This is a genomic window from Streptantibioticus parmotrematis (assembly GCF_019890615.1).
Classification (GTDB): domain Bacteria; phylum Actinomycetota; class Actinomycetes; order Streptomycetales; family Streptomycetaceae; genus Streptantibioticus_D; species Streptantibioticus_D parmotrematis.
Genome location: NZ_JAINVZ010000014.1, coordinates 1 through 56,008 on the forward strand (window position 1 = coordinate 1; position 56,008 = coordinate 56,008).

53 protein-coding genes and 3 pseudogenes (1 of these 56 cut by a window edge) are annotated in these 56,008 nt (G+C 71.2%); 27 read left to right on the top strand and 29 right to left on the bottom strand.

Annotated features, from left to right (window positions below; translation table 11 throughout):
- Nucleotides 1-25 precede the first annotated feature (25 nt).
- Nucleotides 26-1,372 (bottom strand): AAA family ATPase, encoded by a 1,347-nt coding sequence (locus K7472_RS19750; protein WP_252395920.1) that lies wholly within the window; start codon nt 1,370-1,372, stop codon nt 26-28.
- A gap of 80 nt (nt 1,373-1,452) precedes the next feature.
- Between K7472_RS19750 and K7472_RS19755 the strand changes: the two genes are divergently transcribed.
- From K7472_RS19755 to K7472_RS19765, 3 genes are all read left to right on the top strand, one after another.
- Complete coding sequence (locus K7472_RS19755; RefSeq protein WP_222979828.1) at nt 1,453-1,992, top strand: DUF1697 domain-containing protein; 540 nt, start codon at nt 1,453-1,455, stop codon at nt 1,990-1,992.
- A gap of 112 nt (nt 1,993-2,104) precedes the next feature.
- A complete protein-coding gene (locus K7472_RS19760; protein ID WP_222979829.1) occupies nt 2,105-2,932 on the top strand; it encodes a glycoside hydrolase family 25 protein in 828 nt (275 codons plus the stop codon).
- A gap of 139 nt (nt 2,933-3,071) precedes the next feature.
- A complete protein-coding gene (locus K7472_RS19765; protein ID WP_222979830.1) occupies nt 3,072-3,791 on the top strand; it encodes a chaplin in 720 nt (239 codons plus the stop codon).
- 257 nt (nt 3,792-4,048) lie between these two features.
- Here K7472_RS19765 and K7472_RS19770 read toward each other — a convergent pair whose 3' ends face one another.
- Entirely contained in the window at nt 4,049-4,987 is a 939-nt protein-coding gene (locus K7472_RS19770) for a hypothetical protein (RefSeq protein ID WP_222979831.1), read from the bottom strand.
- A 562-nt stretch (nt 4,988-5,549) separates the two neighbouring features.
- Here K7472_RS19770 and K7472_RS19775 point away from each other — a divergent pair.
- The 3 genes from K7472_RS19775 (at nt 5,550) to K7472_RS19785 (ending at nt 7,960) form a co-directional block, all read left to right on the top strand.
- Nucleotides 5,550-5,711: a hypothetical protein gene (locus K7472_RS19775; protein WP_222979832.1), complete on the top strand. Its 162-nt coding sequence runs from the start codon at nt 5,550-5,552 to the stop codon at nt 5,709-5,711.
- 67 nt (nt 5,712-5,778) lie between these two features.
- Nucleotides 5,779-6,630 carry an HAD family acid phosphatase gene (locus K7472_RS19780; RefSeq protein ID WP_222979833.1) on the top strand — a complete coding sequence of 284 codons (852 nt, stop codon included), beginning with the start codon at nt 5,779-5,781 and terminating at the stop codon, nt 6,628-6,630.
- A gap of 64 nt (nt 6,631-6,694) precedes the next feature.
- The gene (locus K7472_RS19785) at nt 6,695-7,960 is read left to right on the top strand and encodes a S53 family peptidase (protein WP_222979834.1); all 1,266 of its coding nucleotides are present in this window, start codon (nt 6,695-6,697) and stop codon (nt 7,958-7,960) included.
- A gap of 186 nt (nt 7,961-8,146) precedes the next feature.
- Here K7472_RS19785 and K7472_RS19790 read toward each other — a convergent pair whose 3' ends face one another.
- Complete coding sequence (locus K7472_RS19790; protein WP_222979835.1) at nt 8,147-9,181, bottom strand: PucR family transcriptional regulator; 1,035 nt, start codon at nt 9,179-9,181, stop codon at nt 8,147-8,149.
- 173 nt (nt 9,182-9,354) lie between these two features.
- Here K7472_RS19790 and K7472_RS19795 point away from each other — a divergent pair, with 173 nt between their 5' ends.
- Together K7472_RS19795 and K7472_RS19800 are read left to right on the top strand one after the other, a co-directional pair.
- Nucleotides 9,355-10,251 (top strand): alpha/beta hydrolase, encoded by an 897-nt coding sequence (locus K7472_RS19795; protein WP_222979836.1) that lies wholly within the window; start codon nt 9,355-9,357, stop codon nt 10,249-10,251.
- Nucleotides 10,252-10,359: 108 nt separating this feature from the next.
- Nucleotides 10,360-10,755 (top strand): cupin domain-containing protein, encoded by a 396-nt coding sequence (locus K7472_RS19800; protein WP_222979837.1) that lies wholly within the window; start codon nt 10,360-10,362, stop codon nt 10,753-10,755.
- Between the two features lie 3 nt (nt 10,756-10,758).
- Here K7472_RS19800 and K7472_RS19805 read toward each other — a convergent pair whose 3' ends face one another.
- On the bottom strand, nt 10,759-11,637 hold the full coding sequence (locus K7472_RS19805) for a helix-turn-helix domain-containing protein (protein WP_222979838.1): 879 nt from the start codon (nt 11,635-11,637) through the stop codon (nt 10,759-10,761).
- Nucleotides 11,638-11,786: 149 nt separating this feature from the next.
- Here K7472_RS19805 and K7472_RS19810 point away from each other — a divergent pair, with 149 nt between their 5' ends.
- A complete protein-coding gene (locus K7472_RS19810; protein ID WP_222979839.1) occupies nt 11,787-12,659 on the top strand; it encodes an alpha/beta fold hydrolase in 873 nt (290 codons plus the stop codon).
- Nucleotides 12,660-12,683: 24 nt separating this feature from the next.
- On the opposite strand, the gene K7472_RS19815 is transcribed toward K7472_RS19810, so the two are convergent.
- Complete coding sequence (locus tag K7472_RS19815; protein ID WP_222979840.1) at nt 12,684-13,523, bottom strand: LysR family transcriptional regulator; 840 nt, start codon at nt 13,521-13,523, stop codon at nt 12,684-12,686.
- Between the two features lie 157 nt (nt 13,524-13,680).
- Between K7472_RS19815 and K7472_RS19820 the strand changes: the two genes are divergently transcribed.
- Nucleotides 13,681-14,418: an SDR family oxidoreductase gene (locus tag K7472_RS19820; protein ID WP_222979965.1), complete on the top strand. Its 738-nt coding sequence runs from the start codon at nt 13,681-13,683 to the stop codon at nt 14,416-14,418.
- Between the two features lie 93 nt (nt 14,419-14,511).
- Here K7472_RS19820 and K7472_RS19825 read toward each other — a convergent pair whose 3' ends face one another.
- Nucleotides 14,512-15,234: an SDR family NAD(P)-dependent oxidoreductase gene (locus K7472_RS19825; RefSeq protein ID WP_222979841.1), complete on the bottom strand. Its 723-nt coding sequence runs from the start codon at nt 15,232-15,234 to the stop codon at nt 14,512-14,514.
- A 150-nt stretch (nt 15,235-15,384) separates the two neighbouring features.
- Between K7472_RS19825 and K7472_RS19830 the strand changes: the two genes are divergently transcribed.
- A complete protein-coding gene (locus K7472_RS19830; protein WP_222979842.1) occupies nt 15,385-15,990 on the top strand; it encodes a TetR/AcrR family transcriptional regulator in 606 nt (201 codons plus the stop codon).
- Between the two features lie 47 nt (nt 15,991-16,037).
- On the opposite strand, the gene K7472_RS19835 is transcribed toward K7472_RS19830, so the two are convergent.
- Nucleotides 16,038-16,340: a helix-turn-helix domain-containing protein gene (locus tag K7472_RS19835; RefSeq protein ID WP_222979843.1), complete on the bottom strand. Its 303-nt coding sequence runs from the start codon at nt 16,338-16,340 to the stop codon at nt 16,038-16,040.
- Between the two features lie 75 nt (nt 16,341-16,415).
- On the opposite strand from K7472_RS19835, the gene map reads away from it, so the two are divergent.
- Entirely contained in the window at nt 16,416-17,183 is a 768-nt protein-coding gene (gene map / locus K7472_RS19840; protein WP_222979844.1) for a type I methionyl aminopeptidase, read from the top strand.
- A gap of 36 nt (nt 17,184-17,219) precedes the next feature.
- Here the strand turns inward: map and K7472_RS19845 are convergent, their stop codons facing one another.
- Together K7472_RS19845 and K7472_RS19850 are read right to left on the bottom strand one after the other, a co-directional pair.
- Nucleotides 17,220-18,086: a GNAT family N-acetyltransferase gene (locus K7472_RS19845; protein ID WP_222979845.1), complete on the bottom strand. Its 867-nt coding sequence runs from the start codon at nt 18,084-18,086 to the stop codon at nt 17,220-17,222.
- A 96-nt stretch (nt 18,087-18,182) separates the two neighbouring features.
- Nucleotides 18,183-19,409 carry an alpha/beta hydrolase family protein gene (locus tag K7472_RS19850; RefSeq protein WP_222979846.1) on the bottom strand — a complete coding sequence of 409 codons (1,227 nt, stop codon included), beginning with the start codon at nt 19,407-19,409 and terminating at the stop codon, nt 18,183-18,185.
- Between the two features lie 95 nt (nt 19,410-19,504).
- Between K7472_RS19850 and K7472_RS19855 the strand changes: the two genes are divergently transcribed.
- The 3 genes from K7472_RS19855 (at nt 19,505) to K7472_RS19865 (ending at nt 22,518) form a co-directional block, all read left to right on the top strand.
- A complete protein-coding gene (locus K7472_RS19855) occupies nt 19,505-20,086 on the top strand; it encodes a TetR/AcrR family transcriptional regulator (RefSeq protein WP_222979847.1) in 582 nt (193 codons plus the stop codon).
- Between the two features lie 99 nt (nt 20,087-20,185).
- Nucleotides 20,186-20,974 carry a hypothetical protein gene (locus K7472_RS19860; RefSeq protein ID WP_222979848.1) on the top strand — a complete coding sequence of 263 codons (789 nt, stop codon included), beginning with the start codon at nt 20,186-20,188 and terminating at the stop codon, nt 20,972-20,974.
- A gap of 122 nt (nt 20,975-21,096) precedes the next feature.
- Nucleotides 21,097-22,518 (top strand): DUF2252 domain-containing protein, encoded by a 1,422-nt coding sequence (locus K7472_RS19865; RefSeq protein ID WP_222979849.1) that lies wholly within the window; start codon nt 21,097-21,099, stop codon nt 22,516-22,518.
- A 131-nt stretch (nt 22,519-22,649) separates the two neighbouring features.
- Here the strand turns inward: K7472_RS19865 and K7472_RS19870 are convergent, their stop codons facing one another.
- Nucleotides 22,650-23,831, bottom strand: a complete 1,182-nt coding sequence (locus K7472_RS19870; RefSeq protein WP_252395921.1) for a serine hydrolase domain-containing protein — start codon at nt 23,829-23,831, stop codon at nt 22,650-22,652.
- A 452-nt stretch (nt 23,832-24,283) separates the two neighbouring features.
- On the opposite strand from K7472_RS19870, the gene K7472_RS19875 reads away from it, so the two are divergent.
- A complete protein-coding gene (locus tag K7472_RS19875; protein ID WP_222979850.1) occupies nt 24,284-24,718 on the top strand; it encodes a CBS domain-containing protein in 435 nt (144 codons plus the stop codon).
- A 1,125-nt stretch (nt 24,719-25,843) separates the two neighbouring features.
- On the opposite strand, the gene K7472_RS19880 is transcribed toward K7472_RS19875, so the two are convergent.
- From K7472_RS19880 to K7472_RS19890, 3 genes are read right to left on the bottom strand one after another with little or no spacing between them, the layout of a single operon-like run.
- Nucleotides 25,844-26,041 (bottom strand): DUF397 domain-containing protein, encoded by a 198-nt coding sequence (locus tag K7472_RS19880; RefSeq protein ID WP_222979851.1) that lies wholly within the window; start codon nt 26,039-26,041, stop codon nt 25,844-25,846.
- Nucleotides 26,038-26,247 (bottom strand): DUF397 domain-containing protein, encoded by a 210-nt coding sequence (locus K7472_RS19885; RefSeq protein ID WP_222979852.1) that lies wholly within the window; start codon nt 26,245-26,247, stop codon nt 26,038-26,040. Before K7472_RS19885 ends, K7472_RS19880 begins: the two co-directional genes overlap by 4 nt.
- Complete coding sequence (locus K7472_RS19890; protein WP_222979853.1) at nt 26,229-27,071, bottom strand: helix-turn-helix domain-containing protein; 843 nt, start codon at nt 27,069-27,071, stop codon at nt 26,229-26,231. Before K7472_RS19890 ends, K7472_RS19885 begins: the two co-directional genes overlap by 19 nt.
- 206 nt (nt 27,072-27,277) lie before the next feature.
- Here K7472_RS19890 and K7472_RS19895 point away from each other — a divergent pair, with 206 nt between their 5' ends.
- The 4 genes and pseudogenes from K7472_RS19895 to K7472_RS19905 all read left to right on the top strand — a co-directional run bounded on the left by K7472_RS19895 (nt 27,278) and on the right by K7472_RS19905 (nt 30,916).
- Nucleotides 27,278-27,550, top strand: coding sequence for a hypothetical protein (locus K7472_RS19895; RefSeq protein ID WP_222979854.1), 273 nt, complete (start codon nt 27,278-27,280; stop codon nt 27,548-27,550).
- Nucleotides 27,547-27,744: pseudogene (locus K7472_RS33730) on the top strand (hypothetical protein); the annotation flags it as partial. The gene K7472_RS19895 and the pseudogene K7472_RS33730, both read left to right, overlap by 4 nt.
- Before the next feature lie 242 nt (nt 27,745-27,986).
- Nucleotides 27,987-29,513 carry an arabinofuranosidase catalytic domain-containing protein gene (locus tag K7472_RS19900; RefSeq protein WP_222979855.1) on the top strand — a complete coding sequence of 509 codons (1,527 nt, stop codon included), beginning with the start codon at nt 27,987-27,989 and terminating at the stop codon, nt 29,511-29,513.
- Between the two features lie 509 nt (nt 29,514-30,022).
- On the top strand, nt 30,023-30,916 hold the full coding sequence (locus tag K7472_RS19905; RefSeq protein ID WP_222979856.1) for an isocitrate lyase/PEP mutase family protein: 894 nt from the start codon (nt 30,023-30,025) through the stop codon (nt 30,914-30,916).
- Between the two features lie 4 nt (nt 30,917-30,920).
- Here K7472_RS19905 and K7472_RS19910 read toward each other — a convergent pair whose 3' ends face one another.
- A complete protein-coding gene (locus K7472_RS19910; protein ID WP_308013995.1) occupies nt 30,921-31,964 on the bottom strand; it encodes a helix-turn-helix domain-containing protein in 1,044 nt (347 codons plus the stop codon).
- 198 nt (nt 31,965-32,162) lie between these two features.
- Here K7472_RS19910 and K7472_RS19915 point away from each other — a divergent pair, with 198 nt between their 5' ends.
- On the top strand, nt 32,163-33,404 hold the full coding sequence (locus tag K7472_RS19915) for an MFS transporter (protein WP_222979857.1): 1,242 nt from the start codon (nt 32,163-32,165) through the stop codon (nt 33,402-33,404).
- Nucleotides 33,405-33,496: 92 nt separating this feature from the next.
- On the opposite strand, the gene K7472_RS19920 is transcribed toward K7472_RS19915, so the two are convergent.
- The 3 genes from K7472_RS19920 to K7472_RS19930 form a co-directional block, all read right to left on the bottom strand.
- Nucleotides 33,497-33,919 carry a hypothetical protein gene (locus K7472_RS19920; RefSeq protein ID WP_222979858.1) on the bottom strand — a complete coding sequence of 141 codons (423 nt, stop codon included), beginning with the start codon at nt 33,917-33,919 and terminating at the stop codon, nt 33,497-33,499.
- A 267-nt stretch (nt 33,920-34,186) separates the two neighbouring features.
- Entirely contained in the window at nt 34,187-34,501 is a 315-nt protein-coding gene (locus K7472_RS19925; protein WP_222979859.1) for a hypothetical protein, read from the bottom strand.
- Nucleotides 34,502-34,837: 336 nt separating this feature from the next.
- Nucleotides 34,838-35,005 (bottom strand): hydrophobic protein, encoded by a 168-nt coding sequence (locus tag K7472_RS19930; protein ID WP_222979968.1) that lies wholly within the window; start codon nt 35,003-35,005, stop codon nt 34,838-34,840.
- Between the two features lie 128 nt (nt 35,006-35,133).
- Between K7472_RS19930 and K7472_RS19935 the strand changes: the two genes are divergently transcribed.
- Together K7472_RS19935 and K7472_RS19940 are read left to right on the top strand one after the other, a co-directional pair.
- Nucleotides 35,134-35,307 carry a CsbD family protein gene (locus K7472_RS19935; protein ID WP_222979860.1) on the top strand — a complete coding sequence of 58 codons (174 nt, stop codon included), beginning with the start codon at nt 35,134-35,136 and terminating at the stop codon, nt 35,305-35,307.
- 244 nt (nt 35,308-35,551) lie between these two features.
- Nucleotides 35,552-35,800, top strand: coding sequence for a hypothetical protein (locus K7472_RS19940; RefSeq protein WP_222979861.1), 249 nt, complete (start codon nt 35,552-35,554; stop codon nt 35,798-35,800).
- A gap of 110 nt (nt 35,801-35,910) precedes the next feature.
- Here the strand turns inward: K7472_RS19940 and K7472_RS19945 are convergent, their stop codons facing one another.
- Together K7472_RS19945 and K7472_RS19950 are read right to left on the bottom strand one after the other, a co-directional pair.
- Complete coding sequence (locus tag K7472_RS19945) at nt 35,911-36,891, bottom strand: L,D-transpeptidase (RefSeq protein WP_222979862.1); 981 nt, start codon at nt 36,889-36,891, stop codon at nt 35,911-35,913.
- Between the two features lie 436 nt (nt 36,892-37,327).
- Nucleotides 37,328-38,098 carry a helix-turn-helix transcriptional regulator gene (locus K7472_RS19950; RefSeq protein WP_308013996.1) on the bottom strand — a complete coding sequence of 257 codons (771 nt, stop codon included), beginning with the start codon at nt 38,096-38,098 and terminating at the stop codon, nt 37,328-37,330.
- Nucleotides 38,099-38,177: 79 nt separating this feature from the next.
- On the opposite strand from K7472_RS19950, the gene K7472_RS19955 reads away from it, so the two are divergent.
- A complete protein-coding gene (locus K7472_RS19955) occupies nt 38,178-39,461 on the top strand; it encodes an MFS transporter (protein WP_222979864.1) in 1,284 nt (427 codons plus the stop codon).
- Between the two features lie 432 nt (nt 39,462-39,893).
- A complete protein-coding gene (locus K7472_RS19960) occupies nt 39,894-40,109 on the top strand; it encodes a hypothetical protein (protein ID WP_222979865.1) in 216 nt (71 codons plus the stop codon).
- Nucleotides 40,110-40,319: 210 nt separating this feature from the next.
- Here K7472_RS19960 and K7472_RS19965 read toward each other — a convergent pair.
- From K7472_RS19965 to K7472_RS19980, 5 genes and pseudogenes are all read right to left on the bottom strand, one after another.
- Nucleotides 40,320-40,926: pseudogene (locus K7472_RS19965) on the bottom strand (SCO6745 family protein); the annotation flags it as partial.
- 41 nt (nt 40,927-40,967) lie between these two features.
- A pseudogene (locus K7472_RS33740) lies at nt 40,968-41,246 on the bottom strand (DUF262 domain-containing protein); the annotation flags it as partial.
- Nucleotides 41,247-42,097: 851 nt separating this feature from the next.
- Complete coding sequence (locus K7472_RS19970; protein WP_222979866.1) at nt 42,098-44,893, bottom strand: AAA domain-containing protein; 2,796 nt, start codon at nt 44,891-44,893, stop codon at nt 42,098-42,100.
- 734 nt (nt 44,894-45,627) lie between these two features.
- Nucleotides 45,628-46,926 carry a class I SAM-dependent RNA methyltransferase gene (locus K7472_RS19975; RefSeq protein WP_252395932.1) on the bottom strand — a complete coding sequence of 433 codons (1,299 nt, stop codon included), beginning with the start codon at nt 46,924-46,926 and terminating at the stop codon, nt 45,628-45,630.
- 202 nt (nt 46,927-47,128) lie between these two features.
- Nucleotides 47,129-49,279, bottom strand: a complete 2,151-nt coding sequence (locus K7472_RS19980) for an APC family permease (RefSeq protein WP_222979868.1) — start codon at nt 49,277-49,279, stop codon at nt 47,129-47,131.
- Between the two features lie 145 nt (nt 49,280-49,424).
- On the opposite strand from K7472_RS19980, the gene K7472_RS19985 reads away from it, so the two are divergent.
- Together K7472_RS19985 and K7472_RS19990 are read left to right on the top strand one after the other, a co-directional pair.
- A complete protein-coding gene (locus K7472_RS19985) occupies nt 49,425-50,093 on the top strand; it encodes a potassium channel family protein (RefSeq protein ID WP_109453333.1) in 669 nt (222 codons plus the stop codon).
- Nucleotides 50,090-50,770, top strand: a complete 681-nt coding sequence (locus K7472_RS19990) for a potassium channel family protein (RefSeq protein ID WP_109453331.1) — start codon at nt 50,090-50,092, stop codon at nt 50,768-50,770. The genes K7472_RS19985 and K7472_RS19990 overlap by 4 nt, the downstream gene beginning before the upstream one ends.
- Before the next feature lie 116 nt (nt 50,771-50,886).
- Here K7472_RS19990 and K7472_RS19995 read toward each other — a convergent pair whose 3' ends face one another.
- From K7472_RS19995 to kdpC, 5 genes are all read right to left on the bottom strand, one after another.
- Nucleotides 50,887-51,630 (bottom strand): DUF3159 domain-containing protein, encoded by a 744-nt coding sequence (locus K7472_RS19995; protein WP_372457997.1) that lies wholly within the window; start codon nt 51,628-51,630, stop codon nt 50,887-50,889.
- A 3-nt stretch (nt 51,631-51,633) separates the two neighbouring features.
- Entirely contained in the window at nt 51,634-52,032 is a 399-nt protein-coding gene (locus K7472_RS20000) for an OB-fold nucleic acid binding domain-containing protein (protein ID WP_222979869.1), read from the bottom strand.
- 119 nt (nt 52,033-52,151) lie between these two features.
- Nucleotides 52,152-52,868: a response regulator gene (locus tag K7472_RS20005; RefSeq protein ID WP_222979870.1), complete on the bottom strand. Its 717-nt coding sequence runs from the start codon at nt 52,866-52,868 to the stop codon at nt 52,152-52,154.
- A 35-nt stretch (nt 52,869-52,903) separates the two neighbouring features.
- The gene (locus K7472_RS20010) at nt 52,904-55,453 is read right to left on the bottom strand and encodes a DUF4118 domain-containing protein (RefSeq protein WP_222979871.1); all 2,550 of its coding nucleotides are present in this window, start codon (nt 55,451-55,453) and stop codon (nt 52,904-52,906) included.
- Nucleotides 55,454-55,599: 146 nt separating this feature from the next.
- Nucleotides 55,600-56,008, bottom strand: the 3' portion of a protein-coding gene (gene kdpC / locus K7472_RS20015; protein ID WP_222979872.1) for a potassium-transporting ATPase subunit KdpC. The gene runs 218 nt beyond the window's last position; only the last 409 of its 627 coding nucleotides appear in the window; its start codon lies beyond the right edge, outside the window; the stop codon is at nt 55,600-55,602.

The following is a 56,008-nucleotide window of genomic DNA, read 5'->3' on the forward strand; positions in this document are numbered from 1 at the left end:
CCGCCGACGCCCACCTCGCCCACCCTCAAGAACCACCCCGTTCCCGCCCCAGCCGCAAAACCGTCACCCCCGCCTCCCGCACCCGTTCCCCCGTCCCCCGCACGTCCCGCGGATCGACCTCGTGCGCGGTGCCCAGCAGCCGTACGTGGCCGTGGGCCGCCGCGCGCCGGGCCAACGACAGCAGTTCGCGGGTCTGCGCGCGGTCCAGGCCCGCGTCGAGGCCGTCCGCCACGACCGTCATCGCGCGCAGCGCAGGCAACACCTCCGCCGCCTGGTCCATCTCCAGCACGCCCGGCCCGGTCAGCAGCACCAACGCCAGCGCGAGGAAACGCAGTTCGCTGTCGCCGAGCCGGTCCAGCGGAGTGAGCCCCAGCGCACCGCGGTCGAGCGCCGCCAGAACGCCGTCGCCCCGGGCGCCCGCCGCGTCGCGCACCGCCTGCCGGGTCACCACCAGCCCCTCGACCGGTCCCCCGCACGCGGCCCTGGCCGCCTCGACCAGCATCGCGTGCCGGGTCCTGCACTCGCCCTTGGTGCGGTCCAGGACCGCCGAGAGGTTCTCGCAGCATCCGCGCAGCAACGTGTCGCCGACCCGCGCGGCCTCGCGCATCCGCCACGGCCGCGGTTCCACCGGGAAGACCGCCCGCAGCGCGATCAGCACCTGTTCGGCCGCCGACAGCACCATCCGCTGGCCGTCCGTGGTCCCCGCCACCCGCAGCGGCAGCAACGCGGTCGCCAGCCGGTCGTCGGGCAGCGGCGCGCGCGTCACCGGGACGTGCCCCGCGGTGTGCCAGGCGGCCTGCACCGTGCGCCGGGCCGGGTCGCGCAACGCGGTCGTGAGCAGCACCTTGCCGGAGGCCGTCAACCGCTCGCCCACCACGCGCAGTTCGGGTTCCGTCTGAACGGCCAGATCCAGCCGCACCGGCCCCGCGGGGCCGTCCACCACGCACCCCACGCGGAAGCCGCGCCGCCCCTGCGCGTCCGGCGGGCTCCCGGAGGGGACGCAGGCCGCGGCGCCTCCGCGTACGGTACGGGCGACCGCCGCCGGCAGTTCCTCCCCGCAGGCCAGCGCGGCCAGGACGGCCAGCGCCTCCAGCACGCTCGACTTGCCGCTGCCCGCGCCTCCGGTCACGAGGGTGACGGGCCCGAGCGGGAAGACCGCTCCGCGGTGCGACTTGAACGCGGACAGGCGCAGTTCCACGACCGCGGGCCGCGCCTCCGCCCCCGCCCCCGCCCCGTCAGGCCGCACGCCCCCCGCGAGAACCTCCTCCGCGACCGCCCCCTCAGGCAGTCCGCCCTCCGCAAAAGCGCCCTCCGCAGCAGCCCCCTCAGGCAATCCGACCTGGGTGAGAACCTCGGTAAGAACCTCGTCCATGACCGCGAACGTAGCCAGCCGCGTGGACGCCGAACCGTTCCGTCCCCGGTGTCGTCCTTCGAAAGGGCTACCGTGGCCGGATGACGACCTACGTGGCCCTCCTGCGCGGGATCAACCTCGGCGCCAACAACCGCCTGCCGATGGCGCGGCTGCGCGAGATGCTCACCGCGATGGACGCCTCCGACGTGCGGACGTTGCTCCAGAGCGGCAACGCCGTGTTCGAGCACGTCGGCACCGATCCGGACGGGCTGGCCGCGGCGTTGACGTCACGGCTCGCCGACGAGGCCGGGCTCACCGTTCCCTGCGTCGTGCGCGAACTGGCCGATCTGCGCCGGGTGGTGCTGGGCAACCCGTTCGCCGGCACCGATTTCGACCCGGCGCAGCTGGTCGTCGTCTTCCTCTCCGCCCTGCCCGACACGAAGCGTTTGAACGAAATCGACCGGGACCGTTTCGCTCCTGATGAATTCAGCGTCGGAGAACGAGAGATCTACGTGCACTGCCCGACCGGACTCGCCCGTTCCAAACTGCCGATCGCCTTGTCGGACAAGCGACTCGGGGTCGTCGCGACCGCCCGCAACTGGAACACCGTCACCAAACTTGCCCTAATGGCGGACAATTAGCCCTCCGGCGACGGACAATCGAAGCGGAGCGACGGTCTTTCCGGCGGTGTTCCCCGTCACCGCCGCCGTTCGCGAGCGCCGAGAGCGTCATGAGCGCCAAGGAGGTCCCCCCTTGCTGCAGGGCATCGACATCAGTTCCTATCAGTCGAGCGGCTATCCCACCTCTGGTCTGTCCTTCGTCTTCATCAAGGTCACCGAGGGTCTGTCATACGTCAATCCGAAATGGAAAGCGCAGCGCACGACCGCCCGTGACGCGCATCTCGTGACCGGCTTCTACCACTACCCGCACATCGTCAACTCGCCCACCGCGGAGGCGGACCACTTCCTCGCGCAGCTCGACCTCGCGGCGGGTGACGTCGTCTGCCTCGACTGGGAGTGGTACGGGCAGAAGGTGAGCGACGCCAAGGCGCGCTACTACAAAGACGCATGGATCGCGCACGTGCGGTCTAAGGCCCCGGGCCACCGGGTGGTCCTCTACTGCGACCGTTCCAACTGGGTGACCGTGGACACCGATGCGAACTGCGGCGACGGCCTGTGGATCGCCGATTACACGACGCCGGGCAAGCCGCGTATCAAGCACCACTGGACGTTCCACCAGTACGCGGACTCGCCAGAGGACGAGAACGTGGCGAACTTCGCTTCCGTCGACGCGCTGCGCGCCTGGGCGCACGCCCCGCACGCCCCACACGCGGCGAGTGCGCCGGGCGCCCCCTCCGGCGGGGTCAACACGGCTCCGCCAAGCGGACCACCCGCACCCGCGTCCGGCAGCGCGCCACAGACGTCCTCCGGGGCGGTTCCTGGGCAGCAGTCCGCGGGCGGCCACGACATCGCGTCCGGGGCGGCCTCCGGGAGCCCGTCCCAGGCCACGGGCGGTGCCGGGGACGAGCGCCCGCCGGGGTCCGGCACGGATGCCGGCGGCTATCCGAATCCCGGTTCGTAAAGCCGGAGTTCGACAGGCTACCGACTCGATTGAGTGAAATCCGTATGAGCCACGAATGACCCATAACTTCCGTGGCGCCGAGGCGTTTTCCCCGGTGCGGGCATGTGTCCCGCAAGCATTTCCGGAAGGCAGGAAACCCATGAAACAGGTCGCCAGAAAGGGTCTGGTCACCGCGTTGGCCGCGGGTGGCGTGCTGGCCGCCGCCGGAGGCTACGCATACGCGGACTCGGGAGCGGCCGGCGTCGCCGCCGGATCCCCCGGGGTGCTGTCCGGCAACCTGGTGCAGCTCCCGGTGGACGTGCCCGTCAACGTGTGCGGCAACACCGTCAACGTGGTGGGACTGCTCAACCCGACCACGGGCAACGCGTGCGCCAACACCTCCCACGGCGGCGGCCACGCGCACCCGCTGCACTCGGGCGGTTCGGCCACGCAGCACGCGGGCGGGACCCACGGCGGCGCGGTCAACGGCGGTGGCGCCGGGGCCGAGGGCGCGGCCGAGGGCTCGCCGGGCGTCCTGTCCGGCAACGGGATCCAGCTGCCGATCGACCTGCCCGTCAACGTCAGCGGCAACTCGGTGAACGTCGTCGGCGTCGGCAACCCGGCCTTCGGCAACACCTCCGTCAACCACGAGGGCCACCCGCCCACGACCCACCCGTGCCCGCCGGCTCCCCACAAGCCGGCCGCGCCCAAGCCGGCCGCCCCGGTCCACCACTCCACCCCGCGGGCCGAAACCCCGGTCAGCGAGGCCATGCTGGCGCACACCGGCGCACAGGGCGTGAGCGTCCTCGTCCCGGCCAGCGCGACCGCGCTGGTGGGCGGCTTCCTGCTGTACCGCAGGTTCCGCCCGGGCAGGGCCTGACACCACGTCGGTCCGGTCCGCGTTCGACGTACTACCGGACCGGCTCACGGGTGCCCCGCCCCGGACCGAACCCCGCGTCCGGCAGCGGCAGCACGCCCACCCACTGCGCCCCCGCCCATCCTCCTGGCGGGGGCGCAGTCCGTTCGCGGCCCGTGCCGCCCCTCCGGCCCCGGTCCACCACACCCTCGCCACGCCTCCTGTCTCAGACCGTTCAGCCCCCGCCACGCCCCCGGCCTCGACCCGTGCCGCCGCCCCCCTCAGTCCCACTCCCACCGGATCCCGTACATCCCCGCGTCCAGGTCGGACAGCGCGAGGTGGGCGCTGTTGCTGTTGCCGATCCACAGCGGGCCCAGGCTCTGCTCGGGTGTCCCGCGGCGCGGTGAGTAGAAGCCCGCGCACCGCGCGGGTATCGCCTTCGCGTCGAATTCGACCTCCAGCACCAGCACGGCGGCCGGCCGGTAGAGCGAGTGGCGGGTGTAGTTCTGCGGGGGCCCTTGCGGGGTCGCGGTGTACGAGACGTATTCCACCGTCGCGGTGTCGCCGGTGTTGAGCATGCGGTCGAGGATGAACTCGGCGACGGAGTACCCGGTGCCCGGATCGGTGCGGACCCGGCCGAGGCGGGCCGCGTGCACCGCCTCGAAGCGCGTCGGGGAGCCGTCCGTGTGCGTGACCGCGATGATGCGGTCGACCCCGTCGGTCTCGGCCCGTACGACCTTGCGTATCCGGGTCTCGCCCAGCGTGCGGTCCGTGGCGACGCGTTCCCGCAAGTGCGTGTAGACCGTGGAGACCGCCCAGAGCGAACGCGGTGCGTCCTTCTCCAGGCCGCTCAACGTGCGGTCGAGATCACTGGAGTCGGTCCACAGGGCGCCGGTCGGCAGCGGGGTGGACGGCGCCGACCAGCGGCCCCGGGAGCGACGCGGGCCGAGCAGGGTCATGAGGGTGTTGGGCGCGAGGTCGAGGATCTCCTCCAGTAAGCCGACCGCCCGGAGCGAGTCGGCGCGCTCCGGGCGGTTGCTGCCGCGTTGCCAGTAGCTCAGGGCGGCGGCGCTGACGCGTACACCTCGTTCGTCCAGTTTGCTGCTGATGCGGTTGAGGCTGAGTCCGCTGCGGTCGATGGCGGTGCGCAGCGCTTCGCTGAACGGGCCGGTGTGCAGGGCGCGTTCGATCTCGGACGGAGGTCGATGTCTCTCAGGCATGGGGGGGCGCGCTTCCTGATGCTCGTTCGGTCATGTGACGTGGCGATATGGGGAGGGTTGTCGCGGGATCCGGAACACGGGAGTGGGGGCGCGATCCGTATACAGGGGAAGGGCTGGACCGGAAAGACGGTCGGCGAAGTGGGGCTAGATGGTGGTGCCGTCGCCATATAGCTGTCAAGTCTCACAACTGAACGGAAAGTCAGTGGGGTTTGCGGAACCCGGCTGCCCCGGTGAACCGACGTTCCCTTCAAGGGAGTCGAATGCCCTGGTGAGAGGCCTTGACCGGGTTCTCAGGGACGAGGCTACATTCTCTCGCAGCCGACCGGGACGACATCGGGAGCAGGGGTTCCGGGGACTCGGGTACGTCCCGGTCGGCCTCCCCTTCAACGCTCTGTCGAATGTCAACGCCCTGTCGAATGTCAACGGTTTGTCGAATTCGGAGGAACGGGGTCGGCGGTCCGGAATGCGCTGACGGTCTTCCGACGGCGTTCGCAACGATTTCCCGTCCGACGCCCGCGCGCAGCACTCACGACCGCCTCCCCCTTCACGAAGGGATTCCCCCATGCACACAACCGTTGTCGCCCTCAGCGGCACGGCTGCCCTCGGGCTGATGTCGGCCGTCGGCGTGGAGGTCGCACTCGACAGCAGGGGCGACGGCACCACCAAGTCGTACGCGGAGATCGCCCCGCAGCGCTCGTGGATCAAGAAGACGGCAGGCGTCTGACCGCCTCCGCCCATTCCGCGTACACCGCCCGGGCGTTCTCCGTCCACCCTCCATCGAAGGAGCATCGTTGAGAACACGGCTGATATCGGCCACGTCCACCACCGCCAGGATGGCCCTCGCCGCGGCGCTGAGCGCGGTACTGGCCGGCGCGGGAGTCGCCGCCGCGGCCACCGGCGGCACGCAGAACGGCCCCACGGCCACCACTGCCGCGGTCGCACCCGCCCCCACCCCGCCGCCCGACTACAAGCGCGTCGGCTCGGAGCCGCGCAACCTCGACCAGCTCAAGGCGCAGATCAACGCCTACTACAACGGCTACACCGACGCCTCCGGCCACCACCACATCGGCCCGCACAGCCAGTGGGCGGCCGACGTCGCCACCCAGATCGGCAAGGCCAAGGCGTACCTCGAAGAACGCCTCGCCCATCACGCCCCGCGCGTCCCGGCGATCATGCTGGACATCGACGACACGTCCATCTCCACCTACCCCGTCAACGCCGACTACGACTTCGGCGGCGGCGCGGACGCGAGCGCGGCGGACGCGCAGGCCGACGCGGACAACACCTACCCGGTCGTCCAGCCCACGTTGGACCTCGCCACGTGGGCGCACGCGCACGGCGTGAAGGTCGTCTTCATCACCGGCAGGCACGACAACCTCACCACGGTCACCCGCAACCAGCTCACCGGCCTGGGCTTCCCCATCGACGGCCTCTACCTGCGCCCGAAGAGCGACCCGCCGCCCTACCTGCCGTGCGGCACCTCTTGCACCGCGGAGCCGTTCAAGTCCAACACCCGCAAGTACCTGGAGCAGAGCCAGGGTTACGACTTCATCGAGGCGATCGGCGACCAGGTGAGCGACTACGCGGGCGGCTACGACGACCGCGGCTTCAAGCTCCCGAACCCCATGTACAACATCCCCTGACGCCCCGTCAGTCGGTCCGGCACGGGCCCCCTCCCCCTCACCACCCTCACTCCAAGGAATTCGCATGCCCAAGCACACCCTCAAGCGCCACAGAACCCTCATAGCCGCCGTGAGTTCCGGCGCCCTCGCCGTCACCGCGCTCGCGGTGGCCGGAACAGCCGGCGCCGCACCGGCCACCGCCACCGCGCACACCGCCACCACCTCCCACCCCGCCTGGCGTCAGCTCTGCGGAGCGCCCAGCACGACCGTCGCCTCCTGCGACGTCCTCCAGGTGACGAACCCCGTCGAGCACGTCTCGGCGTTCGGCGTGAGTCCCCATGCCACGCCTTCCGGTTACGGGTCGGGTGATCTCCAGAGCGCTTACGGGCTGCCCGCGAACGGCGGTTCCGGCCAGACGATCGCCGTGATCGACGCCTACGACGACCCGGACGCCGCGAGCAACCTGGCCACGTACCGCAAGCAGTACGGCCTGCCCGCCTGCACCGCGTCCAACGGCTGCTTCAAGGAGGTCAACTCCTCCGGCAAGTCCAGCCCGTTGCCCTCGAAGGCGAGCGCGAACCAGGGCGCGGAGGACTCCCTCGACCTGGACCTGGTCTCCGCCGTCGCTCCGGACGCGAAGATCCTGTTCGTCGAGGCGAGCAAGGGCGGGGTGTCCGACATGGGCGCGGCCGTGAACGAGGCCGTCGAGCTGGGCGCCAAGTTCGTGTCCAACAGCTACATATGGAAGGAGAGTTCGTCCGATCCCACCTATGACAAGGACTACTACGACCACCCCGGGGTCGCGGTGGTCGCGGGCAGCGGCGACTGGGACTACTCGTGGGGTGTCGGCTACCCCTCCTCCTCCCCGTACGTGGTCTCGGTGGGCGGCACCTCGCTGGTCAAGTCGTCGAACACCCGGGGCTGGAACGAGACGGTGTGGAACACCAAGTCCGGTGAGGGCACCGGCTCGGGCTGCTCGGCGTACGAGCCGAAGCCGTCGTGGCAGAAGGACACCGGCTGCTCGAAGCGCATGACCGCGGACGTCGCGGCGGTGGCCGACCCCGGGCACGGTGTCGCGGTCTACGACAGCTACCAGGAGAAGGGCTGGGGCGTGTACGGCGGCACCAGCGCGGCCACTCCGGTCATCGCCGGCGTCTACGCCGACGCGGGCACCCCGGCGTCCGGCTCGAACCCGGCGTCCTTCCCGTACGCGGACCCGGGCGCGCTCAACGACGTGACCAGCGGTGACAACGGCAGTTGCTCGCCCGCGTACTTCTGCACGGCGGAGAAGGGCTACGACGGCCCGACCGGCCTCGGCACCCCGAACGGCACGGCCGCCTTCCACGACTGAGCCAAACACCGCCGGTAGTAGAAGAGTTGGGGCACACAGCCCTCCGAAGTCAGCCGTGCCCCGCGCCCCGTTCCCTCACCGGCGCCGGGGCACGGCTCTCCGCCGTAACCGGTCGCGCCGATCGCGGGTCGGCGGGACACTGCCACCAAGCGGCTTACGTGTAGGGCCACTTGAGAGAATCCCGACTCACGGCTCCATCAAACGCCAGACGGTCAGCGCGAGGCGGGCCCTCATCAATCCGTCCGGCGCGGTGAGTTCGACGCCCAGCGCCCTGCCGATCTGGTCGAGGCGCCGGGCGACGCTGCTGTGGTGGAGGTGGAGCAGATCCGCCGCTCGGCGCTGGGAGCCGGTGGCGCAGTAGGCGTCCAGGGTCTCCAGGTCGTCCGGGTCACCGGCCACCCGCGCCATCGCGGCCACGTCGGCGTTGTCCCGTACGGCGTCGGCCGGGAGTTGGGCGAGCAGTGCCACCGCGCCCAGATCCGTGTGATGGACGACCCGGTCACGCGGGGTCGTGAAGCGCAGGGCGATGCGAGCCTGTCGCCACGACCGGTCGGGGCTGTCCGCGACGCCGATGCCCGCCCGCACGTCCGCCAGGACGCCGGCCGGGTCGAGTCCGGCGGCCAGGACGACGCCCACGTCGGCGAGGGGTGCCGCCTTCATCGGCCGGGTGGGGCGAAGGGCGTTCGCGACCCGGTCCAGCGGGCGGTCGGAGCGCACGGCGGCGACCCACACGGGCGCTCCGGCGGCGAAGCCCAGCAGTCGCAACGCCCGGGACCGAGCCGCCTCGTCGGTGTCGGGACTGATCGCCAGCTCCACCAGGGCGGGGTCGGCCATGGTGGTACGGGCCGGACCGTACCGTTCGACAACCGATGCGGCGGCGATGGCGAGCCGGTCCAGCAGGAGTTCGTCGAGCGGACCGGGCGCGGAGGCGCGTTCCAGCCACACCGAGCCGATCTCCTCCTCGTCAAGAGTGACCGGCCTGCTGGTGGACGCGGGCCGCGCCGGGGCGGGCGCCGAACCGCCGTCGGGAGCCATGCGGATCGCCGGGCCGGCGCCGTGCAGGCGGATGCCGACCACGCATTCGGCGAGAGCCGCCGACGCGCGGGCGAGCGCCGGGAGGTCGACACGGCGGCTGATCAGCGTGTCGTAGAACATGACGACACGCAGGGCGCCCTCCGCCCGCGCGTCCAGTCGTGACAGGCGCTCGACCAGTGCCTCCATGGCATGAGGATACGCGCGCCGGACCCCGGAGCCTCGCGCCGGACCGCCGGAGCCTGCGCCGGAGCGGCGAGCGGCGAGCGGCGGAGCGGATGCGCCGACCGGTGCGCGCGGTGGCCGGAAGGCGCGCCGGATGGCGGCTGATCTCGGGGGCGGCCGCGGTGAGGATGGTGGTCATGGACCCGGAACTCGAAGCATTCATCCCCCTCTTCCCGCCCGCCGACCTGTCCGATCCGGTCACCGCGCGCGGCCGCCTCGCCGAGCTGGCCGCGTCCGCGCCCGTGCCGGACACCGGTGCGATGACGATCGAGGACCACACGCTCCCCGGCGATCCGCCCGTACCGGTGCGGGTCTACCGGCCGCACCATCCTCGGGGGGCCGTCGTGTGGCTGCACGGCGGCGGATTCGTCATGGGCGACCTGGACACCGAACAGCCGTGGGCGACGAGAATCGCCGACGGCGCGGGGGTGGTGGCGATCTCGGTCGGCTACCGGCTCGCTCCCGAGCACCGTTTCCCGGCAGCCCTGGACGACGCCTACGCCGCGCTGACCTGGGCCGCCGCCCACGCCGTCGAGCTGGGGGCCGACCCGGAGCGGATCGCGGTGGGCGGGCACAGCGCGGGCGCCGGCCTCGCGGCGGCGGTGGCGTTGCGGTCGCGTGACGAGAACGGTCCCCGCATCCGCTTCCAGCTGCTCAACCAGCCGGAACTGGACGACCGCCAGGAGACGTGGTCGGCGCGGCGGTTCACCGACACCCCGTGGATGACGCGGGACAAGCTGGCCGCGACCTGGCGTCACTACCTCGGGGGCGACCCCGGTACGCCGTACGCGGCTCCCGCGCGGGCCGCGGATTTGTCCGGGCTTCCGCCCGCGTACGTCGCCACCGCGGAGTTCGACCCGCTACGCGACGAGGGCATCGGGTACGCGTTGCGGTTGCTCCAGGCGGGCGTCTCCGTCGAACTGCACCAGTGGCCGGGCACGTTCCACGGCTCCCAGGCGATCGTGTCGGCGGAGGTGTCGCAGCGTCAGATCGCCGAACTGGCAGCCGCGTTGCGCCGCGCGATGACCGACTGAAGCCGCGGCGGCCGTCGCGACCTCCCTGAAGCGCGTTCCCCTCTCTCCACGCCCGATGTCACCTCCCGCCACATCCGGTCTCACCACATCCGAGGAAGGACCTCAGTCATGACGAGCATCTCCCCCGTCGACCTCTTCGCCTCTTTCGTGCGTCTGGACGGCGACGGACGGGCCCACGCCGAACCTCGGGAGTTCGATCCCTCTCGCGACGGCTGGCAGTTGATGACCTTCCACGCGGAGACCGACGCCGACGTGCACGCCGACCGCTGGGAAGCACACGCCGACGCCGACGAGGTGGTGTCCTGCCTGACCGGCGGCATCCGGCTGCACGTCCGCCCGGCATCGGAGGCGGAGTCCCAGCACGAGGAAGTGAGAGTTCCCGCCGGCAGCGCGGTCATCGTGCCGCGTGGACGTTGGCACCGCATCGAACTGGACGCCCCCAGCGACATCATGTCCCTCGTCGTCGCCCACGGCACCCGAGTGGAGCGGCTGCCAGGCGTCTGACGGTCATCCGCCCCCCGTCGTCCGCCAGGCGCTCGGGGTCGTGCCGGTCCGGCGGCGGAAGAACGTGGTGAAGTTCGCGGCGTCACGGAAGCCGAGGCGCCGCGCGCACCCGGCGACCGGCAGATCCGTGTGGCCGAGCAGGCGCTTGGCCTCCAACAGGACGCGCTGGTCGAGGAGTTCCTTCGCGCCCAGGCCGGTGGCGGCACGTGTGGCGCGGGTCAGGGTGCGCCGGTCGTAGCCGAGGGCCGCGGCGTATCCCGCCACGTCGTGCCGTTCGGCGAACCCCTCCTCGACGGCCGCACGATATCGGAGGAACACCTGCCGGTCCCCCTCGGCGCCGTTCACGGAAGCGCTCGCGGAGCCGGGCGACACCCGCAGGACCAGCGCGGCCAGCAGATGTGCGAGCAGCGGTGGCGAGGCCGTGCCGGGCGACGCCACCGCCGCCGCGTGTTCACCGCGCAGGTGGTCCGCCGCGACGAGCGCCAACGGCCATACGTCAGCGGACAGTTGCCAGCAGGCGGGACCGAAGACGTCCGCCGCCGACCGCGCCGCGGAACCCTCGGGAGGCAGGAAGTCGTGGCGGAAGAGGATCAGGGGGCCGTCGACGCGTTCGACGTCGCTCCAGCGGTGCACCACGCCCGGCCGGATCCACGCCACGCTTCCCACCCGCAGCGGATACCGCACGAAGTCCGCCACGTGTCCGCCCGTCCCGGACGCGACCAGGCCGAGGACGTGGAAGTCCGGGCGCTGCGATTCCGTGCGGCGGCCCGCGCCGTCCATCCTCCGCAGCCGCTCGAAGCTCAGGACCTCGACGCCGAAGGGCGCCCCGAGGGCGGGGACGTACCGCACCTGCCGCACGTCCGCGGTGTGACCGTTTTCCACAAGGACGCCGCCTCTTTCGACCAGAGCTCACCAACGGCACGAAGGTAGCGTCGAAGGCGTGCTCGCAGGTAAAGCAGCACGTCATCCAGCTGATACGCGACGGACACCCGGCAGCCAGAGGCCACCCGCCGCCGACTCCCGGAGGAACGATGTCAACGGAAACCACAAGGACGGTCCCGGTGCGGGGCGGCTTCCTCGACGTACGGACGAGGGGCGGACTCGGTGGCACGGGACCGGGCGGACCCGGTCCGGCGGCACCGGCGGACACCGGCGCGCCCACCCTCGTCTTCCTCCACTACTGGGGCGGCTCGGCGGCCACGTGGGACGCCGTGGTGGAACGACTGCCCGCCACCCGCCGCACGGTCCGTTACGACCAGCGCGGTTGGGGCGCCGCCCGCGAACTGCCCGGCCCGCACGACCTCGACGCGCTCGCCGACGACCTCGCCGCCGTCGTCACGGCCCTGGGGACGCGGCGGTACGTGCTCGTCGGGCACTCCATGGGCGGGAAGGTCGCCCAACTCCTCGCAGCGCGGCGCCCGTCGGGCCTCGCGGGCCTGGTGCTGGTGGCCCCGGCGCCGCCCGAACCGCCCGCGCACGTGACCGAGGAGTACCGGCAGGCGCTCGCGCACGCCTACGACTCCGCGCAGGACGTCGGCACCCCCCTGGACCACGTCCTCACCGCCGCCCCGCTGCCCGAGCCCGTCCGGGCCGGCGTCGTACGCGACAGCCTGGCCGCCGGCACGCAGGCACGACGGGAGTGGCCCCTGCGGGGCATCGCGCGGAACGTCACGGACGCGGCGCGGCGGATCGACGTACCGGTGACGGTGCTGGCGGGCGAGCGCGACCAGGTCGAGCCGCCGCACGTACTGCGCGATCACCTGCTGCCGTACATCCCGCACGCGCGCCTCGACGTCGTGCCCGGCGCGGGCCACCTGCTGCCGCTGGAGGCCCCCGACGCGGTGGCCGCGTCGCTGCGGGTCCTCACCGGCGAACGGGCCGAGGTCGGCGAGGTCGGCGCCTGAGCATGCGCGTGCACCGGGCGGACCTCACAGCCGCGTCGCGACCCGGACCAGATCGGCGACCGCGCGCAGGCGGCTGCCCGCGGGCCAGGCGATCACCGTGGTCACCGGCGGTGCGTCGGGGACCGGGACGGCGGTGAGGTCGCGGCGCAGGTCGGTGGCCGCGGACTCGGGCATGACCACGGTGGTGCGGCCGAGCGCGATCAACTGGAAGAGCTGCGTCATGTTCCGCACCTCGGCGCCCGGCCCCTCCGGGTACGCGCCGTCCGGACCGGGGAAGCGCGCCAGGGGGAGGTCCGGCAGCGCGGTGACCTCGGCCATCCGCAGCCGGGGGCGGGCGGCGAGCGCGTGCGAGGCGGGCAGGATCGCGACCTGCCCCTCGGTGCGCAGGATCTCGGTGTCGAGTCCGGCCGCCGAGTCGAACGGCAGGTGCAGCAGGGCCACGTCGGCCTGCCCGCTCTCCAGCAACGGCCGCTGCTGGAGCGCCTCGCAGAGCAGCAGGTCGACGGTGACCGCGCCCGGTTCCGTTCCGTAGGCGTCGAGGAGTTTGGCCAGTAGCTCGCCACCGGTGCCGCTCTTGACCGCGAGGACCAGGCGGGGGTGCTTGCGCGCGGCCTGCTGGGTGCGGCGTTCGGCGGCGGTCACCGCGCCGAGGATCGCGCGTGCCTCGGACAGCAGCACGGCACCGGCGTCGGTGAGCGTGACCTTGCGGCTGGTGCGTTCCAGCAACGTGACACCGAGCTGCCGTTCGAGGCGCGCGACGGCACGGGACAGCGGCGGCTGGGCGATCTCCAGTCGCTGCGCGGCCCTGCCGAAGTGCAGTTCCTCCGCGACGGCGACGAAGTACCGCAGCTCGCGTATCTCCATGCGTTCACGGTAATCCCGGCGTGCGAAGCGTTCACGGTCGTGGCCGCGGCGCACGACCGGCCCCCGCGCACGCCCCGCGTCCTTGCGCGTCCGATCCATGTCGCGCGGGCATCGCCGCGTTACCGAGATGGTGTTGGTGCCCGGCCCGGCCGCGGCCATGCTCGGTGTCATGAGCGAGAAGACGACCGCGCTGGTCACCGGCGCGAACAAGGGCATCGGGTACGAGATCGCGGCGGCGCTGGGCACGTTGGGCTGGAGCGTCGGCGTCGGCGCCCGGGACGAGCGACGCGGTGCGGACGCCGTCGCGAAGCTGCGCGCGGCGGGCGCCGACGCGTTCGTCGTGCCGTTGGACGTCACGGACGACGGGAGCGTCGCCGACGCCGCGCGGCTGGTCGAGGAGCGAGCCGGACGGCTCGACGTCCTCGTCAACAACGCGGGCACGGCGGCCGGTTGGCCCGACGCGCCCACGAGCATGGACCTGGACACCGTGCGCCGGGTGGTGGAGACCAACGTCTTCGGCGCCATCCGCGTCACCAACGCGATGCTGCCGCTGCTGCGCCGCTCGGCGCACCCCCGCGTCGTCAACCAGTCCAGCCACGTCGGCTCCCTGACCCTCCAGACCGCGCCCGGCGCCGACTTCGGAGGGATCAGCGGGGGTTACGCGCCGACGAAGACATACCTCAACGCCGTCACCGTGCAGTACGCCAAGGAGCTGGCCGGCACCGGCATCCTGGTGAACAACGCCTGCCCGGGCTACGTGGCCACCGACCTGAACGGCTTCAGCGGTACGAGCACGCCCGCGCAGGGAGCGGCGATCGCCGTCCGGCTGGCGACGCTGCCGGACGACGGGCCCACGGGCGGCCTGTTCGACGACGAGGGGGTCGTGCCGTGGTGACCGCGACGCGGAACCACATCGTGCCGTGGTGACCGCGGCAGCGGAATCGCACCGTTCCGTGGTGACCCCGCCGCAGCCGTCCGTCGTCGCGTCCTACCACGGGACCGTCTCGCCGTTGCGGTCCAGGAAGCGCAGTCCTGGGATGCCCGCCTGGGCTTCGAGGACGTCGACCACGGCCGGCATGCTGTCCTCCGGGGCGAGGGGCGCGTCGGGTCCGCCCAGCGCGGTGCGGTTGTGGCCGGGGTCGATGAGCAGCTTGGTGCGGCCGTCGTCGGCGCGGCGGGTGGCGTAGCTGCGCATCAGCTGGTTGAGGGCGGCCTTGCTGGCCTTGTAGAGCTCGTAGCCGTCCTCGGTGTTGCGCGTGATGCTGCCCTGCTCCGACGACATGACCGCGACGGTGCCACCGGGTGCGACGAGTCCGTCCAGCGTCTCGACGGCGCGCAGCGGGCTCAGCGCGTTGGTGACCATGACCTCGGTGAACATCTCGGTCGGCACCTCGCCGATGGGCAGGTCGCCGCGGTCTATCGCGGCGTTGACGAAGAGCAGGTCGAGCCGGTGGCCCTCCAGGCGGTCGCGCAGGGCGGCCAGTTGCGCGGGGCTCGTCATCTCCAGGGACTCGACGGTCAGCCGCCCGTCCAAGGCGTCGGCGAACGCCTCCAGCTCGCTGCCCTCGCGGCGTGTCGTGGCGATGACGCGGTGGCCGCGGCGGAGGAGTTCGAGGACGAGCACGAGGCCGAGTCCTCTGGAGGCCCCGATGACGAGCGCGAGGCGGTCGGAGGCGGCGGGTGTGCCGGAGGCGGCGGAAGCGGTGCTCACGGGTTTCTCCTTCACGGTGCGAGGTCCCGGGTCACCGTCCACGCGGTGCGGGTTCCTCGTTTGTCAGGACGCTGTGCCTGGACGGTGTGTCTAGACGGTGCGTCTCGACAAGGTTAGATCACGGCACGCCCTCCCGGTATCGTGTTTCGCATGTCTGCCGCCGCCACCACTTCCCAGCCCCGCAGGCCGCGCTCCGGCAACCGGCGCGACGAGGCCGCGCGTCTGGCCGTGCTGCACGCCGCGGACGACCTGCTGGTCGAGCACGGTTTCGGCGCGCTGACCGTCGAGGCGATCGCGCGCCGCGCGGGCGTCGCGAAGCAGACGATCTACCGCTGGTGGCCGTCGAAGGTCGAGATCCTGCTCGACACGCTCATCGAGGACAGCGCCAAGCGGATCCCCGTTCCGGCGGACGAGCCCACGGCGGAGAGCGTGCGCGGTTACCTGCGCGGATTCGCCCGGTTCCTCACCCGCGACCCGGCGGGCAAGGTCCTGCTCGCGCTGCTCGCCGAGGCGCAGCACGACCCCGACACGGCCAGGAGTCTCCACGAGCGCTGTCTCGCGCCGCGCCGCGCGCGGGAACGCGCGATGCTCACCGGCGCGACCGACGCGGGCGAGATCGCGCCGACGCTCGGCCCCGACGCCACGATGGACGCCCTGCTCGGCCCGATCGTCTACCGCGCGCTGACCGGCGCAAGCATCCCGCGCGGCCTGGTGGACACCCTCGTGGACGCGCTGCTCAGGCCACGAGCGAACTGACGCGTCCGGACCGCCGATCCGCCCGCGTCAGGCGTTCCGGGTGGCGCTCACGCCGTCATGGCCCGCTCGCCGCCCTCCTCCGCGCCCGTCCCCTCGCCACCGTCGGCGTCCTGCGCGCAAGCCGTCGCGAGGGCGTCCAGGGAGACGTTCAGCGCGTGGGCCAGGGCCGCCACGGTGAAGAAGGCCGGGGTCGGGGCCCGGCCCGTTTCGATCTTGCGGAGGGTCTCCGCGGACACCCCGGCCGCCGCCGCCACGTCGACCATGCTGCGGTCGCCCCGGGCCTGGCGGATCAGGGCGCCGAAGCGCTCTCCGCGTCGCCGCTCCTGCGGGCTCAAAGGAACTCTCACCATGACCGTGATACTAATACCGGTATAAGTATTGGCGACAGCGGCCCGCACGGCCGCGCGCGGCGAGGAGTCACGCCCATGGTGGAGATCAAGACCGACACGGCACTGGAGGCGATGCGCGAAGCCGGGCGGGTCGTGGCCCACGCGCTCGCGGCGGCCCGCGCGGCGGCGGCCGTGGGGGTCCGTCTGCGTGAGCTCGACGCGGCCGCCCGGGCCGTCCTGGACGAGGCCGGCGCACGCTCGCCGTTCCTGGGCTACCGGCCCTCCTTCGCGCCGACCCCCTTCCCGGGCGTGGTCTGCGTCTCGGTCAACGACGCCGTCGCGCACGGCATCCCGGACGACTACCGCCTGCGCGACGGCGACCTCGTCAGCGTCGACTGCGGGGCCGAACTCGACGGCTGGACCGGCGACGCCGCGATCAGCTTCGTCGTGGGCACCCCGCGCCCCGCCGACCTCGAACTCATCACCGCCACCCAGCAGGCCCTCGACGCGGGCATCGCCGCCGCCACCGTCGGCCACCGCGTCGGCGACATCTCCCACGCCATCGACACCGTCGCCCGCGAGGCGGCCTGCGGCATGCCGTCCGACTTCGGCGGCCACGGCATCGGCCGCCGGATGCACGAGGACCCCCACGTCCCCAACCGCGGCCGCCCCGGCCGTGGCTTCCCCCTGCGCCACGGCCTCGCCCTCGCCATCGAGCCGATGCTCATGGCCGGAGGACGCGACAAGTACCGTACGGACGGCGACGGTTGGACCCTGCGCACGATCGACGGCAGCCGGGCCGCCCACATCGAGCACACCATCGCCGTCACCGCCGACGGCCCCCGCGTCCTCACGCTGCCCTGATCCGCGACAGCACGCCGACCGCCTCGCACCGACCGCCTACGCGTCCCGGCGCCGGTCCCGCACCTCCGGCCCGGGCCGCATACCGGCCGAGGTGTACGTGGCGACCGCGCCGACGTTCGCGCTCCGGGTGCACACGATCACGCTGGAGGACCCCATCTCCCGCAGCGCGGCCGCCCCCGCGACCGTGATCGCCACGCCGAAGCCCAGACCGCGGTGGTCCCGGTGCACCCCCATCGGCTCGATCAGCCCGGGCCTGCCCGGACCGGCCGACCACACCGTCACCGCCGCCACCGCGTCACCCCGGTCGTCGTACGCGAGCAGGCACCGGGCGTCGGCGTACGACGACCCGGCCGCCATCGCCCGCCACCGCTCAGGCGTGAACGTCGACCGGTCGAACGCCGCACGCTGCACGGCGGCCCGCGCCTCGGCCCGCTCCGGTCCGACGACCTCGATCCGCACGCCCGGGTCCCCGACCGGTTCCCTCAGGTCACGGCGCAACGGTGTCCACGGTTCGTCGGGCCGCCAGCCCGCCTCCGTCAGCAGGTCCTGCACCAGGGAGCCGGTCGGCGCCTCGACGTACACCTGGCCCTCGCCCAGCACACCGCGCCCGGGGTCGGCGACGTCCTCGGCCATCCGCCGGGCCAGTTCCTCGTCGCGCCGGACGTCCGGTGCGACCGTCACCCGCAACAGCGCGGCCCCGTCCAGCAGTCCCACGGCGACGATCCGCCCGTCCCGGCTCCAGGTCCGCACGGCGGTGCCCGTCGCCTCGGCGCCGAACCGCAGGAACCAGCCCAGGTCCCCGGGATGCAGCTGCATCGGCGCCCCGTCGTCCTGCCACTCACGCAGCGCGCCCACGGCCGCGTCCAACCCGCCGACTCCCGGTGTGCCCAGCACGATCGCCATGCCCCGATCGCACACCATCCCGCGGACCCGGCGCATCCGGTTTTCGGCGGCCGGGCCCCGCCGTGGGCACGCGGCCCTCGGGCGAGCGGTGGTGGTTCAGGCGGCTGGGCGCAGCGTCTCGTCGAGCCAGTCGGCGATGCGGGCGATGGCCAGCCGCTGGGCGCCCACGTGGCAGTGGGCGTCCGCGCCGAGTTCGTCGCCGAAGGCGAGCAGGGTGCTGCCGGGAGTGTGGTCGTGGAGTGTCCCGGGCTGGCCGGTGAAGAACAGGTCGCCCTGCGCCTCGCAGACCAGCGTGGGCGCCTTGATCCGCTCGGCGATGCCGTCGCCGAGGTGGTAGTCGAGCATCGCGGCCAGCACCTGGCGCGGGGTGTCGACACCGAAGACCCAGGCACCGTGGGACAGCGCCCAGCGCATCACCGGGGAGTCGGCGGCGGCTCGCTCCAGCTGGACGTCCACCTCGGGGGCGTTCTCGGTCCGCAGCAGGGCGGCCTTGTCCTCGCGGGTGGCGCCGGGGATGTCGGCGATGAAGTTCTCGGCGATGTCGTAGACGCCGTCGACGGACACGACGGCGCTGAGGCGGTGCTCGAACGCCGCCGCGCGCGGGGCGAGTTGGCCGCCCATGCTCAGCCCGATCAGGGCGAGCCCCTCGGGATCGACGTCGTCACGGGTGAGGACGAAGTCGATGGCGGCGCCGACGACGGTCTCCCAGTCGGGGCGGAAGACCAGGTTCTCCCGGTGCATGGGTCCCGGCTGGCCGGGGCCGTCGAAGGCGAGCACGTGGTAGCCGCGTTCGACGAGCCCGGGGACGCCGAAGAAGTGGCACTCCTCGGCCGTGCCGTCGAAGCCGTTGTGGATGAGCACCACCGGGTGGGGGCGGCCCCGGCCGTCGTCGGCGGCTTCGTACCAGTAGCCGGGCAGGGTGGTGTTCTCGAACGGGATCTCCACCGGCGTCACCGGGCGCTCGGACAGCGCGACCGCGGACCTGAAGGCCGCCACGCTCGCCTCGTAGACGTGGTCGATCCGCGGGTCGGCGGGGTTCCCGTGCAGGAAGAACTCCGCGGAGCGGTAGTAGTTCGAGGCGCGCAGCCAGGCGTCGCGGGCGGAGACGGGGTGCCTCCCCCGCTCGGCCTCGCGGGCCACGTCGGCGACGCGGTCGGCGGTGAGCAGCCACTCGTCGTACCAGCTGTCGAAGTCACCCTCGCGGATGCGCTGCGCGGTGGTGAGCACCTCGCCGAAGTCGGCGCCGCCGTAGGCGATGTGACCGAAGGACCTGAGGGTCTCGTACCAGAACGACGGGTTGTTGCCGAAGAGCACAGGGCGCATGACCGGCCTCCTAAGGCGAAAGTTTTCGTATTAAGCGAGCCCAACGTACATCACCTCCGAGCTAAAGGTGAACCCTTTCGCGTTAAGATGGCCGCATGACCGACCAGCCGACTCCCCGCCGCCCGGGCGGACGGACCGCACGGGTGCGTACGGACGTGCACCGGGCCGTCGAGGAACTCGCCCGCGCACACCCCCTGTCGGAGCTGACCCTCGCGCAGGTGGCCGACCGCTCCGGGGTGCACCTGGGCACCCTCTACCGCCGCTGGAAGACGCTGGACGGCCTGCTCCTCGACGTCGTCAACGAGCGGCTGAGCGCGCCGATGCCCGACACCGGATCCCTGCGGGAGGACCTGGAGCGTTACGCGCGCCGGGCCGCCGACGATCTCGCCGGCCCCGTCGGCACGATGCTGGTGCAGACCCTCGTCGCCATCCGGCGGGAGGACGACGGGGGCGGACTGGACAAGCTGCCGCCTGCTCTGGCCCGGCGATTCGACGACCTGGAGGCGGTACTCGACCGTGCGGCCGCCCGGGGGGAGGACGTTCCCAGCGTGCAGGAGGTCTTCGAGGTCGTCCTCGCCCCGCTGTACGCCGCCGTGCTGTTCGGCATCGGTCCCAGTGGCCCGGCCGCCGCGGGACCCCTCGTCGAGCGCCTCACGCGGCTCGTCGGCACCGCCTGAACGGGTCGCGCGGTGGCGGGGCTTGGCACGCGTACGGCGCGGCACGCACACTTGCCCCATCACACAGGCTTCGGGTGATTCGCCGAACAGGGGGAAACTGTGAGCAGATCCCACGCGGTGCCGACGGCACGGGTGCTGCGGCTCGCCGAGGACCGCGGATTCGGGCAGCCCGTCACCACCGTGGCCGTCCAGCCCTTCAAGGTCCCTGAGGTCGTGGGCGGTTGCCTCACCCTCCTACTGGTCGTTCCCGGCCTGGTGCTGAGCCTGCCGTTACCCTGGCCCGCGACCGCACACCTGGTGGGTTACGGTCTGCTCGCGGCCGTCCCGTTGGTCGTGCTGGTCACCTGGTGGTGCGGCCGCCGGGCGGAACGGCCGTTCGCGCCCGCACTGCACTGCTTCCACGAGGGGTTGATCCTCGACACCCAGGACGACGTCGAGGTGTTCGCCTGGCACGAGGTGCTCGTCTACGACTGGACGACCACCTCCCAGAGCAACCAGCCGTCCAAGACCCGTCATCTGAAGCTGAGGACCCGCGAGGGACGGGAGATCCGCGATCTGACCTACGCACGTCAAGCGGAGGTCATTTCGCAGCTGGCCGACACGGCCGAAGCACCCCGCGCGCGGGAGCAGTTGGAGAACAGCGGTTCGGTCACGTTCGGCGACTACGTTCTCTCCACGGCGGGACTGACGGTCGACGGCACCTTCCACCCGTGGTCACATCTGCGGCGCCCGCACTCCCGCTTCCTTCCCCAGCCCCGCCCGCTGGAGATCCGCACCGGACCCGGCCACTGGAAGCGCCTGTGGATCGACGGCTCCACGACGCCGTACGGAGCCGTTCTGCTGGACCTCGTGGGCCGGTGCGTGGACGATCACAGCGTGATCCAGTAGTGCCGACGCGGCGGCTTCCGCTGACGCGGCGGGCGCCCCGTCCGCCCAGGTAGCAGACCGCTGAGCAGCGAGATACGTTGACAGGAGAGCGGCCACAAGAGATCCGCAGGCGACAGGCAGCCATGAACGACGACCAGCGTCCGTCCGGTGACCGGACCCGCCATCTCACTCCACAGGAGCGGATCGCCCGGGGCAAGGCCGCGCGGTCCGTCGCGCCGCGCTCCGGGCACGCCGAGTTCCGGCCCACTCCGGAGCGCCCAGACCCCCTGGATGTCATCCGCGCCCAGTCGGCGAAGAGGCTGCCGGAGCTGGTGCCGATCCGCTACGGCCGGATGAGCGAGTCGCCGTTCCGCTTCTACCGGGGAGCGGCCGCGATCATGGCGGCCGACCTCGCCGGGACGCCGCGCACCGGCATCACCACGCAGTTGTGCGGCGACGCGCACTGCCTGAACTTCCGGCTGCTGGCCTCGCCGGAACGGCACCTGATGTTCGACATCAACGACTTCGACGAGACGCTGCCCGGGCCGTGGGAATGGGACGTCAAACGCCTGTCGGCGAGCCTGGTCATCGCGGGCCGCGCCAACGGCTTCTCCGCGAAGGACCGGGCCTGCGTGGTCGCCGCCGCCGTACGGGCCTACCGCCAACGCATGCGCGCGCTGGCCGAGTTGGGCGATCTCGACGTCTGGTACACACACCTCGACGCGGACGAGTTGCAGGAGCAGTTCGCCTCCGTGCTCAGCGCCGACGACTCCGACCGGTGGCGGCGCACCCGGGAAGCGGCCCGCGCCCGCGACACCCTTCAGGCCTTCGACAAGCTCACCCGCGTCGTCGACGGACGACGCCAGATCGCCCCCGATCCGCCGCTGCTCACGCGCCTGGCGGACCTGCTCCCCGAGGCCCCGCGCGAGGCGCTGGAGCAGGCCCTCGGCAGCCTGGTCGAACGCTACAGCCACACTCTCCAGTCGGACCGCCGCCACCTCCTGGAGGGCTACCGGTACGCCGACGCGGCCCGCAAGGTCGTCGGCGTGGGCAGTGTGGGAACGCGGTGCTGGATCATCCTGATGCTCGGCAAGGACGCCGAGGACCCGCTGTTCCTCCAGGCCAAGGAGGCGGACGAGTCGGTGCTCGCGCCCTACACCGGTGCCCGGCCCTTCGCCACGCAGGGCGAACGGGTGGTGGCGGGCCAGCGGCTCATGCAGGCCACCAGCGACATCTTCCTCGGATGGGAACGCGTCCACGGCATCGACGGGCGCCTGCGGGACTTCTACATACGGCAGTTGCGGGACTGGAAGGGCGTCCTGGCGACCGAGACCATGTCGCCGAGGCGGATGGAACTCTTCGGCCGCGCGTGCGGCGCCACCCTGGCCCGCGCCCACGCCCGGTCCGGCGACCGCGTCGCCATCGCGGCCTACCTGGGCGGCGGCGACGTCTTCGACCGCGCGCTGACGACGTTCGCCGAGCTGTACGCGGACCAGAACGAGAAGGACCACCAGGCACTGCTCGACTCGATCAGGGCCGGACGGGTCCCCGCCGAAGCCGCATGACCGCGGGGCGCCGCACGACCGCCGAACGGGGACGACCACCCGGTCCCGCGGGGTCCCGGCGGCGGCCCTGGCACGGCTCGTTGGGGGGCCGGCTGGCAACCGGCGGTGACGCGCGCAGGACTGCGGCCGCGTCAGTGGCGCGCCGGAGAGGTGTGCTCGCACAGGGCCGTGGTCACGGCGGTCCGAACGTCGGTGTCCTGCGCGGCGGTTCCGCCGGGGTCGAGGTTGACCATCACGGTCGCCTGCCGCCCGTCCGGCGTCACGCCGGTCATCGTCTCGAAGCCCGGGATGCCGCCGTCGTGCCCCCAGAACCGGCCGCCGCACGGCAGCGGGTCGCTCTCCAGGCCCAGCCCGTACGCGCTCCCGGAGGCGTCCCCGGTCGGGACCGTGGTCTCCATCGCCCGTAGCTCGGCGGGCGGCAGCAGCCTTCCCCGCAGGAGCGCGCCGAGGAACCGGTTCATGTCCGCACCGCTGGAGATCATGGCTCCGGAGGCGTAGGCGACCGACGGGTTGAACTCGCTCACGTCGATCCGGTCGGAAGCCGTCGGCTCCGCGTACCCGTGCGGGTGCGGGCCGGGGATGGCGGACGCGTCCACGGGCACGGAGGTGTCGTGCAGACCGAGCGGCTCGATGACGCGCCGGTCGATCTCCTCGCCGTACGGGTGCCCGGTCACGGCCTCGATGAGCAGTCCGGCGAGCACGTAGTCGGTGTTCGAGTAGCTCCACCCGGTCCCGGGCGCGAACACGGGAGGATGCGCCAGCGCGAGTTTCACGAGGTCGAGCGGGCTGTAGTGCGCCAGCGGTTGGGACAGGACCGTCTGAAGGCTGAGGTAGTCCAGGTAGTCGGGCAGGCCACTGGTGTGCTGGAGCAGTTGCCGCACCGTGATGTCGCGCCCGTCGTTCCCGTTGCCCCGCACCACACCGGGCAGGTACCGCTCGATCGGCGCGTCGAGTACGACCGTGTGCTCGGCGACGAGCTGAAGCACCACCGTGGCGACGTACATCTTCGTCATGCTGCCGATCCGGAACCTGCTGCCGTCCGCCATCGGCGCACCGGTGGCGACATCCGCCACGCCACTGGTCAGCACCGTCGTCCCGCCGTGCCCGTCGCTGACCTCGGCCAGCGCTCCCGGCGCCCCGTCAACGGTGGTCAGCCGCCGCAGGATCCCGCTCACGCCGCCGTACGGCACGGTCGCCTTCGCGGTGACGCTCGACGGGCCTCCTCCGGCCGCGAACGCGGCGGGCGCGACGCCACCCGTGCCCACCGCGAGCGCCACCACGGCGGCGCACCCGGCGATCCTGCGTCGACACATGGGAATCTCCCCCTCGGTTCTCCGGATTCCGCACCTCGACCGGGCGCGGGGAACCACAGACGGGCGCGGTGTCGCACGTCGGACGGGCTGTGTGCTTGCTTGCCGCCCCTGGCACCTCACAGTGTTTCCGCACCCTCCGGCCCCGGCCCATGGGGCTCTCCCCCGTATGCACAGGGGGGTTGTCCGGCCTGAACGGGCCGCGGGCCCCCGAAAACGGCCGACCGCCGCACGACCTTCGTGGACACGGCCGTTGGTCCCGTTCACGCGCCGGTGCGGAGCCAACGTCCGCTCGTTGCATACGAAACCACCCCGGCGTCGGCGGCCTCGTCCGGCCCCGGAGGCGAGGCCGCCCTCGTCGTGGTGTCATCGAAGAAGAGCCACCGTGCGAATCATCTGGACATCACGCGGCAGCGCTCCGAAGCCGCGGGCCGCGTATCACGGAAGGAATCATCATGGCCGGCAGTCTGCGAGCCCGGGACATCATGACCGGCGGCGTGCAATGCGTCGGCGCTCACCAGTCGTTGCAGGACGCGGCGCGGATGATGCGTGATCTCAAGGTCGGCGCACTGCCCATCTGCGGCGACGACAACAAGCTGACCGGCATGATCACCGACCGCGACATCGTCATCAGGTGCTGCGCGGAGGGCATCGACCCGGCGGCGGTGCAGGCGGGCTCCTTGCAGGGCGATCTCCAGTGGATCGACGCCGACGCGGACGCGGGCGAGGCCCTCCACACGATGGAGCAGCACCGGATCAAGCGGCTCCCGGTGATCGACGTCAAGGGCGGCCACCAGCTGGTCGGCGTGATCACGGAGGCCAACCTGGCCAAGAACCTCACGGACGCGCAGATCGCGGAATTCGCCAGCCACGTCTACGCCGGAGCGTGAGGTCGGCCCTCTCGGGCCCTTCGGCCGGGTGGGGCGGCGGAGGTCGGCGTGCCCGGCCCTCCCATCAACTTGGTTTCTGGGGGCGGCGGATGAGGGCTGGCTGGTTGGACGGTCGGTCGGTCGGTTGGTTAGTTGGTTGGCTGGCGGGCTGGCGGGCTGGCGGGCTGGATCAGCGGTCGGGATGACGGCGTGGTACGAGGTCGTCGTGGTCGGGCTGGTTGGTTGGGGGTCCCTCGTCGCTGCGTGGGGTGCGGAGTGTTACGTCTGCGCCGCTTCGCGGCTTGAGGGGCAGGAGGGGAGGGGCTCCAGCGCTGCGCGCCCCGCACGACAACCGATCGCTTCGCGCCCGGCCCCGACCTGACCGGGGACAAGTGAGCACCGTGGACGAGACAGGTACGAAGTGTCACGTCTGCGCTGCTTCGCAGCTTGAGGGGCAGGAGGGGAGGGCTCCAGCGCTGCGCGCCCCGCTCGACGGCCGATCGCTTCGCGCCCGGCTCAGCCTGACCGGGGTCCAGGGTTCCTGGTCTGCGGATTGATTGTCACCCCGTTGTCAGCGACAAGGGTTTTTGTCAACCAGGCATGCCGAAAAAGCTTGCCACCGGCAACGGGGTGACAAGCGTTTCCCAGACTGCCCTGCCGGTCGCGCAGCGGACGGCCTTCAGCGCAGCGCGCAGCGCCTAGCCCCCCGCCCTCCTGCCCCTCAAGCCGCGCAGCGGCGCAGACGTAACACTCCGCAACCCCAACCGGCGACCTTGAAGACATACGGGAGTTGACTGCCTCCACAGGACCACGAACGAACGCCACGAAGCGACAGGGGGGACCCTGGGGATCCCTGCTGTGCTCGACGGCCGTTCGCGTCGCGCCCGTCCGGGGTCACAAGGTTCTTGGTCTGCGGATTGATTGTCACCCCGTTGTCAGCGACAAGGGTTTTCGTCAACCAGGCGTGCCAAAAAAGCTTGCCACCGGCAACGGGGTGACAAACGTTTTTCAGGACTACCTGCCGGTCGCGCAGCGGACGGCCCTCAGCGCAGCGCGCAGCGCGTTAGCCCCCCGCCCTTCCGCCCCCTCAAGCCGCGAAGCGGCGCAGACGTGACACTTCGCACCCCGGGCCCACACGGGACAGCCTCAACCGCCGACCCCGGAAGGGAGTTGGCCACTCTTCACCGCGCTCACGAACGAACGCCACGAGGCGGAAGGGAAGAGCAGCGCGGGCCCGTGCGGGTCCTTGCTGTCCCGTACGGGAACGAGATCGGCCAGGTCGTCGCGGACCTCCACGCACTCGCCACCGTCAGAGTTGCTGTAGCTGCTCTTACGCCACGTCATGCGCTGAATTGCCCATCCTTGACGGCCGCGACGAAGGCAGACCAGGCGGTGGAAGGGAAGATGAGGGCGGGGCCGTGCGGGTCCTTGCTGTCGCGGACAGGAACGACGCCAACGAACTCGTCGGACACCTCGACGCACGCGCCGCCGTCCTGGTTGCTGTAGCTGCTCTTACGCCAGGTGGCCGCGTTCAGGTCGATGGTTCGCACGGTACTTCCTCCAACATCTGCAGGATGAACTTCCGCGTCCTAGCGGGCGAAAGCGCCAGGTCACGCACCGCATCGTACGCCTGCTGCAGGCGCAGAACTGGCGAAGTTTCCTCGATGAGTTCGCCTCGGTAGCCGTTCTCGGTGTAGGCCACAGTACGGCCATCCGGCAGCAGCAGGTACCACATGTCGGCGCCCATCAGACCGTGCAAGCCAGCGTCCTGCGGCAGCACATGAATGGTGAGATCCTGCCGGTCCGACATTTCCAGGAGGTATTCGAGCTGGACCTGCCATTCAGCCGCATCCTGCAACGGCGTGCGCAGAACAGCCTCGGCCAGAATCGTCCTGAAGGTGGGCGCGTCATCACCCAGCAGCAGCTCACGTCGGCTCATTCGCGCCTCGACCTGCTGGGTCAGCTCCTTCCCCCTCAACCCACCTGCTTCCAGAACCTCCCGCGCGTACCCCGGCGTCTGAAGCAAGCCGGGCAAGACACTCACGGCGAAGTGCCACAGGCTCACCGCCTCCGCTTCCAGCGCCATGTACCGCCGATACCGCTCGCGGAACTGCGTGTGGTCCCCCGCCGCCAGTTCCCACAGCGCCAGCAGCAACCCCGGCGTCCCGTAGTAATGATCGAGCGCCTGGACGACCTCGGGGCCGCCCAGCGTCTCCCCCTTCTCCATCTTGCCGAACAACGACCAGTCCCAGCCGAGGCGTTCGCCGAGTTTGCGGAGGGTGTCGCCGCGTTGGGTGCGCAGTAAGCGCAGTTCCTCCGCGAAGCGCTGCCGTGGTTCCTGGCTGCGGCCGGTGATGATGCGTCGTTGGGGCATGGCGGTGCGCTCCCGTCCGTCGTGGGGCGGAGGGCCGTTGTGGAAGGTGTGGAACCACCCCGGAGCGGCGGAGAACCAGAGCCCGCCGTGGCGTGGAAAGACCTTGTTCGGCCACATCCTGGTGACACCCGGACTACGCACGGTAATCCACGTGGGGCGTGCGGGGCCATCGAACAGAGCGGGTCGAGGAAGGGAGCGCGGGGCGCATGGTGGAGCAGAGGGCGGACGGGGCGGGCGCACGGAGGGCGGGGGCCCGCGCGGGGGTCGCACGGGCGCGGATCAGGGAGGCGGTCGAGGCGAAGGAGGCGCTGGCGGAGGCGTTGCGGGGGGCGGGGATCTCGTTGCCGGCGTTGGGGGTGCGGACGCCGTCGTCGGTGGAGGAGGACCGCGCGCGGTACGCGTTGGTGCACTTGGGGGTGTGTGCGGCGCCGGTGGCGCGGGCGCTGGCGGAGGTCATCGCGAAGGGGGTGCGGGCGTGATCGCGGTGGGTACGGTGGCGTGGGACGCGGCGCGGGAGCGGGTGGGGGTGGTGATGGCGTGTGAGGGTCCGTACGTTCAACTGAGGCCGTTGGGTGGCGGGTTGGAGTGGGACGCGCGGCCGGAGTCGGTGCGGGAGGCGACGCAGGGGGAGGTGCTGAGCGCGCGGGTGGCGGAGGCGAACACGCGGGGGCGGCGGCACGGCCGCAGTGACCACGGGCCGCGCCCGTCGGCGGAAGGTACGTCACCACCCAACACGAACCAACAATTTCACGCCACGAATGAAGCGCCATCGGCAACAAACAGCACAAATGTTGACGCGTTCCACCAGGGCGCGTAGCGTCCTGGGCACTCGAAGCGAAGTGCGATCCCCCCACGCGTCAAGTCCCCCGTCACATCACCGACTTGGGGTCCCTCCTGCCCCCACAGGAGCACAGCATGAGCCGTAAGAACTTCTTCACCGCGTCAGCCGTGGCGCCGGGCGCGGCCGGGGCGGCGTCCCGTATCCGTACGTCGCCGCCGTACCGGAAGGTGTTGCTGTCCGGTCTGGCGACCCTCGCACTCGTGATCGCCGCCCTGATCGCCCTGCCGGGAGTCTCCCGCGCCACGACATCGTTGCCGTGCGACCTCTACGCCTCCGGTGGCACGCCGTGCGCGGCGGCGCACAGTACGGTGCGCGCGTTGTTCGCCTCGTACGACGGGCCGTTGTACCAAGTCACGCGGGCCTCCGACGGCAGCAGCACGAACATCGGGCTGCTGTCGCCGGGCGGTTACGCGAACGCGGCCGCGCAGGACTCGTTCTGCGCGAACACCACGTGCCGCATCACGAGGATCTACGACCAGACCTCCCACCACAACGACCTCACCCCGGGCCCGTCCGGCACCTCCGGCATGGGCGCGGACCGGGGCGCGGACGCGAGTGAGATCGCGGTGACGGTGGGCGGGCACAAGGCGTACGGCGTGTGGATCTCGCCGGGCGTCGGGTACCGGTACACGGGCGTGGCGGCCGGTGTCGCGGTGAACGGGCAGCCGGAAGGCGCGTACATGGTGGCGAGCGGCACGCACGTGGGTTCGGCGTGCTGCTTCGACTACGGCAACGCCGAGTCCACGCCGGCGGACACCGGCAACGGCCACATGGACGCGGTGTCGATCGCGACGACGTGCTACTTCTCGCCGTGCACCGGCTCGGGCCCGTGGGTCGAGGCGGACATGGAGAACGGCATGTTCCAGGGCGACAACGGCTCCAACACCGCCAACAAGGGCAACAACACCCCTTACGTCACGGCCATGGTGAAGGACAACGGGCAGACGACGTACGCGATCAAGGGGGGTGACGCGGCGTCGGGCGGGTTGTCGACCTGGTGGAACGGCTCGTTGCCGACCCGCGGGGGCTACATGCCGATGCACCAGGAGGGCGGCATCATCCTGGGCACCGGCGGCGACAACAGCAACTGGAACATGGGCACGTTCTTCGAGGGCGTGATGGTCTCCGGCTATCCGTCCGACGCCACGGAGAACGCGGTGCAGGCCAACATCGTCTCGGTCGGCTACAACGGCGAGACCAACGTGCCCAACGGCGCGAACAAGCCCATCACCGGTCCCGGCGGCCAGTGCGTGGACGTCATCGGCGACGACACCGGCACCGACGGCGCGGCCGTCGACCTGTGGAACTGCCAGTCGTACGCCGAGGACCAGTACTGGACGCACAACGCGGACGACTCGCTGAGCACGATCGGCCGCTGCCTGGACATCGACGGTGACGGCACGGCGGGCGGCACGCAGGTCGAGTTGTGGGACTGCAACGGCGTCGGCGGCCAGAAGTGGGTCCAGCACTCCGACGGCACTCTCTACAACCCCCAGTCGGGCCGCTGCCTGGACGCCACCGGCAACGCGACGGCCAACGGCACGAGGCTCCAGATCGCGGACTGTGACGGGTCCTCGGGCGAGCAGTTCCATCTGGGGTGAACCAACCGTCACGAGCGGGAGGCGAGGGAGGCACCGGTCGCGGTGCCTCCCTCGCCGCGTTCGCGGGCACGCGGGGCGTCAGCAACTGGTTGACGGCATGGGCCCGTTCTGGCGTGCGAGGACGTCGCCCGGCGAGGGCGTGAACAGGACGACCCGGAGCGGGGACTATGCCCCGTTTGATGCCGTATCGGAGAGGACAGGACGCCGCCGCCCACCCGTAACGGCGACCTGGCGGCGGGAGTTGACGGAACGGCGTGAACCCGTCGCACGCTGGCGATTTGACCAGCGACTGATTGTCCTTTGACTTCCCCTTGGGTATTCTGTCACTTGCTGTCACCGAGATTAGCACTCGGTAGCGGCCTGAAGGTAGTTGGGTGTAAAAGATCCGAGGGCGCGCGCCGTGCGGCGCCGCCCTCGGGGTCCAGTCGTGACGTGTCATCACCTCACCGTCGTCCGGCGCTGGCAGGCAAGCGGACGACGGACCCACGACCAGCATCTGGAGGATAAGCGTGAACCACCCCGACCGGCTACGGCACGCGATAGGCGAACCCGGCACGACGCCCCTGATCGGCGTCTTCGACATGTTCTCCGCGTCCCTCGCGGCCCAGCACTACGACGGGATGTTCATCTCCGGGTTCGGCTTCGCCGCCTCCCACTACGGGCTCCCCGACATCGGCTTCATCGCCTGGCCCGACATCGTGCACTTCGTGCAGCGGCTGCGGCTCGCGTTCCCGCGCCAGCACCTGCTGGTCGACATCGACGACGGCTACGTCGACCCGGAGACCGCGTGCCACGTCGTCCAGCACCTGGAGGCCGCCGGCGCCTCCGGGGTGATCCTGGAGGACCAGGCGCGGCCCCGGCGCTGCGGCCACGTGGACGGCAAGCGGGTGCTGCCGCTCGACCAGTACCTGGAGAAGCTGGGCATGGTGCTCGACGCCCGGCGCGACCTGGTCGTCGTCGCCCGCACCGACGCGACGGAGGAGGCGGAGATCCTGCGCCGTGCGCAGGCCCTGGCCGCCACCGACGCGGACGTCGTCCTGGTCGACGGTGTGCGCAGCGTGGAGTGGATCCGCAAGGTCCGCGACGCGATCGGCGACAAGCCGCTGCTGTTCAACCAGATCGCGGGCGGCAAATCCCCCCGGCTCTCGCTCACCGAACTGGCCGACCTCGGCGTCGACGTGGCGATCTACAGCACCCCGTGCCTGTTCGCCGCGCACTCGGCGATCGACGACGCGCTGACCCGGCTCAAGCACGCGGACGGCAGGTTGCCGGAACACACCGCCCGCAGCGTGGGCGTCGCGGAGTCGCAGGCGTTGCTGGAGCGGAACATCAGCCGCCACCACGCGGTGCCCTCGCTGCCGCCTCAACTCCCTTCTCCGCCCGAGCCGGTGGGCGTGGGGTGAGGGCCTAGCGATCGGGAGGCGGGGGCACGGCGCCTCCGCCTCCCGACGGAGCCGTCCCCCGTGCCAGCGCCTCCCCCGTCTCCGTGCGGCGGTACACGACGCGGCGGCCCACGCGGGTGCCGGCCACCAGGTCCGCGTCCCTCAGCACCGCGAGGTGGCCGCCGACCGTGCCGAGGGAGACACCGAGTTCCGCGGCGAGTTCACTGCTCGTGGCCGGGCGCTCCAGGCTGCGCAGGATCGCCGCCCGGCCCGCTCCGAGGAGCCGGGCCAACGCCCTTTCCCGGACTCCGGGTTCGGGCGTCACGGCCGCCTCCCCCGTGCCCCGCGCCGGGTACACCAGCGCGTACGGCTCCCCCGGCGCCGAGCACAGCCACGTTCCGCCGCGCGAGCTGGTGTACGGCACGAAGAGCATGCCGTCCGGTCCGACCACCCGGTCGTGCCCCGGTCGGCTGCTGAAGCGGATCGCGTCCGCGCCGACCCACGCGCTGTGCCGGCTCATCCGGTCCAGCGCCCTCGGCCACCCGTACGCGGCGAGCAGGCCCGCGCGGTACGTCACGTCGCGTTCGAGCGCGGCACGGCGGCGCGGCCAGTCCTCGGCCACGTACGCGTCCCACACGTGCCGGAACAACTCCGCTGTCCGCGCACCCCAGTTCCGGCCGGTGAACCAGCGGGCCAGGTCGTGCCGTTCCCGCGGCTCCCAACTCGCCTCCACCGCACGGCGCATGTCCTGCCCGATCACCTCGTCGGATACCGCGGCCATCCGCGCCAGCTCGTCCTCGATCCGGGTGCGCATGCCTCCGGTGGGCGGCAACGTGATGTGTCCGGGCACGTACTTCGTCGCGCCGACGAGGCCGACCAGCCCGGCGGCGAAGGGGTCCGCGTCCAGCACGGCGCGGAAGGCGGGGCGGTGGCGGTCGCGCCAGGGGGTCAGCCAGGGGTCGGCGGACGGCCGTGTGAGCGTGATGACGGCGCCCATCGTCTCGGCGAGCGGGGAGAGCGCGAAACGGGAGCGGGACAGGGCGAGGGAGTCGAGGCGCAGGAGGACCACCTGGCGGTTCTACCGCACCGGCGGGCGTACGGCGGCCTTCGCGGCTTCCGCGGCTCTCGGCGAGCGGCGGGTGGCGGGTGGCGGGTGGCGGGCGCGGAGTTCCGGGGAGCGGCGGACTCGGGCTTGCGGCGAGCGCGGAGTTTCGGCGAGCGGCGAAACGTTGGCGTGGGGCCGCGGGTCGTGGCGAGACTCTGGCGGGTGCTCCCACCGACCCCTCCCCCCTCCCCTTCCGGCTTCCGCTGGTTCTTCACCGCGCAGACCGTCTCGCTGCTGGGCAGTTCGATGGCGCCGGTGGCGCTGGCGTTCGCCGTGCTCGGCGCGTCCGGACGGGCCGGCGACCTGGGCGTGGTGCTGGCCGCGCGCACGTTGCCGTTGCTGGGCTTCATGCTGATCGGCGGCGCGGTCGCCGACCGGCTGCCCCGGCGCCTCGTCCTGGTGACCGCCAACCTGGGCTCCGCGCTCACCCAGGGGGCGGTGGCCGCGCTGCTGCTGTCCGGACGGTACGCGCTGGGTCCCGTGGCCGCGCTGAGCTTCCTTAACGGGCTGCTGGGCGCGTTCACCTCGCCCGCGCTGCGCGGCCTGCTGCCCGAGCTGGTCCCCAGGGACCGGCTGCGGCGCGCCAACGCCCTGCTCGGCTCGGTGAAGAACGGCACGAAGGTGCTCGGTCCCAGCGTCTCCGGTGTGCTGGTGGTCGCGGCGGGCGGCGGTACGGCGATCGCGCTGGACGCGGTGAGCTTCCTGCTGGCGGCGGTATGCCTGACGCGGCTGCCCGTCACGTCCCACGGCGGGAGCGCGGCGCCGGGGCGCTACCACCTCGTACACGAACTGCGGGAGGGCTGGAACACGTTCCGCGGTACGCCGTGGGTGTGGCCGGTGACGCTCGCGTTCTGCGGCGTGAACCTGGTGAGCACCGGCACCTGGCAGATCCTCGGTCCGCAGCTCACCACCCGCATGGGATCGGCGGCGACGTGGGGGCTGGTGCTCAGCGTGCGCGGCGCGGGCATGCTGCTGACCAGCGGCCTGCTGTACCGGCTGGCGGTGCGGCGCTTCCTGCTCGTCGGCCAGCTCTCGTGCCTGCTGGGCGGGTTGCCCCTACTGGCGCTCGGCACCAGGGTCGCGGTGCCGTGGCTGGTGGGCGCCGCGCTCGTGGCGGGCATGGGAACGTCGGTGATGGTGACCGCCTGGGACACCAGCCTCCAGGAACACATCGCGCCGGGCGTGCTGTCGCGGGTCGCGGCCTACGACGACCTGCTGTCGTACGTGGCGATCCCGGTGGGCCAGTTGTCGATGGGCCCGCTGACGAAGGCCTTCGGCCCGTACGCGGTCGCGACGACGGCGGGCCTGCTCTACGCGCTGCTGACGACGCTGCCGCTGCTGGTCCCGGCGGTACGGAGGCTGCCGCACGGGGCGCGGGCGGAGGCGGCGGCGGTGGCGGCTTGAGGGGGCGGGCGCGTGCGCGGCCCGGAAGGCGGTTCCGGGGGCCGCGGCCGTGGACGGTGATCCTGCGGGCCGTCCACGGCCGCGCCGACGGTTCAGCTGACGCGGACCGTCACCACGTTGGAGGTGTGCAGGTGCACGGGGTGCTGGTCGTGCGCGTTACGCAGGCCGTACAGCACCGCGCGGAACTCCAGGTTGCCGCGGCGCGCGGACGTGCCGTGCGCGGTGACGTGCGCGTCACCCTTGACCGCGGCGCTGCAGTTCTCCTGGTGCCATCCCTCGCCGAAGCCGTTCTCCTCCAGGCACAGCTGGTGCAGGAAGCCGGCGCTGTCGTCGTCGCCCTGGGCCGTGATCGTGATGGTCTTGCCGACGTGCGCCGTGTGCGGCGCCGTGATGTCCGCACCGCCCTTGGCGAACGCGGGCGCGGCGGCCAGCGTCAGCGACGCCAGGCCCAGCGCGCCGATCACGGCCGCCCGGCCGCCGCGCGTCCTCAGCCCGGTCTTCTTCGTCCTGGTCATGGACTGTCCTCCCCGCGGAGATCCCACCTCGTGGGTCCCGCCCCTTCGCGAAGGCGCCCCGTGCGCCTCACTGATCACTCACACGGGCTGACGGCCCCCGCGGGTTCCGCTTCGCCCGACGCCGTTACGGAACCCGGACAAACCTGGCGGTGGACGCTCGCGCGCCTCGCGGCCACGGATCGGGCGGCAGGTCGGCCACGCGGCAGGCCGCGCATCGGCCACACGCCAGGCCGCGCATCGGCCACGCTTCGGAACTGCGGCCGTGCGTCAGGCCGTCGCGGCCGGCGACAGCAGCTGCCCCAGGCGGTGGCGCTGCTGCCGCGTCAGCCCGCCCACCCTGCGGCGCTCCGCGATGCCGAACTCCCGCATCACCTGCGTGGCGTGGATCGCGTCGACCCACGGCAGCGCCTCGATCACCTCGCGCACACGCAGCACCTGGATCGCCGCGTCCTCGTCCTCCAGGACCTCGGCGAAGGGCCGTCCGGCGGCCAGTTGGGCGAGTACTCGCTCGCAGTCGACGGACTCGGCCCGGGCGCCGTACCGACCTGAACGCGAGAACCTACGCAGAACGTACCGGTCCACCATGGCCTCCCAGCGAAAAAACCTGATGCACCATCATGCCCATTGACGGGTATACGACGCCTGGCGGCACACCGGAATTCGCGAACGTCAACCCCGGAAAGCGGGGCGGCGGGGCGGGCATTGGAGGTGCGAGTCCCCGCGGGGATTCGGCCCGCCCCGCCAGGGATTCCCCTACCCGGCCCTCGGCACCGTTAATTCACCCACCGCGGAACGCGGGGCTGCCGGAGCCGCCGAAACACCGGAACGCCAGGGCGCCGGAACGCCGCGATGACCGGCCGGGAGCGCCACCCACGATTCGGGTGACGCTCCCGGCCGGTCCAGGGACCTGATCTCAGATCACCATCGGTACCAGCGGCTGCGGCCGGCGCCTTCGCCACTGCGGACCAGGAAGCCCAGCAGCCAGAGCACCAACACCACCACCGCGACCCACCACAGCACCTTCAACGCGAAACCCGCACCGAAGAGAATCAGGGCAAGCAACAGAACGACAAGCAAGGGACCCATTTTCATCCACCTCCACCACGGCCAGTGCCCGGCGTCCATAAGATCATTCCTCCGATTCCCCGGGTTTGAAGGGAGTTGATCCGGTGAGGCTTCCCGACAGCACAGACGAGCCCCCAAGGAGGCGCGGGATGAGTGCCGAGCAGAAGGCCAAGGCGAAGGCCGAGCAGGCGACCGGAGCGGTCAAGAAGACCGTGGGCAAGACGGTCGGCAACGAGAGCATGCGGGCCGAGGGCGAGGCCGAGCAGACCAAGGGCGACGCCCGCGCCGCGAAGGAGAAGGGCAAGGACGCGTTGCGTCCGTAACAGACCTCCCTGGGCGGGGAGATGGGGAAAGAGGTGGGGCGGCCCGATCCGGGCCGCCCCACTTTGCCGTACCTGGCTTTGCCGTACCTGGAACCTTGTCGCCCCGGAACGGTCATATCCGGAACGGTCGCACCCAGAATTGTCCGCCGGAGCCCGGCCGGGCCCGCCGTGCTCCGGGAGTACGCCGCTTCGCCGGGGCCGATCGTCGCTTCGCCGGGGCCGATCGTCAAGGGGGAGAGATCCGGTGTCGAATCGTCGTGTCTACGGAATCGTGTTCTTCGCGGTGGTGGCCGTGCTGGTCCTCGTCTTCTCGCTGGACAGCGGCTCGGGACGGTCGAGTGACCCGGGCGGCGGGGTCTCCGTCTCCGGCGGTGCCCACGGCGGTGGAACGGACCACGAGAACGGCGGAGGCGGCTCCGGCGAAGAGGGCGGGAGCGGCGAAGGTGGCGGGGGCGGAAGCGGTGAGGGCGGCGGAGGCGGGGGCGGCGAATAGCCGGAAACCCAGGGCTCGTTCCTCTCCCGCCCCGTCCCGCCCCGGCGGACACCTGACATGGGTGTCCGCCGGGGCGGCGAAAGCCTCAGGCCTCCCTGGACACTCAGGTCTCAGGAGGCCGTGGTGGTGAACTGGCCGGTGCCGCTGCTGCTCGGGGCGATCCAGTCGCTCCAGTTCGTCACGTCGTAGTCGGCGTAGCCGTTGTTCGGCTTGGCGGCGGAACTCGTGGAGCCCGAGATGGTGACCGGGTCGCCCTCATTGGCGAAGTCGAAGAACCACTCCGCGTTGGGCTTCGACAGGTGGACGCAGCCGTGCGAGCCGGTGCCGTGGCCCGGTTCGGGGTCGCCGTCGGAGTAGTGCACGTACGTACCGGAGGTCGTCAGCTGCACGGCGAACGGGTAGTCCCCGTGGTAGTAGTTCGGGTCGCTCTTGCTGCACGCTATGTGGACGCTGCACGAATCCATGAGCACCTCGCGGGCCTTGCCGATCACCGCCATCGTCCCGTTCCACGAGGGGTACTGCGGGCTGCCGGCGTCGATCGGGAAGGTCTTCACCACGGTGCCGTTCTCGGACACCTTCATCAGGTGCTGGTCCGCGTACACGTGCACCTCGTCGTCCTTCCCGATGGTGAACGAGTGCACGTAGGAGTGGACCCCGTAGCGCCCGTTCCCGTCCCCCACCCCGGTGAGCTGGGCGTTGAGGGTGACCTTCGTCCCGGCCGGCCAGTACGCCTTGGGCCGGAAGTCCACCCGCGTGGAGTCGAACCAGTGCCACGCGCCGGTGACCGGGGTCGACGTGGTGAGCTTCAGGTGCTTCTCGATGTCCGCGCGCGCCGAGGCGGCCACCGGCTTGCTGAAGGTGACGGAGATCGGCATCGCCACCCCCACCGTCGTACCGTTCTGCGGCTCGATGGTGTTGAGCAGCATCTGCGGTCGCTGGGGCGTCGACGACGGGCTCGCGCTGCCGCTCGCCTTCGCCGTGGTCGAGGCGCCCGCCGCGCCGGACTTTGAGTCGGACGAGTTGCCCCCGCAGCCGCTCATGCCCAACGCCATGGCCCCTACCAGCGCAGCCACGCCAATGCCCTTGCTCATCCTGCTCACGGTGATGCCCGCCCTATGATCGTTTCCCTACCCCGGCACCGAGCTAGACATCGTGCGGGGTCGCGTCAGTTCCCGCCCCGGCTGACCGATTGGGACGAGACCCGCCCGGAAGTCTCTCGTACCCGGGCGGACGCCGGGGCGGGCCGCTCCGCCGTGGTCGCCGCCGCCCGCTCCGACGAGGGGCGCGGGGGTCGGCCCCGCTCCCCCGCCGGTTCGAGGGTCGCCGCGCACTCCACGAGGTGCGTTGTCGTTGTCAGAACCCGCTTTCCGGCTCTGCGGGGAGCTTTTCCCGTCGCCGGAGCGGCAAACGGGCATCAGGGCATCAGGGCATCAGGGCATCAGGGGAGCGTCGACCGCTCGCCGGGCACGCACCTCGGCGGGCACCACCCGGGGTACGTGACCCCGAAGCACGTGACGGCACGGCCGTTCAACCCGCGGGTCGCCTGCCGTGCCCGCGCGCCTCGGCCCGGTACTCGCCGGGCGTCCGGCCCATGGTGCGGGCGAACGTGTCGATGAAGGCGCTGGTGGTGACCCAGCCGCAGCGCTGCGCCGCCTCCGTGACGGTCGCGCCCTCGGCCAGCAGGACCATCGCGTGGAACACCCTCGTGTTGGTCCGCCACTGGGGGTAGGTCATGCCGAACTCGGCCCGGAACAGCCGCGCCAGCGTGCGTTCCCCCACTCCCACGCGGCGCGCCAGCCATGTCACGGTCCGTGGTCGGCTCAGGTCGTCGGTCACCACCTGACACGCCTGGGCGAGCCGGGGATCGTGGGGCGCCGGCAGGGTCAGGGGCTGGGCGTGGGCGCGGCGCAGCCGGTCGTTCAGAACGGCATGGATGCGCCGCGCCTCGGACGCGGGCAGCGCGGGATCGCTGCCCGCGATGAGGAGTTCGCGCAGCAACGTGTCGACGGCGACGACGGTGGGCGAGTCGACCGGCAGCGGGGCGCCGTCGGCCGGGAAGCCCAGGGTGTGGACGGAGGAGAGCCCGTACACGCGGTGCTCGTGCCAGGTGTTCGCGGGAATCCAGATGGCGCGGGCGCTGGAGGCGACCCAGGATCCCTGCCCGGTCCTGACCGCGATGACCCCGGTGCTGACGTAGACGAGCTGGTGGTACTCGTGACGGTGGCCGGAGATCACCGCGCCGGCCTCGTGGGCGTGGCTGCTGGCGATCGCGCGGAACGGGTGGCTGTTCTCCGACACGAGCGGATGGCTGTTCTCCGACACAATAAGGCAGATTATCGGAAGCGCGAGCGTGTCGACGCGTGACAGCGTGCTTCTCATGAACGCAGCACGAAAACGCCCGGCGGCCCTGCGGCGGATCGCCCTCGACACCCGACCGCTGCGGATACCGGCCTACCGGCGCCTTCTGGCCGGGCAGGGAAGCTCGTACATCGGAACGATGCTGACCGGCGTCGCCGTCCCGGTCCAGATGTACTCGCTGTCCCATTCGTCGCTGTACGTGGGCCTGACGGGGATGGCCGGTTTCCTGCCGATCATCGCCTTCGGCCTGTACGGCGGGGCTGTCGCCGACCGGGTGGACCGGCGACTGCTCTACCTGTGGTCGTCGCTGGTGACCTGGGTGACGACGCTGGCCCTGCTCGGCCAGACGCTCCTGGACGTCCGATCCGAAGGGCTCATCCTCGCCCTGGTGGCCGTCCAGGCGGCGTCGTTCGCGGTGGCCTCCTCGGCGCGCGGCGCCATCATCCCCGGCATCGTCCCGGCGGAACTGGTCGCCGCCGCCAACACGCTCAACTTCACGGCGGGCAACCTGGGCGAAGTGCTCGGGCCGCTGATCGCCGGCGCCCTCGTCGGCCTGCCGCACGGCTTCGCGTACGCCTACGGGGCCGACGCCCTGCTGTTCACCTTGTCGCTCTACTCGACCTTCCGACTGCCCTCCCTCACGGCCGCCGGGCAGGACGCCTCCTGGCGGGGCGGGATGCGCTCGGTGCTCGACGGTCTGCGCTTCATCAGGACCAGCCCGGTGGTGATGATGTCCTTCGCGGTGGACATCGCCGCCATGGTGCTGGCGATGCCGCGCGCCCTCTTCCCCCAGGCGGTCGCGCTGCGTTTCCACGGCGGGATCGGCCTGCTGTACTCGTCCATCGCCATCGGCTCGGTGGTGGCCGGGCTGTTCAGCGGATGGATCGGCAGGGTGCGGCGTCAGGGTGTCGCGCTCACCTGCGCGGTGGCCTGCTGGGCTGCCGCCATCGCCCTGGCGGGGCTGACCCGCGATCTGGCGACGGCCGTGGCGCTGCTGGCGCTGGCGGGTGCGGCGGATCTGGTCAGCGCGGTCTATCGGCAGACGATCCTCCAGACCTACGCCCCCGACGAGATGCGCGGACGTATGCAAGGTGTGTTCACCGTGGTCGTGGCGGGTGGCCCGCGGCTCGGCGACCTGCGCGCCGGGGCGATGGCCGCCACCACGGGCCTCGGCCTGGCCTGGACGGGCAGCGCGACGCTGTGTCTCGTCCTCGTCCTGGTGACCGCTTCGTGCGTACGGCCCTTCTGGCACTACACCGTGCGGGAGCAGGACCACGAGGAGAAGGTGCCGGCGGCGGTGTGACCGGTGGCGAGAGACGCCGGGGCTTCGTGGCCCACCGGTCACGGGTGTGGGGTCCCGCCCTGGCAGGACCCCACACCCTCGGTCACGCGTCGGCAGCGGTAACGGCCGCGCCTCCGCCGTCGCGACGCCGGAGACATGCCCGACTCCTGCCGTGTGACCAGTGATTTCCCCGAGTTCACATGGTTGGCCAGGTGGTCACCTCGCTTTCCTCCCGAAGGGATGAGCATCTGCTGCCCATGGCGGCGGGGGGCATGTTCGGCCATCCGGCTGACACTGATGACGAAGCGGACATGAACTCACCCCGCCGTCGGGCGACATGCGCAACTCAGAGGTTTAAGGGGCGCGTTGAGGGGACGACGCAGAACGTGACACCTCGTTGGTTTTCCGGGCCCGTCCCAGGGGAGACGACGAAGCGAAAGGAAGTGATTCTCCGTGGACAAGAGGATTCGCACGCTTTTCTTCTTGTGGTCGTTCTCCGGAATCCTGGCGGGTGCCGTTCTGGGTGCGGCGTCAGAAGGCGTGTTCGGTGCGCTGGTCGGTGCGGTGCTCGGCTTCGCAGCCGCTTCCGCCGTCGTCTTGTACTGGGGAGAACACGGCGGTGCCCGTCACCGCCGACGCACCCCTGCACACCGACCGCACTTGAACTGAGCCGTACCGGCCCAGGCCGATCACGGGCATTCCCTGGGCCTTCCATGACTGCGCTGCCGGTGGCTGGCAGCGCGGTCATGGAAGGTGAGATGCCGCGGACCACGGTGGCCTGATTGGGCCCCGTCTTTCTGATGTCGCCGCGTGGCGAAACGTTGACGTGGGATCAGGCTGTCCGTTACGCGGGATCAGGCTGTTCGTGCACGGCTTGAGCGTCCCCGCTGCGGTGAACGCGTTGGATATCGACGCGATGAGCGAGTCGAGGCGACGGGCGCGGCAGTGCCGATCGGCGGCCACAGCGCGGCGCAGTGCTCGTCCGTCTCCCTTTCGATGCGCTCGCGTGCAGCGCTCCCCGCGTCGGTGATCACAGCGTCGGAGTCGAGCCAACCGCGCCCGACGAGGGGGCCGTCGCCGCGTTCCACTCCTCCCACTCCTCGTCGTCCCACTGCTGGGTCGCTCGCGCGAGCGCTGTCGGGAGACGGCCGGTCGCAGTGTGCGGGACGAGGCAGTCGTACGGCCCGAGGCCGTTGTCAGCGAGTACGACGAGATGGGCATCGCCGCGCCACTCGCGTGCCACCGTGATCCGCTGCCACAGAGCGACAAGACGATCGGACGGAAGCGCGACCGAGGCGTTAGCGGCGGCGAGCACCTTGTCGGCGTAGTCGGCACCGGCGACGACCGGGTCGATCAGCGAGCGCGCCTCGGCGAGGTGGTCGTCCGTGAGATGTACGTTGACGCGCCGCATCGCCCGGCCGGCGGCCAAGAAGCGGGCGACCCGCCATCGTTCGGGCGGGGCGGCGTCCCACACGCCCGCCATGCTTCCGTTCCGATCCGCCGCACCCCCACCTCGGCATCGGTCTCCCAGAACATCAGGGTGCCGATCGGGTAGCCCCGATACATCGAGTCGAAGAGGTCGCGCGTCTTCGCCGCAGACCAGACGAACGGGCATTGAATATCGGGGAGTCCGATACGGCCGCCCTCGATGTCCTCGATCAGGTGCCGGAGCGTGTAATTCGCGTCGCGATACAGAGTGGGGAGGCACAGCCCAGAATTCCTGACGTCCGAAGGTGACTGGCCAACGGAACCAGTCAGAGCATGGAATGGCACCAGGTTTCTGCCACGCGGACACGCGCGCCGCATCGAAGGTCCCAAATTCTACTTAGCCGCCAGGGGGTACACGGCAGCGGGACCCCAACTAGGTTGACTTTCAGGTGTCTAGGGCACACACCCGTGCGAACTGGAGCGCGCCTAACGGTGATGGGTCCGGAAGTTCAGAGTGATCCACAACCCTCCGTACATGGCGCATGTCAGGGTCTGACAGGGCACCCGTTCGTGCGGCAGACCCACCAACGCCGCTGCGCTGAGCAGATGAGGGAGCGAAACGAAGTCTCCACACGTTGTACCCGTCCCAGCCTCGAAAGCGCGTCGGGCAGGTTCGTCGGAAACGGTAGAAGGGCAGGTCAGCTACCCTTCACTACTGACTCTAGAACAGCAACACACTCAACACACGGTGCCATCGGGAACGGTCCGCAAAACCCCATTTTAGGTGGTAATTAAGGACACATCCACCTGCCCGAAACCCCTTTGAGCGTCAAGCAGTTCCGCCTGGCCTAGCGCCTCAGGACCGGCTGACAGACCCCACCGTCGATCTCGACAGTCACAAAGGGCTGACCGTTGCACCGGACAGCCGCTTGAGCACTGCACGTAGTTGGGCGGACTCTTGATAGCTGCTTTCCCAGGCGGGTACGGCACCCTCACCCTCTGTACGCCCCCACCGCCAGACCAAACAGGGCACATTCATCAGATTTGCGATCACCCCCATACGCATTCGCACCGGCAAGCCCAGCCGCCGGAAGTGCAGCCTCTCCCACTGGCGCTCCGACACAGTTGATCCAGCTGCCGAGTCGTTCCTGGGTCAGCCCGGCCGGCCTGAGGGTGCGGCCGAAAACGTCTGGCGGCGGACGTGCCTCGCCGCTCGCGATGAGCTGCCCCTACGGCAGCCAGCGCGCCGCCTGTTCCCGGGTGATCCGGTCCGCGTCGACCCACCAGTGCCGGGCCTCCTTGTCCCACTGGGCCCTGAGCAGGCGCTTGGCCTCGTTCCTCTGCTCGTACGGGACGTCGAGGTACAGACGGCCGTCCCGTACCAGGCCCGGGTACACCTTATCGTCCTGCGCCTCGGCTCGCTGGGCAGGCATCTCGGACCCTGGAGCGGCCTCTCTGGCGGGACGCCACAGTCCTCGTGCCGGGCGTTCCATGCGGGTGCGTTCCATCAGCCGCCGTACACGGTCGCAGGAGGCAGGGTCGGTGTAACGCATCATCAGGTCCGTCGGCCCGATGTTCGCGAGCAGGTTCTTCGAGCCGTGCCACAGGACCGTACCGTCCAGAATGAGAACCTTCTCGTGCATACGATCGCGGCACTCGACCCGGCAGCCGACGGCCTCCAGCTGCCCGACCAGCTCCCGGTGCCGCGCCACGCGGGAGGGTTCCTGTTGCTCCTCCGACGGGCGAGTGAAGACCGTGATCTGGAGCCCCTCAGCCGCCTTCGCACCGAGCATCCGGGCCCACCGGCGGACGGGAGGTGCGTCCATGAACGCCGAGTACAGCTCGATGCTGCGCTGTGCTCGCTCCACATCCCATGCCACCGCCTCCAAGACCTCGCTGTGCTCGAAGAATGCCGGTCGTGCCAGTTCCTCCTCCGACAGCCTGGCCAGCTGGTCCGCGTCGCGGATCGGGATCAGCTGGTCGGCGGAGATGGTCTGCGCGTGCGCCTCCAAATGGTCGACCATCGCCAGTGCCTCGCTGTGCGGGGCCAGATGCTTACGCAGGAAGGCAACGTCTGCCACGACGACCAGGTGATCCTGGGCCCGGCTGAGAGCGACGTTCAGGAGGCGGCAGGTCTGCGAGGACAATCCCGTTCCGCTGTAGAAGAAGCCGGGATCCTTGCCGGCGCCTGCGACAGTGTCGAGGAGCACGACGGGACGCTGGCTGCCCTGGAACCGGTGGACGGTGTCGACCAGGCCGTCGTAGTCCTCCCCGAACCGGTGGGCCAGGCTGTTCTTGAGGACTTTGACCTGCTCTCGGTACGGGGAGATGACAGCGAGCCGGTCGGTCGCCCGTTCCCCCTCGGGGACCTCCTGCCACTTGCGTCCGGGCAGGACCCCCTCGTACTGGAGTCCTCGGACCAGCTCGTGGATGACCGCGGCGTGGACGGCGTTCGTCATGTGAGGCTTGCGGCCGCCACCGGGGATTCGGCGGCCGGACGTGTCGATGAGGATCACCGGGGAGTCGATGAGCGGGGCGAACGGCAGGCGGCTGGTGTTCCCGCGCCCGGTCCTGAGCGGCGCGTCCGGATACGCCACTTCGTTGACCACCGCGCAGATCGGCTCCCGCATTCGGTACTGGGTGTCGAGCGCCACCAGGCGAGGATCCTGGCGCACCCGACCGGAAGGATCGACCAGTCCGGCGGAGTGGAATGCGTCCCGCGCGGTCCATTTGCGGGAGTGGGTGCGCTCCTCCTCGCTCGCCTCCCGGTCACCGTCGCCCTTGGTTACGGCGGGCAACTGTCGGAAGTCACCCGCCACGACCACCCGCTTGCGGGCGAGACCCGCAGCGAACCAGGCCGACGGCAGGTTGACCATCCCGGCCTCATCAATCACCACGACGTCGACTTCGTCAAGCAGTTTCCTCGACTGGACCGCCTTGGCCACGGTCGCTCCGAGCACCCGGCAGTGGGAGCGAACCTCGTCCTGGATCTGCTTGCGTTTCCGTCCGAGTTCGTTAAGTCTCTCCTGAAGTGAGGCAGCGGACTCGGCGACAATCTGTCTGGGCGGGATCCCTACGACGGCGGCATAGGCTGCGGGGAGGGCTCGACGGGCCTCGGCCGCCTGCTTCTCACCCGCCATGCGGCGCCGGGCCGCGCGCGCCACGTCCGCCCTGGCCCGCTTCGCCTCGTCCTCCTCGTGCGCCAAGGCGGACCAGAGGTCACTCAGTTTCGCCGTTCTGCGCTCCGCGAGGAATCCGGTCGGTGGCCCCACTTTCTCCATCTTCCGCCGCAGCTGCGCGGCCAGGGTGTCCGCGGCCGCGACCATCCTCGCCGCCGCGGCGTGGTCCTGGTCGGCCTCAGCCATCTCCTCTGTGCCGATGGCCAGGTCCGACTCCAGGCCCCGGATCCTGTCGTGCAGGGCCAGCGCCTCTCTCGCGCCCTTGAGCTGGTCGGTCGCCGTGCCGATCTTTCGGTCGATGTTCTCCACGAGCAGGGCGGCAATTCGGGCCGGGTCGACCTGGTCTCCGTAGCGGCTGAGCAGGGATGGCAGGAAGATGGTCCCTGCCCGCTGGACGATCCCCTCGGCGAAACCCTCCTCGTGCTCCAGCAGGGAGCACATCCGCTCAAGAGCCTGGTCCACCGCGACGTTCGTGGGGGCAAGAAAGAGGATCTTGAGTCCTTGGCGGAAACTGCCCTCGACGATGTGACCGACGACGTCCGTCTTCCCGGTGCCGGGCGGTCCCCACAGGAACAGCACCTCACTGGCGAGGGCCTGTGCGACGGCGTCGCGCTGACGTGGGTTCAGCTGGAGCCCCGCCCAGTTCGCCACCCACTGCCCCGGGTTCTCAGCACGGCCGGTGCGCGGGGTCCCCCGGCCGATCAGCCAGCCCGCGTGGTCCGCGTCAACGGGGCTGTCCTGACCGCCGGCCGTGTCCAGGCGCTCGGCCAGCGCTGCCCAGTTCGCGGAGTCGTCCTTGCGGATCTGAACGTTCGCGGGCGCCGCCCCGAAATCGGCCTTCGTCACGAGCCTGACGGTCCCGTCCGGAGCGCGAGTCGCCTCAGCCGGGTCCCACGCCTTCCGGGAACGTGACGGCCGGGCAAGAACCGAAACACCGTCCAGGCTGTCGTGCCAGGTGCGGCACTCGAAGAGATACTCGCGTGTCCCCTCAGATTGCGAGAGAAGCCGCCCCTTAGAAAGAGCGACCTTCATGGCGCCCTCGGCGTCGTTCCGGAGTTCGGCGAGGATTTCGGCGCGCACCGCCGTCAGAAGCTCCTCGACGGGATAAGGCCGCCCCGCCCCGGTCATGTACACCGCTCCCCCAACATCGCCCCACAGGTCCGAAGACTGTACGTGAGTCTGCCGCTGTCGAACGGTGCACTCGACGGCTATGGCCAGTCACTGACCTGTCGCTGGCCGGAATCATTCGTGATCAGCCATACCGGTGGCTACTTCAGCAACCCTCGGCACCGTCAACCAACTACAACACCGCTGCCCAACAGCACGGGAACGCCATAGCCGCGTCTGGAATCCGCGGAAGCGGTGCGGGCCCGGCTCGCCCTCTTGCCGCACTGCAGGAGGCGGGGATCCCGAAGCCACAGGCAGTAGCAGACAGCACAAGCACAAGACTGTGATACCGAGGCGTTGCGCCGGCACCGCTCCTCAGATCAGATCGAGTAACGCAACGCACTCCACACAGTGGAGCCGCCCAAGTCCCGAAAGCAGGTCGAACAAGCTCAGGGGAACTGCAAAATGGCAGATCAGACGTCCTTGTTCACCGGCTCCAGCACCGCCACGCACTCCACATGATGCGTCATAGGAAACAAGTCGAACGCCCTCAACGACACCGGGGCGTAGCCCTCGGACTCGAAGTACTTCAGGTCTCGGGCCAGGGCGGCCGGGTCGCAGGCTACGTACGCGATGCGCCTCGGGGTCAGGGACGCCAGGTGGCTGACCGTGGCGCGGCCCGCTCCGGAGCGGGGCGGGTCGAGGACGACGAGGTCGGCCTCCGTGATGCCCGTGCGGGGCAGCACCTGTTCCACCTTGCCGTGTTCGATCCTCACCCGGTCGAGGTCGGCGAGGTTGTGCCGCGCGTCCTCCGCCGCGCGCTTGCCCGACTCGATGCCGAGGACCGCCCCGCGCTCCCCCACCCGTTCCGCCAGCGCGCCCGCGAACAGGCCCACACCGCAGTACAGGTCGAGCGCCGTCTCGCCGCGCCGTGGCGCGAGTCCGTCGAGCACCGCGCGGACCAGCAGGTCCGCCGCCTGCGGATGCACCTGCCAGAAGCCGCCCGCGCCGACCCGCCAGGTGCGGCCTGCCGCCCGTTCCCGTACGAAACCGCGCCCGTGCACCCGGTGCACGCCGCCCTGGTCGTCCACCCGCAGGACGGAGACCGGCTTGTCCAGCTCGACCAGCGGCAGCCGACCGTCCGGCTTGGGCGTGATGACCACCTGGCGGTCGGACGAGCCCGTCGCCGCGATCGCCTCCACCGACTCCATGTCCGGCCAGTGCCGCCGCTCCACGCCCAGCTCCGCCACCTCCGGCGCGGCGATCAGGCAGCGGTCGATGACCTGCACCTCGTGCGAGCGGTGCTTGCGCAGCCCCGCGAAACCCTCGCCGTCGATCGCATACTGCACCCGCGTGCGCCACGCGGGGACCTTGCCGCGTTCCACCTTGTCGCCCGGCGCCGGCATCACCGTGCCGTCCCAGCCCGCCTCCTGCGGCGTCAGGCCCGCCAGGCGCTCCAACTGCTCGGTGATCACGGCGACCTTGAGCCTGCGCTGCGCACCGGGCGCCGCGTGCTGCCAGTCGCAACCGCCGCACGCGCCGGGGCCCGCGTACGGGCAGGGCGCCTCCACGCGGTCGTTCGACGCCTCGATCACCTCGACCGCGTCGGCCCGCAGGAACCGCGACTCCTCGTCGCCCTCGGTGACCTGCGCGATCACCCGCTCACCCGGCAGCGCGTGCCGGACGAACAGCACCCGCCCCTCGTGCCGGGCGATGCAGTGCCCGCCGTGCGCGACCGGGCCGACCTCGACCTCGTAGCGCTCACCGACCAGCGAGGCGGCCGCCCCCGGGGCGTCCTGGTCCTTCGTACGGCTGGTACGAGGCGTCGTGCGGGTGCGGTGGTTCACGTCGACCGGGGCTCCAGGTCAGCAGGGACAACAGCCGTCCAGTCTACGCGTACGGGACGAGCCCCCGTCCTGTGCCACTGAGGGGCACAGGACGGGGGCTCGTCCGCCGGATGGAGATAGTGCGCCGCTACGAGTCCGAGCGCGTTCCCGCGACCGGCGTTCCGCCGTCGCCGGGCTTGTCGCCGGGGCCCGGCGTGCCGGTGCCGCCCTTGCCGGCGGGCGCGCCACCGGACGGCTTGCCCGCCGCTCCCGCGCGGGCCGCGGGGCGGATCTCGCCGCGGCGGACCGAACCGGGCGCGGTCCAGCCCTGGCCGCGCTTGTAGCGGTTGCGGGCGACCTCGCTGGAGTCCAGCTGCCACGGCACCGAGGTGACCATCACACCGGGGGTGAACAGCAGCCTGCCCTTGAGACGCAGCGCGCTCTGGTTGTGCAGCAGGTGCTCGTACCAGTGGCCGACCACGTACTCGGGGATGACGATGCTGACCACGTCGCGCGGGCTGGTGCGGCGCAGGCCGCGTACGTACTCGATGACCGGGCGGGTGATCTCGCGGTAGGGCGAGTCCAGGACCTTCAACGGCACGTCTATGCCCCGGCGTTCCCACTCCGCCTGGAGCGACTTGGTGTCGGCCGGGTCGACGTTGGTGGTGACCGCCTCGATCGAGTCGGAGCGGAACAGCTTCGCGTACGACAGCGCGCGCATCGTCGGCTTGTGGATCTTGGAGACCAGCACGATGGTGTGCACCCGGGACGGCATGACCGTCTCCTCGGTCGGGTCCTCCGGCGCGGCCAGCTCGTCGGAGACCCGGTCGTAGTGGCGCCGGATGGCGGTCATCATCGCGAAGAACAGGCACATGCCCAGCACCGCGACCCAGGCGCCGTGGGTGAACTTCGTCAGCAGCACGACGATCAGCACCAGGCCGGTCAGGAACGCGCCGAAGGTGTTGATGGCGCGCGAGCGCATCATGTGGCGGCGCTTGGCCTTGTCGGTCTCGGTGCGCAGGTGGCGGTTCCAGTGCCGCACCATGCCGGTCTGGCTGAGGGTGAAGGAGACGAAGACGCCGACGATGTACAGCTGGATCAGCCGCGAGGAGTCGGCCCCGTAGATGTAGACGAGCACGCAGGCGAAGATCGCCAGCAGCACGATGCCGTTGGAGAACGCCAGCCGGTCGCCGCGGGTGTGCAGCTGCCGGGGCAGGTAGCGGTCCTGCGCCAGGATCGAGCCGAGCACCGGGAAGCCGTTGTACGCGGTGTTCGCCGCGAGGAACAGCACCAGCGCGGTGACGGCGGCGAGGAAGACGAACGGCGCCGAGCCCTTGCCGAAGACGGCGGCGGCGACCTGGGCGATCACCGGGTCCTGCACGTAGCCGCCGCCCACCGGCTTGCCGTTGGACAGCAGGTTGACGCCGGGGTTGTCGGCCATCTTCACGTGCGTGTTGAGCGCCAGCGCGATGATGCCGCAGAACATGGTGACCGCGAGGACGCCCATGATCAGCAGCGTGGCGGCGGCGTTCTTCGACTTGGGCTTGCGGAAGGCGGGCACGCCGTTGCTGATCGCCTCGACACCGGTCAGCGCGGCGCAGCCGGAGGAGAAGGCGCGCAGCAGCAGGAAGACCATCGCGAAGCCGGCGAGCCCGGTGTTGGTGGCGTGCACCGTGTAGTGCGCGGAGGGCGCGCTCATGTGATGACCGCCGGCGAGCCGGATGGCTCCCCATATGATCATGCAGTACACGCCGGCCACGAAGGCGTACGTCGGAATGGCGAAGATCGTGCCCGACTCCCGGACCCCGCGCAGGTTCATCACCATCAGCAGGACGATCATCAGCAGGGCGACGAGCACCTTGTTCTGCTGCACGAACGGGATCGCCGACCCGAGGTTCTCCACCCCCGAGGCGATGGAGACCGCCACGGTCATCACGTAGTCGACCATCAGCGCGCTGGCGACCGTCAGGCCCGCCCTGCGCCCGAGGTTGGTGGTCGCCACCTCGTAGTCGCCGCCGCCCGAGGGGTAGGCGTGCACGTTCTGGCGGTAGGAGGCGACGACGGTGAGCATCAGGACCACGACCGCCACCGCGATCCACGGGCTGAAGTGGTACGCGGTGATGCCCGCCGCGGACAGGACGATCAGCACCTCGCCCGGCGCGTAGGCCACGGAGGAGAGCGGGTCGGACGAGAAGACGGGAAGCGCGAGCCGCTTGGGGAGGAGGGTCTCACCAAGCTTGTCGCTACGCAGCGCCCGGCCGATGAGGATCCGTTTCGGCAGGTCGGTCAGTTTGGACACCCCGCGATGTTAAGGGGTCGTCAAGATTGCCGACTACCCACCACCCCCACTCCGTACGAGCGTGTGTAGCTTTGGCCGCGGTCTGAGACGCTGTGAGTGCCTCGGACGGGACGGAACGAGCCGGGAATGAGCCGGAAGGACAGGCGTGCACGTCGTAATCATGGGCTGCGGGCGAGTGGGTTCCGCCCTCGCGCAGACCCTCGAACAGCAGGGTCATACGGTCGCCGTGGTCGACCAGGACCCGACGGCGTTCCGCCGTCTCGGGTCCGGGTTCGCCGGGCGCCGGGTGACCGGGGTCGGCTTCGACCAGGACACCTTGCGTGAGGCCGGCATCGAGGAGGCGGGCGCCTTCGCCGCGGTGAGCAGCGGCGACAACTCCAACATCATCGCCGCCCGGGTGGCGCGCGAGATGTTCGGCGTGGAGAACGTGGCGGCGCGGATCTACGACCCGCGGCGTGCCGAGGTCTACCAGCGCCTGGGCATCCCGACGGTCGCCACCGTGCGCTGGACCGCGGACCAGATGCTGCGCCGGCTGCTGCCCTCGGGCTCCGAACCGCTGTGGCGCGACCCCAGCGGCGGGGTGCAGCTCGCCGAGGTGCCCACCTCCACCGCCTGGGTCGGTCAGCGGGTCAGCACGCTCCAGGAGGAGACGGGCGTGCGTGTGGCGTTTCTCACCCGGCTCGGTGAGGCGATGGTGCCGACCTCGGCGACCGTCCTCCAGGAAGGCGACCTGGTGCACGTGATCATGCGCACCGACGAGGTCGAGAAGGTGGAGGCCGCGTTCGCCGCGGGCCCCGAGGGGAGCAGGTCATGAGGGTCGCGATCGCCGGCGCGGGCGCGGTGGGCCGTTCCATCGCGGGTGAGCTGCTGGAGAACGGGCACGAGGTGCTGCTCGTCGACAAGAACCCGTCGTCCATCTCGGTGGAGCGGGTACCGCAGGCCGAGTGGCTGCTGGCCGACGCCTGCGAGATCACCTCGCTCGACGAGGCGGCGCTCCAGCGCTGCAACGTGGTCATCGCCGCCACGGGTGACGACAAGGTCAACCTGGTGGTCTCGCTGCTCGCCAAGACGGAGTACGGCGTGCCGCGGGTCGTCGCGCGCGTCAACAACCCCAAGAACGAATGGCTGTTCAACGAGGCCTGGGGCGTCGATGTCGCGGTCTCCACGCCGCGCCTGATGTCGGCTCTGGTGGAGGAAGCCGTCAGCGTCGGCGACCTGGTGCGGCTGCTGCGCTTCAGCCAGGGCGACGCCAACCTGGTCGAGCTGACCCTGCCGCCGGACGCGGCGCTGGTCGGCACCCGGGTCGGCGACGTGGAGTGGCCGGTGGACACCTCGCTGGTGACCATCATCCGCGGCCACCGGGTGCTCACTCCCGCGAAGGACGACGCGCTGGAGGCGGGCGACGAGCTGCTGTTCGTGGCGGCGCAGGCCCGCGAGGAGCAGCTGGAGGAACTGCTGTCGACCACCCGCGAGGACGCGGCGGGCGAGTAGCGGTCCGGTACGCGCGAGGGCCCCGGGGCGAGCGATCGTCCCGGGGCCCTTCGTGTGTACGGGTCATCTGTGCGGGTCGTCTGTGCGGATGGTCCGCAGGAGAAGACGTGCGCTGGTCAGACGCGTTCGGCCGCCTCGGCTTCCGCTTCCGCCTTCTCCTGGGCCTCCATCTCCGCGATCACGTCGATCGGCGGCGGCGCCTTCGCCAGGAAGATCCAGGTCAGGTAGACCGACAGCAGGAACGGCGGGATGCCCAGCGCCACCTTCACCCAGCCCAGCTGCGTCGCGTCGCCCCACCAGTACAGCGGGAAGAGGATCGCCGACTTGGCCAGCAGGATCAGCCCCCACGCCCAGGTGGAGCGGGTGTAGGCACGCAGGCGGCCCGGGTTGCGGGTGCGCCAGGAGAGGTTCTCCCGCAGGATCGGCCCGAGCAGCACGCCGATGAGCGGGTAGCGCACCAGCGCCGAGACGACGTAGGCGATCGCCAGGCCGAGGGTGTAGAGCATGCCGGGCAGGTAGAAGTTCTTGGCGTTGCCCGACAGCATCGCGAAGAACGCGCCGAAGGCGATGCCGAAGACGCCGCTGAAGGCGTGCTTGAGGGTCTGCTTGCGCACCACGCGGGCGATCGCCAGCACCAGGCTCAGGCCCAGGGCGGCGATGGCGGAGGTCGTGATGTCGTGCTTGAGGGTGAAGACGGCGACGAAGACGAGGCCGGGGACGGTGGTGTCCACCATGCCCCACACCCCGCCGAAGGCCTCCAGCAGCGCCGCGTCGGCGGCCGCCCTGGATGCCGCGGCGTCGGCGGCGGCGCCCTCGGGCCCCGCCGTCATGTCTTCGGTCCGCTGGTTGGTGGACGCCACCGGCTACTCCTGTCCGACGGGACGCAGCTCGTACTTGGGGTTGAACAGCACCGGGCGGCCGCGCTGGATGGCGACCCGGCCGGACGCGATGATCCGGCGACCCGGCTCTATCCCGGCGATGTTGCGCCGGCCGAGCCAGACCACGTCGAGGGGGGCCGTGCCGTCGAAGAGTTCCGCCTCCAGCGCCGGGACGCCGGCCCGCGGGCGCAGGGTGACGGTGCGCAGGGTGCCGGTCACGGTGACGACCGCGCGGTCCTGGCAGTCCTGTATGCGGGTGCAGCCCACGGAGGCCGCGTCCTTGCGCAGCTCCTCCGAGTGCAGGTCCTCCTGGGAGGGGGTGAGGCGGTCGAAGATCCGCCTCAGTCGGCCGGCGGGGCGGTCCGAACGGGTGGCACCACTCATACAGGCAGGGTACCGGTCACGGCCCGTCCGCCCACCCCGCTCGTCCACGGCCCCTCCCCGGAAACCGAACGCGTGCGCCCGCACCGCACGACCGCGCTACCTCCGGACCGGGTACGCCGTCACTTCTCGAACCGGTACCCCATCCCTGGCTCCGTAATGAAGTGCCGGGGTCGTGCCGGGTCCGGTTCCAGCTTGCGGCGCAGCTGGGCCATGTAGACGCGCAGGTAGTTGGTCTCGGTGCCGTAGGCCGGGCCCCACACCTCCTGGAGCAGCTGCTTCTGGCTGACGAGTCGCCCGGTCGCGCGGACCAGGACCTCCAGCAGGTGCCACTCGGTGGGCGTCAGCCGCACGTCGGCCCCGTCGCGGTGCACCTTCTTGGCGGCCAGGTCCACGGTGAACGTCCCGGTCTCGACGAGCACCGCCTCGCCGTCCTCCCCGGTCGGGGCCGCCCTGCGGACCGCGGCGCGCAATCTGGCCAGCAGTTCGTCCATGCCGAACGGCTTGGTCACGTAGTCGTCGGCGCCCGCGTCCAGCGCCTCGACCTTCTCGTCGGAGGCCTGCCGGGCCGACAGGACGATGATCGGCACCCGGGTCCAGCCGCGCAGCCCCTTGATCACCTCGGCGCCGTCCATGTCGGGCAGGCCGAGGTCGAGCACGACGACGTCGGGGTGGCGGGCGGCGGCGAGCCGCAGCGCGGTCGCGCCGTCGGGGGCGGCGTCGACCTCGTACTTGCGGGCCCGCAGGTTGATCACGAGGGCGCGGACGATCTGCGGCTCGTCGTCCACCACCAGGACCCTGACGGGGGTCCGCGCGGGTCCTGATGACGGCTGCGGCATGGATGCTGCCTTTCGGGTCGTGGGCGTGGCCTGCGTCATGAGGCGACCTCCGCGGCGGAGCCGGCCGCGCCGGAGGGCACGTCCGTGCGGGTCTCGGCGGCGCGCAGCGTGAGGACCATGGTCAGCCCGCCGCCCGGGGTGTCGTCGGCCACCAGCGTGCCGCCCATCGCCTCGGTGAAGCCGCGGGCCACGGCGAGTCCGAGGCCGACGCCGGCGCCGCGCGGGGCGTCGCCGTAGCGCTGGAACGGCTCGAAGATGCGGTCCTTGCCCGCTTCGGGCACGCCGGGCCCGCGGTCGGCGATGCGCACCTCGACCCGGCCGTGCAGCGCGCTGGCCGCGATCAGCACGCGGCGGTCGGCGGGGCTGTACTTCACGGCGTTCTCGACCACGTTGGCGACGACCCGCTCCAGCAGGCCGGGGTCGGCGTGGATCATCGGCAGCGTCTCGGGGATGTCGAGGGCGACGGAGTCCGGCGGCACGCCGCCCAGCGCCATCGGCACGACCTCGTCCAGGTCGACGTCCTGCATGAGCGGGGCGACGGTGCCGGTCTGGAGGCGGGACATGTCCAGCAGGTTGCCGACGAGGTGGTCGAGCTTGTCGGCGCCGTCCTCGATGCCCTCCAGCAGGTCCGCCTCGTCCTGCGGCGACCAGGAGACGTCGTCGGCGCGCAGCGAGGAGACGGCGGCCTTGATGGCGGCGAGCGGGGTGCGCAGGTCGTGGGAGACGGCGGCGAGCAGGGCGGTGCGGATGCGATTGCCCTCGGCCAGCTCGCGGGCGCGTTCCGCCTCGCCCAGCAGCCGCTGCCGGTCGAGGATGACGGCGGCCTGCGCGGCGAAGGCGGACAGCAGGCGGCGGTCCTCGGCGGGCAGTACGCGTCCGGTGAGCGCCAGGGCCATGCGGTCGCCGGCCGGGACCTCGACGTCGGCGTCGTCGGGCCGGGCGCACGGCCGGGTGCCGACGCTGGCCGCGCAGGTCCAGGGGGTGAACTCCCCGTCGCGTTCCAGCAGGGTGACCGACTCCATGGCGAAGGTCTCGCGGACCCGTTCCAGCAGGGCCTCCAGCGACGACTCGCCGCGCAGCACGCTGCCGGCGAGCAGCGAGAGGATCTCCGCCTCGGCGCGCAGCCGGGCGGCCTGGTGGGTGCGGCGGGCGGCGAGGTCGACGACGGAGGCGACGGACACCGCGACGGCGAGGAAGACGGCGATGGCGACGATGTTGTGCGGGTCGGAGATGGTCCAGCGGTGCAGCGGCGGCGCGAAGAAGTAGTTGAGCAGCAGCGATCCGACGGCCGCCGAGGCGAGCGCGGGGATCATGCCGCCGAGCAGCGCCGCCGCGACCGTCATGGTCAGCACCAGCAGCATGTCGTTGGCGAGGCCGAGACCCGGCAGCAGCTGGGTGAGCAGCAGGGTCAGCAGGGCCGGGCCGCCGCAGCCGACCAGCCAGCCCAGCAGGATGCGGGCGCGGCCGAGGCGGGCGCCGCGGGCGACCGGCAGGCCGCGTCCCTTGGCGGCCTCCTCGTGGGTGACGATGTGCACGTCGATGTCGCCGGACTCGCGGGCGACGGTGGCGCCGACGCCGGGGCCGAAGACGTACTGCCAGGCCTTGCGCCGGGAGCTGCCCAGCACGATCTGGGTGGCGTTGACGCCGCGGGCGAACTCCAGCAGCGCGGTCGGGATGTCGTCGCCCATGACGTGGTGGAACGAACCGCCGAGGTCCTCGACCAGGGTGCGCTGGACGGCGAGTTCCTTGGGCGAGCCGGCGGTCAGGCCGTCGCTGCGGGCCACGTAGACGGCGAGGATCTCGCTGCCGGAGCCCTTGGCGGCCATGCGGGCGGCACGGCGGATCAGGGTGGAGCCCTCGGGGCCGCCGGTGAGGCCGACGACGATGCGTTCGCGGGCCTGCCAGGTGGAGGAGATGCGGTGCTCGGCGCGGTACTGCTGGAGGTACTCGTCCACCCGGTCGGCGACCCACAGCAGCGCCAGTTCGCGCAGCGCGGTGAGGTTGCCGGGGCGGAAGTAGTTGGACAGCGCGGCGTCGACCTTGTCGGGGGTGTAGATGTTGCCGTGCGCCATGCGGCGGCGCAGCGCCTGCGGCGACATGTCGACCAGCTCGATCTGGTCGGCCCTGCGGACCACCTCGTCGGGGACGGTCTCGCGCTGCCGGATGCCGGTGATCGACTCGACGACGTCGCCGAGTGACTCCAGGTGCTGGATGTTGACGGTGGAGACGACGTCGATGCCCGCCGCGAGCAGTTCCTCGACGTCCTGCCAGCGCTTGGCGTTGCGGCTGCCGGGGACGTTGGTGTGCGCGAGCTCGTCCACGAGGGCGACCTCGGGGGCGCGGGCCAGCACGGTGTCGACGTCCATCTCGGTGAACGTGGTGCCCCGGTACTCCAGCTCCTTGCGGGGCAGGACCTGGAGGCCGTGCAGCATGACCTCGGTGCGCTGGCGGGAGTGGTGCTCGACGAGGCCCACGACGACGTCCGTGCCGCGCTCCAGCCTGCGGTGCGCCTCGGCGAGCATGGCGTAGGTCTTGCCGACGCCGGGCGCCGACCCGAGGTAGATGCGCAGTGTGCCGCGTGCCATGAGTCCATCTTCGTATGAACTGATCGGACATTACGGACGGCGGACGTCACCCGGAGCACGTATTGACGCGATCCTGATGCCGTCCGCCGTGTCGTAGGCCCTGTCGCGGACCGGTGGAAGCCCTGGTCAGCCCTCTTCGTCCGGCCTCAGCCCTTCAGCGCGTTCAGCGCGACGTTGAGCTGGAGGACGTTGACCGTCGGCTCGCCCATGAAGCCCAGCTGACGGCCGTCGGTGTGGGCGGCGACGAGGTGGGCGACCTCGGCCGGGCTCAGGTGCCGGGCCGCGGCGACCCGGTCGACCTGGATCTTCGCGTAGGCGGGCGAGATGTCCGGGTCGAGCCCGGAGCCGGAGGCGGTGACCGCGTCCGGCGGGACCTGCGAGGGCGCCACGTGGTTGAACGCGGCCACCTGCGCGCGGCGGGAGTCGATCAGCTTGGTCAGCGCGGGGTTGGTCGGGCCGAGGTTGGACGCGCCGGAGGCGCGGGTGTCGTAGCCGGTGCCCGCGGCGGACGGCCGGGGCTGGAACCACTGGGGGTCCGGGGTGCCCGGCTTGCCC

What these genes read in the sequence shown, in the direction of transcription:
- K7472_RS19750 (WP_252395920.1), bottom strand. Translation starts at nt 1,372, where the DNA reads ATGGACGAGGTTCTTACCGAGGTTCTCACCCAGGTCGGATTGCCTGAG.
- K7472_RS19755 (WP_222979828.1), top strand. Translation starts at nt 1,453, where the DNA reads ATGACGACCTACGTGGCCCTCCTGCGCGGGATCAACCTCGGCGCCAAC.
- K7472_RS19765 (WP_222979830.1), top strand. Translation starts at nt 3,072, where the DNA reads ATGAAACAGGTCGCCAGAAAGGGTCTGGTCACCGCGTTGGCCGCGGGT.
- K7472_RS19770 (WP_222979831.1), bottom strand. Translation starts at nt 4,987, where the DNA reads ATGCCTGAGAGACATCGACCTCCGTCCGAGATCGAACGCGCCCTGCAC.
- K7472_RS19775 (WP_222979832.1), top strand. Translation starts at nt 5,550, where the DNA reads ATGCACACAACCGTTGTCGCCCTCAGCGGCACGGCTGCCCTCGGGCTG.
- K7472_RS19785 (WP_222979834.1), top strand. Translation starts at nt 6,695, where the DNA reads ATGCCCAAGCACACCCTCAAGCGCCACAGAACCCTCATAGCCGCCGTG.
- K7472_RS19790 (WP_222979835.1), bottom strand. Translation starts at nt 9,181, where the DNA reads ATGGAGGCACTGGTCGAGCGCCTGTCACGACTGGACGCGCGGGCGGAG.
- K7472_RS19795 (WP_222979836.1), top strand. Translation starts at nt 9,355, where the DNA reads ATGGACCCGGAACTCGAAGCATTCATCCCCCTCTTCCCGCCCGCCGAC.
- K7472_RS19800 (WP_222979837.1), top strand. Translation starts at nt 10,360, where the DNA reads ATGACGAGCATCTCCCCCGTCGACCTCTTCGCCTCTTTCGTGCGTCTG.
- K7472_RS19810 (WP_222979839.1), top strand. Translation starts at nt 11,787, where the DNA reads ATGTCAACGGAAACCACAAGGACGGTCCCGGTGCGGGGCGGCTTCCTC.
- K7472_RS19815 (WP_222979840.1), bottom strand. Translation starts at nt 13,523, where the DNA reads ATGGAGATACGCGAGCTGCGGTACTTCGTCGCCGTCGCGGAGGAACTG.
- K7472_RS19820 (WP_222979965.1), top strand. Translation starts at nt 13,681, where the DNA reads ATGCTCGGTGTCATGAGCGAGAAGACGACCGCGCTGGTCACCGGCGCG.
- K7472_RS19830 (WP_222979842.1), top strand. Translation starts at nt 15,385, where the DNA reads ATGTCTGCCGCCGCCACCACTTCCCAGCCCCGCAGGCCGCGCTCCGGC.
- K7472_RS19835 (WP_222979843.1), bottom strand. Translation starts at nt 16,340, where the DNA reads ATGGTGAGAGTTCCTTTGAGCCCGCAGGAGCGGCGACGCGGAGAGCGC.
- map (WP_222979844.1), top strand. Translation starts at nt 16,416, where the DNA reads ATGGTGGAGATCAAGACCGACACGGCACTGGAGGCGATGCGCGAAGCC.
- K7472_RS19845 (WP_222979845.1), bottom strand. Translation starts at nt 18,086, where the DNA reads ATGGCGATCGTGCTGGGCACACCGGGAGTCGGCGGGTTGGACGCGGCC.
- K7472_RS19850 (WP_222979846.1), bottom strand. Translation starts at nt 19,409, where the DNA reads ATGCGCCCTGTGCTCTTCGGCAACAACCCGTCGTTCTGGTACGAGACC.
- K7472_RS19855 (WP_222979847.1), top strand. Translation starts at nt 19,505, where the DNA reads ATGACCGACCAGCCGACTCCCCGCCGCCCGGGCGGACGGACCGCACGG.
- K7472_RS19865 (WP_222979849.1), top strand. Translation starts at nt 21,097, where the DNA reads ATGAACGACGACCAGCGTCCGTCCGGTGACCGGACCCGCCATCTCACT.
- K7472_RS19870 (WP_252395921.1), bottom strand. Translation starts at nt 23,831, where the DNA reads ATGTGTCGACGCAGGATCGCCGGGTGCGCCGCCGTGGTGGCGCTCGCG.
- K7472_RS19875 (WP_222979850.1), top strand. Translation starts at nt 24,284, where the DNA reads ATGGCCGGCAGTCTGCGAGCCCGGGACATCATGACCGGCGGCGTGCAA.
- K7472_RS19880 (WP_222979851.1), bottom strand. Translation starts at nt 26,041, where the DNA reads ATGACGTGGCGTAAGAGCAGCTACAGCAACTCTGACGGTGGCGAGTGC.
- K7472_RS19890 (WP_222979853.1), bottom strand. Translation starts at nt 27,071, where the DNA reads ATGCCCCAACGACGCATCATCACCGGCCGCAGCCAGGAACCACGGCAG.
- K7472_RS19895 (WP_222979854.1), top strand. Translation starts at nt 27,278, where the DNA reads ATGGTGGAGCAGAGGGCGGACGGGGCGGGCGCACGGAGGGCGGGGGCC.
- K7472_RS19900 (WP_222979855.1), top strand. Translation starts at nt 27,987, where the DNA reads ATGAGCCGTAAGAACTTCTTCACCGCGTCAGCCGTGGCGCCGGGCGCG.
- K7472_RS19920 (WP_222979858.1), bottom strand. Translation starts at nt 33,919, where the DNA reads ATGACCAGGACGAAGAAGACCGGGCTGAGGACGCGCGGCGGCCGGGCG.
- K7472_RS19930 (WP_222979968.1), bottom strand. Translation starts at nt 35,005, where the DNA reads ATGGGTCCCTTGCTTGTCGTTCTGTTGCTTGCCCTGATTCTCTTCGGT.
- K7472_RS19935 (WP_222979860.1), top strand. Translation starts at nt 35,134, where the DNA reads ATGAGTGCCGAGCAGAAGGCCAAGGCGAAGGCCGAGCAGGCGACCGGA.
- K7472_RS19945 (WP_222979862.1), bottom strand. Translation starts at nt 36,891, where the DNA reads ATGAGCAAGGGCATTGGCGTGGCTGCGCTGGTAGGGGCCATGGCGTTG.
- K7472_RS19955 (WP_222979864.1), top strand. Translation starts at nt 38,178, where the DNA reads ATGAACGCAGCACGAAAACGCCCGGCGGCCCTGCGGCGGATCGCCCTC.
- K7472_RS19990 (WP_109453331.1), top strand. Translation starts at nt 50,090, where the DNA reads ATGAGGGTCGCGATCGCCGGCGCGGGCGCGGTGGGCCGTTCCATCGCG.
- K7472_RS20000 (WP_222979869.1), bottom strand. Translation starts at nt 52,032, where the DNA reads ATGAGTGGTGCCACCCGTTCGGACCGCCCCGCCGGCCGACTGAGGCGG.
- K7472_RS20005 (WP_222979870.1), bottom strand. Translation starts at nt 52,868, where the DNA reads ATGCCGCAGCCGTCATCAGGACCCGCGCGGACCCCCGTCAGGGTCCTG.
- K7472_RS20010 (WP_222979871.1), bottom strand. Translation starts at nt 55,453, where the DNA reads ATGGCACGCGGCACACTGCGCATCTACCTCGGGTCGGCGCCCGGCGTC.